This window comes from Acidovorax sp. SUPP3434, from assembly GCF_030159015.1.
GTDB lineage: Bacteria > Pseudomonadota > Gammaproteobacteria > Burkholderiales > Burkholderiaceae_C > Paracidovorax.
On the sequence record NZ_BQXL01000002.1, the window covers coordinates 57672 to 114329 of the forward strand.

Below are 56658 nucleotides of genomic sequence, written 5' to 3' on the forward strand. Positions count from 1 at the left end.
TCCAGCCTGGTGTTCGACACCCTCTACGCCGAGGGCCAGCGCCGCTACGTGGAAACCTTCAGCGCCTACGCGCGCCAGTTCCTCGACCGCATGGACAAGCCGGCCGTGGACAAGGTGGAGGGCGTGCCGCCCGCCATCGCCATCGACCAGACCAACCCGGTGCGCTCCAGCCGCTCCACGGTCGGCACGATGACCGAGCTGAACGACCACCTGAAGCTGCTCTTCGCCCGCGCCGGCCAGCTGTTCGACCGGCAGACCGCGCAGCCGGTGCGCCACGATTCGCCCGAGACCATCTACGCCGAGCTGCAGCGCCGCTGCGCCGAGGCCGGCGACCCGCGCGTGGTGCTGACCTTCCCCGTCGAGCTGCCCGCCAACACCTCGCCCGAGCAGGTCGAGCAGTGGCTGTCCGCCAGCGGCTTCACCAAGGTCCAGGCCGAGCGCGAGGTCGCGACGCCCACCGGGCCCCGCAAGCTGCTCGATGTGGTGGCCGACCGGTTCCGCCTGGGCAATGCCGAGAAGGCGCGGGTGGTGGAGGCCATCGAGGTGGCGATCAAGCGCGGCACCGGGCGGCTGAACGTGTACCGGCTGGTGGACGACGGCGAGCCGGAACTGTGGCGGTTTTCCACCGGGCTGCACTGCCCCGACAGCGACCTGCGCTACAGCGAGCCGATCCCGTCGATGTTCTCGTTCAATTCGGCCGTGGGCGCGTGCGACACCTGCCGCGGCTTCGGCCGCGTGATCGGCGTGGACTACGGGCTCGTGATCCCCAACGAGAAGCTCACGCTGCGCGCGGGCGCGATCAAGACCATCCAGACGCCGGCGTGGAAGGAGGCGCAGGACGACCTCATGCGGCACGCCGAAACCGCCGGCATTCCGCGCGATACGCCCTGGTACAAGCTCACCGAGGACCAGAAGCAATGGGTCATCGGCGGCGCGCCCGGCTACAAGGACGGGCAGTGGAACAAGCAGTGGTACGGCATCAAGCGCTTCTTCGAGTACCTGGAGAGCAAGGCCTACAAGATGCACATCCGCGTGCTGCTGTCCAAGTACCGCAGCTACACGCCGTGCCCCACCTGCGGCGGCGCGCGTTTGAAGACCGAGAGCCTGCTGTGGCGCGTGGGCAGCAAGGAGGACGCCGACATCGCGATCGACCCGGCCCGCCGTTTCATGCCCCAGGGCGTGCAGTGGAGCCGCGCGCAGCTCGAAGCGCTGCCCGGCCTGTGCCTGCACGACCTGATGCTGCTGCCCATCGACCGGCTTCGGCGCTTCTTCGACCGCATGGAGCTGCCCGAGGGCGATGCCGCCGCGGGTGGCGACGCGCAGGCGCTCAAGCTGCTGCATGAAGAGATCACCACGCGCCTCAAATACCTGTGCGACGTGGGCATCGGCTACCTCACGCTGGACCGGCAAAGCCGCACGCTCAGCGGCGGCGAGGTGCAGCGCATCAACCTGACCACGGCGCTGGGCACCTCGCTGGTGAACACGCTGTTCGTGCTGGACGAGCCCAGCATCGGCCTGCACCCGCGCGACATGCACCGCATCACCGAGGCCATGCTTCGCCTGCGCGATGCGGGCAACACGCTGGTGGTGGTGGAGCACGACCCGGCCGTCATGCTGGCGGCCGACCGCGTGATCGACATGGGCCCCGGCCCGGGCGAGCGCGGCGGCTCCATCGTGTTTGACGGCACCACGGGCGAGCTGCGCCGCGCCGACACGCTCACCGGCCAGTACCTGGCCGGCACCAAGCAGATCGGCATGGGCTACCAGCGCCGCGTGACGGAGGCCACGCCGCGCCTGATCCTGGAAGGTGCGCGCGAGCACAACCTGCAGAACGTGTCGGTGGAGTTCCCGCTGCAGCGCCTGGTCACCGTGACCGGCGTGAGCGGCTCGGGCAAGTCGAGCCTGATCCAGGACGTGCTGGCCCCCGCGCTGCTGCGCCACTTCGGCAAGGCGACGGAGACGCCCGGCGCGCACGACCGCCTGCTGGGCGCGGACCACCTGGGCGAGGTCGTGTTCGTGGACCAGTCGCCCATCGGCAAGACCGCGCGCTCCAACCCGGTGAGCTACGTGGGCGCGTGGGACGCGATCCGCGAGCTGTTCGCCGTGGCGCCGCTGTCGCGCCAGCGCAGCTACACCGCGGCCAAGTTCAGCTTCAATTCGGGCGACGGGCGCTGCCCGACCTGCGGCGGCTCGGGGTTCGAGCACGTGGAGATGCAGTTCCTGTCGGACGTGTACCTGCGCTGCCCCGACTGCGACGGCAAGCGTTACCGGCCGGAGATCCTGGAGGTGACCATCGAGCGCGGTGGCCGCTCCTTCAACGTGGCCGACGTGCTCGACCTCACGGTGAGCGAGGCGGCCGCCCTGTTCGCCGCCGACCGCGACGTGATCCGCGCGCTGCAGCCCATCGTGGACGTGGGGCTGGAATACGTGAAGCTGGGCCAGCCCGTGCCCACGCTGTCGGGCGGCGAGGCCCAGCGCCTGAAGCTGGCCGGTTTCCTCGCGGAAGCGGCACGCGTGGAAAGCAAATCGCGCCAGCCGCTGGCGCGCAAGGGCACGCTGTTCCTGTTCGACGAGCCCACCACGGGCCTGCATTTCGACGACATCGCCAAGCTCATGCGGGCGCTGCGCAAGCTGCTGGATGCCGGGCATTCGCTGGTGGTGATCGAGCACAACCTGGACGTGATCCGAGCCAGCGACTGGCTCATCGACCTCGGCCCCGAGGGCGGCGACGGCGGCGGCCTGCTGGTGGCCGAGGGCACGCCCGAGGACGTGCGCCAGCACCCCACCTCGCACACGGGCGCCGCGCTGCGCGAGTACGAGCAGGCCCTGGGCGCGGGCGGCCACTCGGTGCACGAGAAGGCTGCGGTGCTACGAAAAGAGAAGCAGCGTGCCCTAGCGGAACATGCGCCGGCGGCCAAAAACGCCATCGAAATCGTCAACGCCAAGGAGCACAACCTCAAGAACCTGAGCGTGGACATTCCGCGCGGCCAGTTCAACGTGATCACCGGTGTGTCGGGCTCGGGCAAGTCGACGCTGGCGTTCGACATTTTGTTCAACGAAGGGCAGCGCCGCTACCTCGAATCGCTGAACGCCTATGCGCGCTCCATCGTGCAGCCGGCGGGCCGGCCCGAGGTGGATGCGGTGTACGGCATTCCGCCCACGGTGGCGATCGAGCAGCGCCTGTCGCGCGGCGGGCGCAAGAGCACGGTGGGCACCACCACCGAGGTGTGGCATTTCCTGCGCCTGCTGTACGTCAAGCTGGGCGTGCAGCACTGCGTGCACGACGGCGCCGCCGTGCAGCCGCAGACGCCCGACAGCATCGCCGCACAGCTGCTGCGCCACTTCAAGGGCCAGCACATCGGCCTGCTGGCGCCGCTGGTGATGAACCGCAAGGGCGTCTACACCGAGCTGGCCGACTGGGCGCGCCCGCGCGGCTACACCCACCTGCGCGTGGACGGGCACTTCCTGCCCACCACGGGCTTTCCGCGCATCGACCGCTTCAAGGAGCACACCATCGAGCTGCCCGTGGCCAGCCTGGACGTGTCACCCGAGAACGAGGGGCTGCTGCGCTCGTCGCTGGCGCGCGCGCTGGAACTGGGCAAGGGCGTGGTCCACGTGCTGAGCCAGCTCGATGGCCTGAAGGACGCCATGGTGGCCGGCACCGCCACCGCGCACATCGGGGCGCTGCAGGCGTTCTCCACCAAGCGCGCCTGCCCCGTGTGCGCCACCAGCTATGCCGAGCTGGACCCGCGCCTGTTCTCCTACAACAGCAAGCACGGCTGGTGCCCGGACTGCGTGGGCACGGGCGTCAAGCTCACCCGCGAGCAGCGCAAGGTGTTCGACGACTCGGTGCAGGACGACAAGGAAAAGGGCCGCGAGCAGACCTTCGCCGAGCCCGAAGCCGAGGACGTGGCCGACGTGGCCTGCCCCACCTGCCAGGGCACGCGGCTGAACGCCACGGCCCGCGCCGTGCGCTTCGGCGAGAACGCCGCCGCCGGCCGTGCGGGCGTGGGCATCGCCGACATCGCCGCGCTGTCGGTCACCGACATCCGGCAGTGGATCGAGGCGCTGCAGCAGGGTGCGGCCCTGAGCCAGCGCGAGGCCGACATCGCGCGCGACCTGATCCCCGAGATCCAGAGCCGGCTCGAATTCCTGGAAGAGGTGGGCCTGGGCTACCTCACGCTGGACCGGGGCGCGCCCACGCTCTCGGGCGGAGAGGCGCAGCGCATCCGCCTGGCGGCGCAGCTGGGCAGCAACCTGCAGGGCGTGTGCTACGTGCTGGACGAACCCACCATCGGGCTGCACGCGCGAGACAACCAGATCCTGCTGAACGCGCTGCACAAGCTGGGCGACAAGGGCAACACGCTGGTGGTGGTGGAGCACGACGAGGACACCATCCGCCGCGCCGACCACATCATCGACATCGGCCCGAGCGCCGGCAAGCGCGGCGGGCGCCTGGTGGCGCAGGGCAGCGTGGCCGACGTGCAGGCCGCCGAGGATTCGCAGACCGGCCGCTACCTGCTGCATGCCATGCGGCACCCGCTCAAAGCCCGTCGCCCGGTGGTGCCGCCCGTGCACATCGCCCGCTCGGATGCTACTATTTTGATAGCTAACAAGGCAGAAAGTACTAGGGCATCCGGCCAAAAAGAGCCCGAAACCGCCCAACCGGAGCACTGGCTGACCGTGCGCGGCGCGCACCTGCACAACCTGCAGCGCGTGACCGCCAGCGTGCCGCTGAACCGCCTGGTGGCCGTGACCGGCGTGAGCGGCTCGGGCAAATCGACCCTGGCGCGCGACGTGCTGCTGGCCAATGTGCAGGCCTGGGTGCAGCAGCGCTCCACCAAGGCCGGGCGCGATGCGATGGACGCCGGCAAGGCGCCGCCCCTCGTGGGCTGCAGCGGCCTGTCGGGCTTCGAGACGGTGGACCGCGTGCTGGAGGTGGACCAGACCCCCATCGGCAAGACGCCGCGCAGCTGCCCCGCCACGTACATCGGCTTCTGGGACACCATCCGCAAGCTGTTCGCCGAAACGCTGGAGGCCAAGGCGCGCGGCTATGCGGCCGGCCGGTTCAGCTTCAACACCGGCGAAGGGCGCTGCCCCAGCTGCGAAGGGCAGGGCATCCGCACCATCGCCATGAGCTTCCTGCCTGACGTGAAGGTGCCCTGCGAGACCTGCCACGGCGCACGCTTCAACCCCGAGACGCTGGCCGTCACCTGGCGCGGCAAGAGCATCGGCGACGTGCTGCAGATGGAAGTGGACGAGGCGGTGGAGTTCTTCGCCAGCATGCCCGGCATCGCGCACCCCCTGCAACTGCTCAAGGACGTGGGCCTGGGCTACCTCACGCTGGGCCAGCCCAGCCCCACGCTGTCGGGCGGCGAGGCGCAGCGCATCAAGCTGGTGACCGAGCTGACCAAGGTGCGCGACGAGGTCGGCCGCCGCGGCCAGAAGGCGCCGCACACGCTCTACGTGCTGGACGAGCCCACGGTGGGCCTGCACATGGCCGACGTGCACAAGCTCATCCAGGTGCTGCACCGGCTGGTGGACGGCGGGCACAGCGTGGTCGTCATCGAGCACGACCTGGACGTGATCGCCGAGGCCGACTGGATTCTCGACCTGGGGCCGGAAGGCGGCCGGGAAGGGGGGCGCATCGTCGCGGCGGCCGCGCCAGAAGAGGTGGTGCGGCTGGGCACGCACACGGGCAAGGCCCTGGGGCCGGTGCTGGCGCGGGGGTAGCAAAAGGAGCGGCGGGGTTCCGGTAACCCCGTCGCTGGCGCAGCAACTTCGTGGTCCGACCTGGCGAATCCTTGTCTTGAAGGCAGCCTGCGGATGGCGAGTCCGCTGCCGTTTTTTCATGGACGGGAGTGACGATGGAAAAACTCGAAATCGCTTGGTTTCCCAGACGCAACCGATCCATTTCAAAGAAATGACGAAACGCTCTCCCGTGCAATCGCGTTGATCATGTCCTCATAAACCTGCATGACCTTTTCGTAAGCGCCGGGCTTTTCTCGCAGCATATTTTTGACGTAATCCATCCTGCTGTCGGAGCATTCGACACCGGATGCGCACCGGTTGACTACGTCGAATTCGGTTGAATCACAATTCAAACCCAAACCACAAGGCAGCAGGTAGATGGCAAGACCCACATCGGTATCGGAGGTGAGTGGGTAGAAATGGCCATTGAATTTGTATCCACGCATGCCTGTATCGGGATCGGCTTGCAGCGCGATGCGTGGCCCGATATCTTCGATCACCATCGGATCTTGGGTTGCCAGCAGTTGGGTCAATGCGGCTTTTCGATTTTGCTTTTGCTCCTCATTGCTGTTGCTGAGGCCGGTGGTTTTTTCTAGAAAAGCTTTTTCTGCGAGCAGCAAGGGGTCTTTGTCCCGCAGGCCGTTGGATTTGACTTCAGAAATTCTGCTATCAGACAATTCATCCGCGATGAAGTTGCTGCATCGGGCCCGCAAAATATCGGTTGCTTTGGAAATGGCGCCATATTTTTCATCGTTCTTTCCGATGCTGTAGGGCGTTTGTACTTGTTTAAAGTATTTTCCTGCGACGATACTTTTGCATTGGGACAGCACTTGCGCTGCGTAATAAGTGCCACCGCGCTCGGGGTGTTGCAACGCGTACAGGACGAACTCGCGGAGATCTTTGGATCCGTTGTAGCGGTCCAAAATTGGAGCGGATAAGGCCGTTTTTTTCGATGAGGCTTCGTCCGGGTTTTGTTTTGCTCCGTCAAGGCTCGGAGCAACGTTCAAATGCGAACCGCCAGTGTTCTGTATCACATTTTCAGTGGGAGGGCGTGCGGTTTTTGGGGTCGGCTTGCTCACCATTAAAACGCCGACCACTGCAGCGATACCGATGGCTGAAATTACTGCGAGCCTTTTTCTATTTTTTTTCATGCTCATCATCCTTGATTGCATTTGCGGTGGGTCGGCTTGTTGATGTTGATGGAGTCAGGAAATGGAGTGTCTATCAACTTGATGGAAGAGTATTTGTAGCCTGGATTGATCGCCCAGGTTTCTCTGCTGCCATCTGCATACGAAACAGTAAAGCCATTGTATGTGACCCCATTCATCGAGATTTTAAAATCCCTGGCGAAATCTCGGTAGGCATCCAGCGTTCCAAGATTTGTCATGTCATTGAATACCTCTTGGGCCGCCAGCCAGCGATTTGTCACATCCGAGTTTTTTGTCGTGCTTTTAGCGCCTGAACTCACCCTTGCGAGGCATACACTCGTCCCGCTTTCAATGGCGGACATCTGAGCCATGATGTCGATGCTGTCTCCTAAAACGACAGTTCCATAATAGCCTGGGCTGTTATAAAAGCCGGTGAATGGATCTGGACTGGCTACCACGGTCACATCTGGCAGAGTCGGCTCATTCGTTAGTCCAACAGGTGAATGTGCCAACCCGAAAAAAGCAATGGACGGATAAAGCAGATACTTGATTTTCATTTTCCTCCCTTGTCTGAAGTTGATTAGATCAACTTTCTGAAGGGTGGAATTATTGTTATTGAGACGTCCATCGTCAATTGCTTTTTCGTAACAAAAAAGTACGTAATATCGAGGCTGCTCATGTCTTGTGAACGAGGTAGTCCTTGTGGGCGCATAGGCATCCACTGGCCCAGTCACCGGCGAAATCAACAGCCGCGATGGGAAGCCGGTGACGCTCCACGATTTGCACACAAACGCTCGATAGACGGTCAAGGTTGGGGGGCCAGACTGCGCTGCAGATGCTGAAGGCCAAGCCCGTTGCGGGATGCCAAGGCATGCAAGCCAACCCTCTGGAGCCCCTTCCGACATGAGCCAAGACAACGCCCAACTGCTGGCCGACGAAGCAAAGTACTGCTCGTTCGGCGACACCGTTCACTACGTCAACCCGCCCAAGATCTTCGACGGCTGCGACGGCAGCTACATGTACGACGCCGAGGGAACGCCTTACCTCGACCTGCAGATGTGGTACTCGGCCGTGAACTTCGGCTACAAGAACAAGCGGCTGGAAGAGGTCATGATCCGCCAGCTGCAGACCCTGCCGCAGGTGGCCAGCCAGTACCTGCACCCCACGAAGATCGAGCTGGCGAAGTTCATCGCCCAGGACGCCGAGGCCAAGTGGGGCAACGCGGGCCGTGTGCACTTCAACGTGGGCGGCGCGCAGGCCATCGAGGATTCGCTCAAGGTGGTGCGCAACGCCAGCGGCGGCAAGAGCCTGATGTTCGCCTTCGAGGGCGGCTACCACGGCCGCACGCTGGGCGCCTCCAGCATCACCTCCAGCTACCGCTACCGCCGCCGCTTCGGCCACTTCGGCGACCGCGCGCAGTTCCTGCCGTTTCCCTATCCGTTCCGCCGCCCCAAGGGCATGACGGCCGAGGAATACTCCGAATCGCTGGTGCAGGAGTTCGCGCGCAAGTTCGAAAACGAGTACCACGCCGTGTGGGACCCCAAGACGCGCCAGTGCGAATACGCGGCCTTCTACGTCGAGCCCATCCAGGGCACGGGCGGCTACGTGGTGCCACCGGCCAATTTCTTCAAGGGCCTTAAGAAGGTGCTGGACGAGCATGGTGTGCTGCTGGTGGTCGATGAGATCCAGATGGGTTTCTGGCGCACCGGCAAGCTGTGGTCGGTCGAGAACTTCGGCGTGAAGCCCGACGTGCTGGTGTTCGCCAAGGCGCTGACCAACGGCCTGAACGCGCTGTCCGGCCTGTGGGCGCGCGAGGAACTGATCAACCCCACGATCTTCCCGCCGGGCTCGACGCACTCCACCTTCGCCTCCAACCCGCTGGGCACGGCGCTCGGCCTGGAGGTGATGAAGATGACGCACGAGATGGACTTCGGCGCCCAGGTGCGCGACAGCGGCGCCTACTTCCTGGAAGGACTCAAGGACCTGCAAAAGCGCCACAAGGAAATCGGGGACGTGGACGGCCTGGGGCTGGCGCTGCGGGCCGAGATCTGCACCGAGGACGGCTTCACGCCCAACCGCGCGCTGCTGGACAAGATGGTGGACATCGGCCTGGAAGGCAATCTCGAATACAAGGGCCAGAAGCGCGGCCTGGTGCTGGACGTGGGCGGCTACTACAAGAACGTCATCACGCTGGCACCTTCGCTCATGATCACGCGCCCCGAGATCGACGAGGCCCTGGTGCTGCTGGAGCAGCTCCTGACGCGCGCCAAGCGCAGCTGATGCCCTGGCGCAACGCGCTCGAGCCGCAGGCGCTGGCCGGGCACTTTGCCGCGCACCCGCCGCAAGGCTTCACGGTGCTGCAGGGTCTGCCGGCGCCGGCTTTCGCGGCGCCGCTGGACCTGCTCACCACGGCGGACGATGCGCTCAAGGCCCGCGTGCGGGCGCTGCCGCTGTTCGCGCGCTGGTCCCGCTGGCTGCGGGTGACCACGGGGTTCGTGGGCACCACGGTGACCGAATACGCACCGCTGCCCGCGGATGGCACCGCGCCCGAGGCCCTGGCGCAGGCCGTGCGCGCGGGGCCGGGGCGGCGCTTCGCGCTGGCCATCATCAAGGACCTGCCGCAACAGTCGCCCCTGCTGTCCGACGCCGACAATGCCTACGCGGCCGCCCTGGCGCACGCGTGCGAGCGCCAGGGCTTCGTGCTGGTCGAAGGGCAGGCGCTGGCCTATGTGCCCATCGACTTCGCGAGCATCGCCGACTACCTGGGACGCCTGTCCGCCAGCCGGCGCCAGAACCTGCGCCGCAAGCTGCGCAGCCGCGCGGGGCTGGCGGTGCGCCACATCGCCACGGGCGAGGCCTTTGCCGACGACGCCGTGGTGGATGCCTACTACGCGCTGTACGAGGCCGTGTACGCGCAGAGCGAGGTGCACTTCGACCGGCTCACGCGCGGTTTCTTCGCCGCCGTGCTGCGCGATGCGTCCAGCGGCGGCATCGCCTTCGAATACCGCCAAGCCGCCTCGGGCGAGCTGCTGGGCTGGAACCTGTGCTACGTGCATGGCGGCCGCCTGGTGGACAAGTACATCGGGCTGGCCTATCCGGCCGCGCGCGAGGCCAACCTGTACTTCGTGAGCTGGATGGAAAACCTCGAATACGCGCTGGCGCACGGCCTCACGCACTATGTCGCCGGCTGGACGGACCCGGAGGTCAAGCGCAGCCTGGGCGCGCGCTTCACCTTCACGCGCCACGCGGTGTACGTGCGCCAGCCCGTGCTGCGCGCCCTGGCGCGGCGGTTCGCCGGGCGCTTCGAGAGCGACCGGCAGTGGCGCGACCGCGCGGAGGCCGCATGAGACCGGCGGACTGGCCACCGGTCGTGCTCGACCTCGACGGCGCCGTCGGGGCGCTGCCGGACGAGCGGCGCATCGATCTGGCGCAGGACTGGCACGAGGCGCTGCGGTTCGGCTGCGGCCTGGCCCGCATCGGGGCCTTCGGCGGGCTGCTCGATGCCCGTCTGCCGGCCTTCGACCGCCACGGCCCGGTCTTCATGGGCAGTGGCGATTTCCACCACCTGAGCTGGCCGCTGATCGCCCGCTGCATCGCCGCGCGCGGGCACACCGCCGCGCGGCCCCTGCGCGTGGTGGTGCTGGACAACCACCCGGACAACATGCGCTTTCCCTTCGGCGTGCACTGCGGCTCGTGGGTGCGCCGCGTGGCGATGCTGCCGCAGGTGTCGCACGTGCACGTGGTCGGCATCACCTCGGGCGACATCGGCCTGCGCCACGCGTGGGAGAACTACCTCGCGCCGTTGCGGGCCGGCCGGCTCACCTACTGGAGCGTGGGGGTGGATACGCGCTGGGCGCGCTGGCTGGGCCTGCAGGCGCGGTTTCGCAGCCTGCCCGATGCCGACGCGCTCGCCGCCACGCTGTACCGCGTGCTCTCGGCCCACCGCCAACCCACCTACCTCAGCATCGACAAGGACGCGTTCTCGCCCTCGGTCGTGCGCACCAACTGGGACCAGGGCGTCCTGGGCGCGCAACACGGCGACGCCCTGATCTCCGCGCTGCGCGGGCAGCTCGTGGGCAGCGACGTGACGGGCGAGGTGTCCGTGCACCGCTACCGCACGGCGTGGAAGCGGTGGCTCAGCGCGGGCGACGGGCAGGACACTGCCCAGGCCGACGCGGCGCTGCCGCAGTGGCAGGCGCAGCAGGCGGCGTTCAATCGGGTGCTGCTGGGTCAGCTGGCGATGGCGGCGGATTGAACGGCGCGCGGGGCTAAGTCCGCACCGCCTGCGCCAGCGTGGCGCAGACCCGATCAAAGCCCGCGTCGTCCAGCCAGGGGCTGTTGCTGATGGACAGCACCTGCGTGGCGAATCGCCGGGCCTGGGGCAGTCCTGCCGCGCGGTCCTCCGCCGAAACGAGGTGGGCGTAGCGCCCGTAGTCGGGCAGCACGTGCACGAAAGGCACGCCCACGCCCAGGCCGGCGCCCCACAGGGACTTCAGTGCGGCGTCGCGGGCCGCGGCGTGGGGCAGCAGCACCAGCAGGGTGGGCCAGGTGCCCTGTGCACCGCCGGCGGCCACGCTGTCCTCCAGCACCTGCAGCCCTGCGATGCCGCGCAGCCGAGCCACCCGCGCTGCGGCGCGCGCCTGCGCCGCCGCCAGCCAGTCGGGCAGCCGCGCGAGCGCCCGCACACCCACCGCCTGCCGCCAGCGGCCCACGCGGTGCAGCGGAATGCGCGGCGAGAAATCGTCCCCCGCGGCGCCCACGCGGTCGCCCCGGGCGAGCGCCCGCCGCAGCGGCGCGCCGTAGGCCATCGGCAGCGTGGCCGGGCGGTAGAGCGCGGCGTAGGCCAGCAGTTCGGCGCTGCGGCGCAGTTCCCAGAAGAGGCGGCGCGGCACGGTGCTGCGGCTGGCGTGCAGGCATGCGGTGCGCAGTTGCGGGTCGGCTGCGATGAGCGCGCCACCCTCGAAAAGGGTCAGCCCCTTGCCCACCGCCAGGCTGAAAAAAGCGAGGTCGCTGCCGGCCCCCACGCTCGCGCCGGCCACGCGCGCACCCAGGGCCTGCGCCGCGTCTTCGATGACCCAGGCACCCGCGGCCCGCGCCAGGCTGCGCACGTTGGCCGTGTCCACCACGCGGCCGGCCAGGTGCGTGGGCAGCACCGCCAGCGTGCGGTGGCCGCACAGCGGATCGAGCTCCGCGAGGTCCAGGTCGAGCGTGCCGGGGCCGAGGTCGCACAGCCGCAGCTTCAGGCCGCAGTGCGCCACCGCCATGGCCACCAGCGGGCAGGTATAGGCCGGCACCACGACTTCGTCGCGGTCGGGCGCCAGCGTGCGCAGCGCCGTGAGGGCGACCATCAGCGCGGCGGTGCCGGAGCACTCCACCTGCACCGCGGGTACGCCCAGGAAGCGCGCGAGCGCACCGCCCAGGTCGGCATCGCCGCCGGGCAGCAGGTCGGCCATCCGCAGCGGCAGGCCCGCGGTGGGCGGGGCTTCACGCGCCATCGTGCGCCGGGACGTGATCGGCCCCGGGCTCGGCATCGGCCTCGGCCTCGCTGCGAGCCAGGCAGGCGATGCCGCCCAGGATGAGCACCGCGCCCGCCACCTGCGGCCAGCCGATGGGTTCGTTGAACCACACGGCAGAGATCGCCAGCACCGAGACGACTTCCAGGTGCGACGCGGCGAACGCCGGGCCGATGGGGGCATGCTCCAGCAGCGTCATCCAGGTGAAGAACGCGCCCAGGTAGCCGATGAAGGCCCCGTAGATCCACGGGTGCCCGAAGACCCGCACGAGCCAGTCGGCGGACAGCTCCAGCGGCAGCGCGTGCTCGCCCGCGAGCTTGAAGCTGATCTGCGCCAGCGTGTCGAACGCCACCAGCGCGAGGAACCCGAGGGCGTAGAAGCGCTTCATCCGTGCAGCCCCACGACGGCCACGCCGGCCGACACCAGCAGGATGCCGGCCACGCGCATGCGCGACAGCTTCTCGCGGAACAGGAACCGGCCGGCCACCATGACGGCCACGATGTTGATGGAGCCCAGCAGCACGCCGTCCGACAGCGGCACGAGCGAGAGGAACGCCAGCCACACCAGGAACTCGGCCACATAGCAGCCCACGCCGATCCACAGCCACGGCCGGCGCGCCATGAACGCCCAGCGGGCCAGGCCGCTGCCGGCGCGGGGGTCGGCCGTGGCCGCCGCCTTGAACGCCAGCTGCCCGCCCGTGTCCACCAGCATGTTCAGCGCCCAGAGCGCTGCCACCAGCGGCGTGATGCCGCCCTCGGCCCCGGCCGGGTTCACGGCGTGCCCCCGCGGGCGATGTGCTCCGCGAACGCGACGGTGCGCGCCACGACGGCGCGGCGCTCCCGGTCGATGGTGATCATGTGGTAGCTGTCGTCCAGCAGCACCAGTTCCACCGGCGCGTACCGCACGCCCTGCACGATGGCCTGGGCGTTGGCGGCCGAGGCGATGTCGTCGTGGCGCGCATGCAGCACGAGGCAGGGCGAGCGCACGGCGTCCAGGCGCCGGCGCACGTGGGCGGCCAGCGCGCGCATCTCGATCACCGACCACCAGGGATTGCCCGGCAGGCCGGCCGCCGCGCTGTCGCCCGATTGCATCTGCGCCACCACGCGCTCGCGCAGCGCCGCGTCCTTGATGCCGTAGGGCGGCTGCTCCATGAAGACGCGGTGCCGCCCGATGCCGAGCAGGCGAAACAGCGGCAGCAGGAACGACAGCCGCGTGTACGCGGGCATGCTCCAGCCGTCGTAGCGGAAGGTGGGCGACAGCGCCACCACGCCGGCCACCTGGGCCGGGCGATCGGCGGCCAGCGCCAGCGCCAGCACGGCGCCCATCGAGAGGCCGCACGCCACGAGCCGGCCGCCGGTCACCATCGCCAGCCGGTCGGCGCCGCGCTGCACGCTGGCGTGCCAGTCCTGCCAGCGCGTGCCGACCAGGTCGTCCTGCGTGCCGCAGTGGCCGGCCAGCTGCACGGCCAGCACGGTGAAGCCGGCGCGGTGCAGGCCCTTGGCCAGCAGGCGCATTTCATTGGGCGTGCCGGTCAGCCCGTGGATCAGCAGCACGCCGGTGCCGGCGTTCGGGCCGTGCCCGCGCAGCAGGTACTCGTGCTGCGTGCCGGCATCGCCGGGGCGGGCCGCAGCGTCGCCCAGGGGAAGGGCGGTTTCGCGGGACATCACGGCGGCGTTCATGCCGCCAGTTCCAGCGCCACGGGCTGTGGCAGCAGGGCCAGCGCCTGCGAGAAGTCGGTGAACGCCGCATGGGCGATGCCGTGGTCCACGCAGTGCTGGATGAGCTTGTACTTGGCCAGCACGAAGTCGGCTCGGCCGGACACGCAGAAGTCCGAGGTGCTGTCGCCCACGTACAGCACGCGGCCATGCCTCTCGCGCTGCTCGGCCAGGCGTTCGCATTTGCAGTTGCCGCTGGCGCGCGCGCAGGCGGCGCTGGCCCAGGGCGACTGCAGCTGCCAGCTGCGCGGGCCGGTCTGCACCAGCCGGTTGGCGATCACCGGCAGGTCGCCCAGGCCATGGCGTTCCAGCACGGCATGGATGGCGTAGTCGATGCCGTCGCTCACCACCTGCACCGGCATGCCCCGCTCGCAGGCTGCGCGCACGAAGGCACCGAAGTGCGGGTCCACCGCGATGGTGGCCAGGTGCGCGTCCAGCTCGGCGCGGTCCATGTCGAGCAGGGCCACCTGGCCCTTCATGCATTCGCGCGAGCCGATCTCACCGCGCTCCCAGGCGGCCTCCAACTCCTCCCAGCCGTCGCGGCCGAAGCGCTGCAGCAGCGAGTCGGTCACGTCTTCGGTGCTGATGGTGCCGTCGAAGTCGCATTGCACCATCCAGCCCGAGCCGGTCGCGGGCTGGGAGACATGGCGTGCATCGACCAGGGCGATGCGGTGGGTTCTGGCGTCATTCATGGAAGCTCACTCTCACGTTCTGTCCGACCCGCGCGGTGGGCGCCTGATCGAACTCCAACACACATTCGACGATGCGCACGGGGCCGCGCTGGACGTCGTCCTGCAGCCGCCCGGTGCCAAGCACGGGGCTGATGCGCACCACATGCGCCGGCGGCATCGCCGCGGCGGCGGTGTCGCCATCGGTGGTGACGGTGGCGCGCTGGCCCACGTGCACCTGGGCCGCGTAGCTTTCGTTCAGCTCGGCCCGCACCACGAGCGGGCGGCGCGGCAGCAGCGTGATGGCCGCTGCGCTGCCCGACGCCGGCGCACGCTGGCCGGCCTGCGTGCCCACGCGGACCACGGTGCCGTCTTCTGGCGCATGCAGCTCCAGCCGTGCGCGCTGCGCCTGCACCTGGGCCAGGCGGCTGCGCGCCACTTCGGCCTCGGCCTGCGAGACGGCGAGGTCGGCTTCGGCATCGCGCACGGCCTGCAGGGCTTCGTCGGCACGCTGGGGTTCGGCGGCGCCGGCGGTCACTGCCTCGGACAGCCGCGCCGCCGTGCGGCGCAGGGCCGGCAGGCGCTGGGCGCGTGCCTGGTGGCGGGCCTGGGCCAGGTGCAGCTCGGACTGGGCGACCGCGGCTTCGCTGCCCGCGGCATCGCCCGCCAGGCGCAGCAGCAACTGGCCGCGCTGCACGGTCTGCCCTTCCTGCACGGCGACGGCCTGCACCAGCCCTTCCTGGGCGGGCGACAGTTCGAGCAGGCCGCCCGGCACTTCGATCTTGCCGCGCGCCACGGCCACCTGGGCCGGGGGCGGGGGCTCGGCCGCGACGGCCGAGGGCAGGGGCTTTTCGTTGCAGGCGACCAGCAGCACGGCCGTGGCGAGGAGCGCTGGTATCAGGCCGAGCAGCGACGGGGGCGTAAGGGGCAGGCGGGTCATGGGGTGTTCGTTGTCAGTGGCGCGTCGGGCTGGCGCCAGTCGCTGCGGATGGCGCCGTCCTCCATGCCCAGCACCCGGTCGGCATGGCGCACCAGCCGGGGGTCGTGGCTTACGCACAGCACCGTGGTGCCGTGCGCATGCGCGATGCGGTGAAGGATGTCGATGACGCGCTGGCCGCTGTCGGCATCCAGCGCGCTTGTGGGTTCGTCGGCGAACAGCAGTTGCGGTTCCTTGGCGATGGCCCGCGCGATGGCCACGCGTTGCTTTTCGCCGCCGGACAGCTGCGCGGGCCGCATGCTGGCGCGGTGCGACAGGTCCACCTCGTCCAGTGCGCGGCGGGCGCGCTTTTCGCTCTCGCGGTCGCTCAGGCCCAGGTAGCCCAGCGGCAGCTGCACCTGTTCCAGCGCCGTCAGGGCGGGAAACAGGTTGAAGCCCTGGAACACGAACCCCGTGTGATGCAGCCGAAAGCGCTCGAGCGCGCGCACGCTGAGCGCGCCCAGGTTCTCGCCCAGGGCGATGGAGTGGCCCGCGTCCGCCCGCTGCAGGCCGGACAGCAGCGACAGCAGCGTGCTCTTGCCGCAACCGGAGGGGCCGGAGATGAGCGTGAGCTCGGCCGGGTAGATGGACAGCGTGAGGCCTTCGATGACCTGCACGCGCACGACGCCCGACACGAAGGACTTGTGCACCTGCACCGCCTGCAGGCTGGGCGTGAGGCGGGGGGCTTCGGGAGCGGTGCCGTGGTTCATCGCAGGAGCAGGGCCGGGTCGGCCCGCAGCAGGCCACGGATGGCGAAGAAACCCGAGAACAGGGCCACGATCCCGACCAGCACCGCGCAGGCGGCCGCCACCCGTGGCGTCATGGCGACCGGCACGCCATAGGCGGCGGCTACCCCCAGCAGCGCGGCGCTGGTGGCACCGGCGACCAGCAGGCCCAGCCCGCCGATCCAGCAGGCCTGCTCGATCACGAGCCGGCCCAAGGCGCCGCGGCTGGCGCCCAGGGCATTGAGCACGGCGTATTCGCGTGCCGTGCCGGCCACCACGCCCATGAGCGACTGGCTGGTGACCACGGTGCCGACGAGGCACACGACGATCACCATGAACAGCACGGCCACGCCGGCGCCGGTGTCGAACATCCAGTACAGCTGCGACCGGCGCGAGAACTGCCGGGCCGTCCACACCTCGAACGGGCCGAAACCCGGGCCGCCCTGCGACAGCCGGGCCTGGGCGGCCGCGGCGTCCGCAGGGCTGCGGGTCCGGGCCACCACGTAGGTGCTGCCGGAGCCGACTTCGGTACCGGCGATCTCGCGCGCGGTGTCCAGCGAGGCCAGCACGTTCACGCCACCCAGGCCGCGCAGGCCGTCCACGGCCGCGGCCACGCGAACCGGGTGGCTGTTGATCCACGCGGTCTGGCCGACCCGCACGCCCAGCGTGTCCAGATCGGCCCGGTCCACGATCACCGCGCCCGGCTCGCGCAGCGCATCGCGCTGCCATGGAGCGATGAGGCGTGCGAACAGCATGCCGTCGGGCGCGCTGCGGATGCCCGAGACATAGACCGAGATGCCGCCCGCGCCCGCCTGGGCGCTGCGCCAGTCGCCATCGACCCAGAGGTAGGGCTCGACGGCGGTCACGGCGCGGTCCATGCGCATCCGGCTTTCCACGTCGCGGCCGATGGCGCGGCCGAAGTTCACGCTCTGCGTGCCCGGGTAGCCGGCCCAGAGATCGGCTGTCGAGGCCCGCACATAGACGGCGGCGCTGCCGAAGATGCCGAGCACCAGCGCGGCCTGCACCATCAGCAGCAGGCCGGAGAACCCGACAGCGAACACCGCCGGCACGAAGCGGCGCCATTCGTGCACCAGGGTCTTGCGGGCCAGTGGAATCATGGCGCGGTCCCGGCGATGCGCGTGGCCTCGGGATCGGCGGCCCCGGCCGTGGGCTCGGCCGGCGGCAGTGGTGCACCGCCCAGGGCTTTGTAGAGCGCCACGAAGGCGAGGGCGCGGGCGTCCTGCGCCGTGTCCCATTCCGCGGCGGCCTGCAGCTCGGCGCGCCGCTGCGGCAGGGCGTCGTATTCGCTGGCCAAGCCGAGGCGGATCTGCGCCTGCCCGGCCGCCGTGCGCTGGCGCAGCAAGCCCAGGGCCTGGGCGAGCGCGTCCGCGCGGGCCTGCTGTGCCCCCAGGGCCGCGAGGGCGCCCTCCACCTCGGCCACGCCGTTGTTCACGGCCTTGCGGTAGCCGAGGAGCGCGGCGTTCACCGCTTCCTGCCGTGCCTGCACCTGCATCTGCCGGCGGCCCCAGTCGAACAGCGGAATGTCGATGACGGGCCCGAGCGCGGGGGCGTTTTCGCTGCGCGTGCGGAAATGCTGGGTGATGTTGTACGAATAGAGCAGCGAACCCATGAGCGAGATGCGCGGGTACAGCTCGGAGCGCGCCAGCCCCAGCGCCGCGGCCGCCTTGTTCACCTCCGCCTCGGCGGCGTGCACGTCGGGGCGGGTGCGCAGCAGATCGGCGGGCAGTTCGGCCAGGGCGAACGGCGCCAGCGCCGAAGGGGCGCTGCCGGGCACCTCGGCGCTCCAGGCCGGATCGGGGGTGGTGCGGCCGAGCAGCACGGCCAGGGCCTGGGCGGCACGGGCACCGGCTTCGGTCAGGGGCGCCTGCGCGGCGCGGGCCTGTGCCGCCCGCACGCGGGCCTGCACGATCTCGTCCGCCGGCCCCAGGCGGGTGCGCAGCCGCACCTCGGCCAAGGCGGCGCTGCGTTCGTCCAGAGCGGCCATCTGCGCCAGCCGCTGCGCCTGGCGGCGCGCGGCGCGCAGGTCGAGGTAGTTGCGCACCACATCGGCCACGACCGCCACGCGAACGCCCTGGGCATCGGCCCCGGCCACATCCAGTTCGGCTTCGCCGGCCTGGCGCGTGCTTTCGCCGGCGCCGAAAAGGCCCAGTTCCCACACCATGTCCAGGCTGGCGTGAAAGTAGGTGTCGGTGGCCGAAATGTCCTGCAGCGAACGGGCGCTGGCGCCCAGCGATGGCCTGAACTGCAGGGCCGCGCGGCCCGATTGCAGCCGGGCCTCGCGCAGCCGGCTGGCGGCCTGCGCCAAATCGAGGTTGCTGGCCAGCGCTTCCTGCACGAGGGCATCCAGCGCAGGGTCGTTGAAGGCCTTCCACCAGGACCGCAGGTCGGCTGCCGTCGCACCGGCGGGCGCCGGCTGGCTCCAGGCCGCTGGCACCGGGGCCACGCCCTGCACCGAGGGGGCGTCGGCCCCCCCGAGCGCGGCGCACCCGGCCACCAGGACGGACAGCGCGGCGCACGGCAGGAGGCGAAGGGATCGGTTCACGCGGACAGGACCTGGAGAGGGAAGGGCATTCGGGGAAGGTTTTCAGCGGGCATTGGGCCCGCCAAAATTCGCGCAGCCGTGAATACCGTGTGGAGAAAGCGTGGAGACGCGCCGGGGCCCGGTGCGAAGGGCGGCCCATGGATAATCGGCCGGCGGTGTGCCGCCCTCGGACCCTCCCCGGGCCCCGTGGCCGCCGCCCTAGCCCCCTGCTGCCATGAACAGTCCTGCCCCCCTGCCTGGTCCGCTTGTCCTCGTGGTCGAGGACGAACCCGGGATCGCCAGCATCCTCACGGCCTACCTGCAGCGCGACGGGCTGCGGGCGCAGCAGGCCGGCAACGGTCTGGACGCCCTGCGGCTGTTTCGCCAGCTGCGGCCCGACATGGTGCTGCTGGACATCCACCTGCCCGGCATGGACGGGCTGGACGTGCTGCGCGCCATCCGCGAAGAGGGTCAGACCCCGGTCATCATGGTCACCGCACTGGCGGACGACATCGACAAGCTGCTCGGCCTGCGCCTGGGGGCCGACGACTACGTGGTCAAGCCCTTCAGCCCGCCCGAGGTGGTGGCCCGTGTGCGCGCCGTGCTGCGCCGCACGCGGTCGCAGGAAGCGCCTGCCACCACGCCGATCCGCGTGGGCCGGATCGAGATCGACCAGCAGGCCCATGCCGCCCTGGCCTATGGCGAGGACGGGCGCGCCGTGCCGCTGCCGCTCACGTTGACCGAGTTCCGGCTGCTGGCCTGCCTGGCGGCGCAGCCCAAGCGCTGCTTCTCGCGCGGCCACCTGATCGAGCATTGCCTGCCCGAGAGCGACGCGCTTGACCGGGTGATCGACTCCCACCTGTCCAAGCTGCGGCGCAAGCTGCAGCAGGCCGGGCAGGGCGAGCTGATCGAGACGGTGCGCGGCATCGGCTACCGCCTGTGGCCCGGCGAGTCCGCCGAGGCCTGACCCGAGCCGCGCGCCATGCAAGGCTCCATCCTCGATCGCATCTGGGTCCGCTTCGGGCTATACATCGCCGGGACGCTGCTCGCCACCATGGGCCTGCTGGCGGCCAGCGTGGTCGTGTTCTCCGAAATGCAGTACCGCGATTTCTACCGCAGCCTGCCCGCCACCGTGCAGCACGAACTGGACGAGCTCAACGACCATGACCAGGAGGACAGCCCCCAGGCGATGGCGATCTACGGGCAGTACTGGCGCGGCGACCTGCTGTTCGGCGAGAAGTGGTCGCTGGTCGTCGGGCTGGTGGTGTGCCTGCCTTTCGGGTTGGCCGTGGGGTTCTGGGTGTCGCGCCTGGTCACGCAGCCCGTGGCCTCGATGGCCGAGGCCGCCACGCGCGTGGCGATGGGCGATTTCACCGTGCGGGCGCAGCCGGGCCGCTACAAGGGCGAGATGGCCGAGATGGTGGGCCACTTCAACCAGATGACCGATGCGCTGGAGGACATGGCGCGCGAGCGCCGCGCCACCGCAGCCTCCATCTCGCACGAGTTGCGGACGCCGCTGACCGTGCTGCGCGCGCGCCTGCACGCGATCTGCGACGGCGTCATCGAGGCCGACGCCGCCGAGTCGCGCGCGCTGCTGGAGCAGGTCGAGTACCTCGGGCGCCTGGTCGGCGATCTGCACACCCTGTCGATGGCCGAGGCCGGCCAGCTATCGCTCAAGATGGCGCCGCAGGACCTGGCGGAACTGGTGCGCGAAGCGCTGGCAGGCCACGCCAGCCGCATCGCCGAACACGGCGTGGCGCTCGATTTGCAGGTGCCGCAGGCCCCGAGCACGGCGCTGGTGAATGCCGACCCCGACCGCCTGCGGCAGGTGCTGTTCAACCTGGTCGAAAACGCGCTGCGCCACGCGGGCGACGGCGGCTGGCTGGGCGTGGCGGTCGAGGTGACGGCTGCCGGCGTGGCGCTGCGCGTGAGCGACGCCGGGGCCGGGCTGCCTACCGAGATGCTGTCGCGGCCGTTTCGACGCTTTCCGCACGCACCCGGACACGGGGGCGAAGGCTCTGGCCTGGGGCTGTCCATCGTCCATGCCCTGGTGGTCCGCCAGGGCGGCACGGTCGAGGTGGAAAACCGCCCGGAGGGGGGCTCTTGTTTCACCGTGCGGTTTCCGGCGGTGGCGCCCCAGGCGTTGGCCTGAAGGGTTGCCTCCCCGCCTGCGCTGCGCCCGGCGGGCACGGGCGGTGCGGGAATCTGTCCTACGGACCCCGCTGCCAAAGACCCACAGCAGGGGCGAAAGGCCATTTCTAGGATCGGGGCTTGTCGCGAGGACGGGGCCTGACACCCGTTCCTGCGACTTTCCAATGACCGATCCTGACTGACCCATGAACGCTTTTCTCAAGACCTTTTCCGCTGCCGCCTGCACCGCCTTGCTGCTCACCGCCTGTGGCGGCGGCAACGACGACGATCCCACCCCGAGCGACCAGCCCGGCGTGCTCACGGTGAGCAACGCCACGGTCTCTGGCCTGAACGGCGTGTACGGCGACGGCACCATCAACCTGACCGATGTGGAAAAGAAGAACCCGGTGGGTTCGTCGCCCGAAGTCTGCACCTTCCGTTTCGACGGCGCCAAGAAGGTCGGCTCCAGCGACCAGGCCTCCGGCGACGTGCGCTACCAGCCCAATGCCGGCAACCTGTACATCGCCTTCCTCACGTTCTCGCAGCGCGAATTCAGCGCCACCGACTGGAGCGACACCACCGTGTCGCGCGATTCCAACCAGGTGCGCCTCCTGAGCAAGACGCTCACGGCCACCGATGGCTCGGGCGACCGCATCACCGTCTCGGGCATCGTGCCCATGCGTGGCAACCGTCCGTCCGGCTGCTGATCCGAAATACCAACCCGCAACCCCCTCGCCCCATTATTTGGGGTTTACCCTGTCCATCCTCCCGGGTGGACAGGGTTTTTTCATGGGCCGGTGCGATGGGACAATGGCGCCCATGACCGCTGCCCACTCCCCCGACACCCTCACGATCACCCGCCCGGACGACTGGCACCTGCACGTGCGCGACGGCGAAGCGCTGCTCACCGTCGTGCCGCACACGGCCGCCCAGTTCGGGCGCGCCGTCATCATGCCCAACCTGCGCCCGCCCGTGACCACGGCGGCCCTGGCCACGGCGTACAAGGAGCGCATCCAGGCGGCCGTGCCGCCTGGCGTCGCCTTCGAGCCGCTGATGACGCTGTACCTCACCGACAACCTGGCGCCCGAGGAGATCGTGCGCGCCAAGGCGGCGGGTGTGGTCGCCCTCAAGCTCTATCCCGCCGGCGCCACCACCAACAGCGATGCCGGCGTGACCGATCTGCGCAAGACCTACCGCACGCTGGAGGCCATGCAGAAGGCCGGCCTGCTGCTGCTGGTGCACGGCGAGGTGACCAGCAGCGACATCGACCTGTTCGACCGCGAGGCCGTGTTCATCGAGCAGCAGCTCATTCCGCTGCGCCGCGACTTTCCGGAACTGAAGATCGTCTTCGAGCACATCACCACCCGGGATGCGGCGCACTACGTGCAGCAGGCCGACCGTTTCACCGCGGCCACCATCACCGCGCACCACCTGCTCTACAACCGCAACGCGATCTTCACCGGCGGCATCCGCCCCCACTACTACTGCCTGCCCGTGCTCAAGCGCGAAACGCACCGCGTGGCGCTGGTGGAGGCCGCCACCAGTGGCAGCGACAAATTCTTCCTGGGCACCGACAGCGCGCCGCACCCGGCCCACCTCAAGGAGCATGCGAGCGGCTGCGCCGGTTGCTACACCGCCCATGCGGCGATCGAGATGTATGCCGAGGCATTCGACCATGCCGGTGCGCTGCACCAGCTCGAAGGCTTCGCCAGCTTCCACGGCCCCGCGTTCTACGGCCTGCCGCGCAACCAGGGCACGATCACCCTGCGCCGCGAATCGTGGACGCCGCCGGGCAGCTTTGCCTTCGGCGAGGCCGAACTCAAACCGCTGCGCTCGGGCGAAGCGCTGCCGTGGCGGGTGGTGGGGTGAACGCCACCGCCCACCTAGCGTGCCTGCCCGCCTTGGCGGCCGTGCTAAGACAGTCCCTGCGAGGCCACCCATGACCGCTTTCTTCATCGACGCTGACAACCTGTGTGCGCCCGCCTGGGTGGAGGAGGCCTTTCGCACCCTGGAGCAGCACGAGGGCAGCGTGTCCTTGCGCCGCGCGTACGGCAGTGCCGACAAGCTCAAGGGGCTTGGGGAGGTGCTGCGCACCCGCATGATCCGGCCCTACATGAACCTGTCGCTGACCAAGAACACGACGGACGTGGCCCTGGCGGTCGATGTGATGGAGCTGTCCTATGCGCCTTCGCGCCCGTCCACCATCGCGATCGGTTCGGGCGACGCCGACTTCGTGCCGCTGGTGCTGCGGCTGCGCGAGCGCGGGTTCCGGGTGGTGTGCCTTTCCGATCGCGGCAAGATGGCGCCCGAGGCCGTCAATGCCTACGATCAGGTGTTCCTGGTCGGGCCGGAGGGCGATCAGGTGACCGAGGTCCCCGCCACGATGCCGGAGGCCGCGCCACCGGCCCCCCGAAGCCCCGCGGCCAAGAAAGCGCCCGCGCGCAAAACCACCCCGCGCAAGGCCGCTGCGCCCAAGCCGGCGGTGCAGGCCGCACCGGCCAAGAAGGCGCCTGCGAAGAAAGCCGCCGCCAAGAAGGCGGCTTCCACCACGGCGACCAAGGCGGCGGCTAACGCTGGGGCGGATGGCCGTCGGGCGGGCTCGGGCGCCGGCGAGGCCGTGAGCGTTCGCCACATCCTGGACCACGCCCCCGCCCTGAAAGCCGGGCAGTGGCAGCCGCTGGGCGACATCGTGAAACTGCTGCACGACGCCAAGCTGCTGGGCAAGAACACGGCCTCGACCAAGCTGTTCAAGAAATTCCCCGACCATTTCGAGCTGAAGCCCCAGACGCAGCCCAACGCGGTCCGTTACCTCCCTGAGGCACGCTGAATCCGTGGACCCCGGCGCGTTCGGCGCGGTGCCGCCCTGGCTGCAGCCGTTTGAAGACCTGGGCCCCGGGGTCCGGGCGGCATGGCAGGCCGGCACGCCCCTGCCGGACGCCCTGAACCGGATGCCGGGCGCCGCCGTGCGATTCGTGTCGCACTCGGCCCTGCCGGCGGGCCGGGCCTATGAGGCGTTCATCTTCGACACCGGCACCGTCCCCACCCGCGACAACCTGCACGATTTTTTCAACGGCCTGGTCTGGCTGCGCTATCCGCAGGCCAAGCGCCGGCTGAATGCCCTGCAGGCCGAGGCCATCGCCCAGACCGGTGTGGGCGCAGTGCGCGGGCCGCTGCGCGACGCGATCACGCTGTTCGATGAAAACGGCGCCGTGCTGTTCTCCCCCGCGCCGCTTTGGCAGGCGCTGGCGGCGCGCGACTGGCGGCGGTTGTTCGTCGATCTGCGGCCGCTGTGGCGGCAGGCGCAGCTGGTGTTGTTCGGCCATGCCTTGCTGGAAAAACTCGAGGCGCCAAGAAAACCGATCACGGCGCATGTGTATCAAGCGCAGGGCGCTATGGATTCGGTAGCGGATGTGGATGCCTGGCTGGCCGGCGCGCTCGATGCGGCGCACCTGGCCACCAAGCCTTTTCTGCCGCTGCCGGTGCTCGGCGTGCCCGGCTGGTGGCCCGAGAACGAGAACTTTTGCTTCTATGATGACTCCCTCGTATTCCGCAGCGCGCGCCCCGCATAACAAACCACACCAGGGCCATCGCAACGCTGCGAACACGGCTTGAACGCCTGCGCACCATCCCCATTTTCCGGTTTGTGACAGCGCGTTCCTGCCGCTGGTCACACCCCCGTATCCCTCCGTGGAGAACCCTTCGATGAAACGAATCGCGCTTTTCTTGTTGACCAACGTCGCCGTCGTGGTGGTGCTGGGCATCGTCGCCAGCCTGCTGGGCGTCAACCGCTTCCTGACCGCCAGTGGCCTGAACCTGGGGGCACTGCTGGGCTTTGCCTTCATCATGGGCTTCGGCGGCGCCATCATCTCGCTGCTGATCAGCAAGCCCGTCGCCAAGTGGAGCGCGGGCGTGCAGATCATCGACGGCACCGGGTCGGCCGATGAGGCCTGGATCGTCGAGACCGTGCGCAAGTTCGCCGACAAGGCCGGCATCGGCATGCCCGAGGTCGGCATCTTCCCCGGCGACCCCAACGCGTTCGCCACCGGCGCCTTCAAGAACAACGCCCTCGTGGCGGTGTCCACCGGGCTGCTGCAGGGCATGACGCGCGAGGAGGTCGAGGCGGTGATCGGCCACGAGGTGGCCCACATCGCCAATGGCGACATGGTGACCATGACGCTGATCCAGGGCGTGATGAACACCTTCGTGGTGTTCCTGTCCCGCGTGATCGGCTATGCGGTGGACAGCTTCCTGCGCAAGAACGACGAGAACAGCTCCGGCCCCGGCATCGGCTACTACGCCACGACCATCGTGCTCGACATCCTGCTGGGCTTCCTGGCGTCGATGATCGTGGCCTGGTTCAGCCGCCAGCGCGAATTCCGTGCCGACGCCGGCGCGGCGCAACTGATGGGTCGCAAGCAGCCCATGATCAACGCGCTGGCCCGCCTGGGCGGCGCCCACCCGGCCGAACTGCCCAAGAACATGGCCGCCCTGGGCATCGCCGGCGGCATCGGCAAGCTGTTCAGCACCCACCCGCCGATCGAAGAGCGCATTGCCGCGCTGCAGACGAACGCCTGAGGGGTCATGTGAATGGGGCGGACGGCCTTCCACGCCGCCTGCCCCGCGAAAGAGCGGCCGGAGCGATCCGGGCGCTCTTTTTTGCGCTTGTATCAAGTTGTCAGAACCGGTGCCGATACTTACCATGGACCCCACCCCATGCGCCTGGCGCACCGCTGGCCGCTCTTTCCCGCCTGCGGCCCTTCTCACCGGTATCTGACATGACCCTGCACAACGCCCGCCTTTCCCTGCGCCTTGCCCTGGCTTTCGGGGTCATCTGCCTGGTCATGTCCCTCGCCGCTGCCGTGGGCATCTGGCGGCTCATGGAACTGCAGGACATCGCCGATGGCCTGGGCGGACCGGCGGCGGAGCGGGCCTTGCTGGCACGCGAACTGCACGCGATCGTGGTGCTGAGTTCCTCGCGCGCCGAAACTCTGCTGGAAATCGACAACCCCGCCTATGCCGCGCGCATCGACACGGACCGCAAGGCGACCTCCGCCCGTTCGACCGAGGTGCGCAAGCGGCTCGAAGAACTGGCGACGGACAGCGAGTCCAAGCGCATCTTCGAGGCCATCGACACCGCAGGCAATGCTTTTCGGGGCGCGCGTGACGATCTGGTCAAGCGGCGCAAGGCCGGCGAAACCCTGCCGCCCGATGCGGTGGGCAAACTGCTGCGCCCTGCGGCCGACCGGTATGCCGCGGCGGTGAACGACATGGCCGATTACCAGCGCAAGCAGGTCGAGGAAGACCGGGCCGCCGCCGCCGCCAGCGAACGCCAGGGCATCGCGCTGCTGGTGGGCGGCTCGGTGCTGGGGCTGCTGCTGGCGCTGGTGTGCGCCGTGGTGCTGTCGCGCTCCATCCTGCGGCCGCTGTCGCATGCATCCACGGTGGCGGACCGCATTGCCGAAGGCGACCTGACCTCCACCGTGCCGGCCATCGGCGCCGGCAACCGCGACGAGGTGCGGGCCATGCTGGCGCGCCTGGACGGCATGCAGGCGCGCCTGACCGGCCTGGTGATCGGCATGCGGCAGGCCAGCACGTCGGTGGCCGGCGCCAGCGCCGAGATCGCGGCCGGCAATTCGGACCTGTCGGCGCGCACCGAGCAGACGGCCTCCAACCTGGAGGAAATCGCGGCCAGCATGGAAGAGTTGCTGTCCACCGTGCGCCACAGCGCGGATGCGGCCCAGCAGGCCACCCACCTGGCGGTGTCGGCCAGCGACGTGGCACGGCGCGGGCGCGACGCGGTGGAGCGCGTGGTGGGCACCATGGACGGCATCGCCCAGTCCTCGCGCCGCATCGCCGACATCACCAGCGTGATCGACGGCATCGCCTTCCAGACCAACATCCTGGCGCTCAACGCCGCCGTGGAAGCGGCCCGCGCCGGCGAGCAGGGCCGGGGTTTCGCCGTGGTGGCCAGCGAGGTGCGCAGCCTCGCGCAGCGCTCGGCCACGGCCGCCAAGGAGATCGGCGGGCTCATCGGCGACAGCGTGCGCCAGGTGGCGGAAGGCTCGCAGTTGGTGCATGCGGCCGGCGGGACCATGGGCGAGATCGTCGACTCGGTGCAGCAGGTGGCGACCATCATCGGCGAGATCGGCACCGCCACACGCGAGCAGAGCACGGGCCTGGGGCAGGTGGGCGAGGCGGTGAACCAGCTCGACCAGATGACGCAGCAGAACGCCGCGCTGGTGGAGGAATCCTCCGCCGCCGCCCAGGGGCTGCGCGTGCAGGCCGAGCAATTGGCCCAACTGGTGGAGGCCTTCCGGCTGCCAGCGGGTTCGGCGCTCGCGGTGCGCTGAGCCGCCCCCCAGCCGCGTCAGGCGAGGGCTCCCCAGCGGCAGGCCCACGCTTTACCGGGGATTTACGCCAGCGCGTCAACAGGGCCAGCGGGCGCGGGCGCGGGCGTTGAGCACGCATCAGTCACTTTCCCGGACCGGTGCCCATGATGTTTTCCTCCCCTGTCGTCACTTCTTCCTCCAGGCCCGCATTCGCCGGCCTGGCGGCGGCCCTGGTGGCCGCCACGGTTCTCTCGGGCTGCGTCGTCGCCCCGCCGCCCCGTCCACGCACCGTGGTGGTGGAGCCACCACCCGCGCGTGCCGTGATGGTCGAGCCCGCCCCCGTGGTGGTCGTCGCACCCACCGCACCGCCCGCACCCTATGTCGAGACGATCACCGTGGCGCCTTCGCCCGTGCATGTGTGGGTCGGTGGATTCTGGGAGTGGGGCGGCGGCCGCTACGTCTGGCGGCCGGGCCACTGGACCACGCCACCGCGCCCCGGCGCGGTGTGGGTGCCCCACCACTGGGAGCCGGGCCCGGGCGGCTGGCACATGCGGCCCGGGCACTGGGCGCCCCGCTGAGGCCAGGTGCCTGCGCTCTGACAGCGCTGGGCGACGAACCGGGGATGCGCGTCAGGCGAGCAGCGCACGCGCCACGGCCTCGCCCACCTTGATGCCGTCCACCCCAGCCGAAAGAATCCCGCCCGCGTAGCTCGCGCCTTCGCCGGCCGGGTACAGGCCGGCGGTATTCAGGCTCTGGAAGGCCTCGTTGCGCCCGATCTTGAGGGGCGACGAGGTGCGCGTCTCGACCCCGGTCAGCACCGCGTCGTGCATGTCGAAGCCCTTGATCTTCTTGCCGAAGGCCGGCAGCGCCTCGCGCAGGGCCTCGGTGGCGTAGCCGGGCAGGGCGGCATCGAGGTCGGTCAGCGTGACGCCGGGCTTGTACGAGGGCTCCACGGAGCCCAGCGCCTGCGAAGCCCGCCGTGCCAGGAAATCGCCCACCAGCTGCGCGGGCGCGTTGTAGTTGCTGCCGCCCAGCACGTAGGCGTTCGACTCCAGCTGCCGCTGCAGCACGATGCCCGCCAGCGGGTGCGGCGTGGCACCGGCCGCCAGCGCCTGCACACCATGGGTGCCGCCCAGTGCCGCCTCGAATGCCGCGGGGTCGTGCGGATAGTCGTTGGGGTCGATGGCGACCACCATGCCGGCGTTGGCATTGCGCTCGTTGCGCGAGTACTGGCTCATGCCGTTGGTGACCACGCGGTGCGGCTCGCTGGTGGCGGCCACCACCGTGCCGCCCGGGCACATGCAGAAGCTGTACACCGCGCGGCCGTTGCCCGCGTGGTGCACCAGCTTGTAGTCGGCCGCGCCCAGCAGCGGGTGCCCGGCGTGCCGGCCCCAGCGCGCGCGGTCGATGAGCCCTTGCGGGTGCTCGATGCGAAAGCCCACCGAGAAGGGCTTGGCTTCCATGTGCACGCCGCGCTCGTACAGCATGGCGAAGGTGTCGCGCGAGCTGTGGCCCAGGGCCATCACCACGTGGTCGGCGCGCAGCGCATGGGTCTGTCCCGTGGCCTGGTCGAGCACCTGCAGGCCGCGCAGGTGGCGTTGACCGGCGGCGTCCTGCTCGACCACCACGTCGGTCACGCGCTGCTGGAACCGCACCTCGCCGCCCAGCGCGATGATCTGCTCGCGCAGCGTCTCCACCACCTTGACAAGCTTGAACGTGCCGATGTGCGGATGCGCCACCGAGAGGATCTCGGGCGGCGCGCCGGCCTGCACGAACTCCTCCATGACCTTGCGGCCCAGGTGGCGCGGGTCCTTGATCTGGCTGTAGAGCTTGCCGTCGCTGAACGTGCCAGCGCCGCCCTCGCCGAACTGTACGTTCGACTCCGCCTGCAGCTCGCGCCGCCGCCATAGGCCCCAGGTGTCCTGCGTGCGCTCGCGTACCGCGCGGCCGCGTTCCAGCACGATGGGCCGGAAACCCATCTGCGCCAGCACCAGTGCCGCGAAGATGCCGCAGGGCCCGAAGCCCACCACCACGGGCCGGTGCGCCAGCCCCTCTGGCGCCCGGCCCACCGGCTGCCAGACCATGTCGGGCGTGGGCTGGATGTGGGGCTGGCCGGCGTGGGCCGCCAGCAGCGCGGCCTCCTGCGACGGATCGGCCAGGGTGATGTCGATGATGTAAACCGCCAGCAGCTCGGCCTTGCGCGCGTCGAAACTGCGCTTGAAGACGTGGAGGTGGGCGATGCCTTCGGGTGGCAGCGCCAGGATGCGGCAGGCGGCGGCGCGCAGGGCGGGCTCGGGGGATTCGGCTGCGCTGAGCGGCAGCTTGATTTCGGACAGGCGGATCATGGCTTGCGGGCCCGTGTCGATCGGGCGAAGGGCAATGTCGTGGGGACCGGCATGATAAAGGAGGCCTGCGGTGCCGGGCAGACCGGGGATGGCAAGCCCGTCCGATGTATCGGATGGATGCTATTTAATTGATAGCAATATGCCCTAGTGTTTATTGTGCTGGAGGCCGTTTTGATGCGAAGTCTCTGCCGCAGCGCCTGACGATTCCGCCTGGGGCCGGCGGCGGCCCAGCAACTCCACCCCGCCGAACGCGAGCGCAGCCAGCCCCAGGGGCAGGAAGAAGTACAGCGTGCGGTAGGCCAGCACCGAGGCCAGTGCCTGCGGCGCGGGCAGGTAGGCGGACAGCACTGCCACGCCCACGGCCTCCAGCACGCCCAGCCCGGCGGGGATGCGCGAGATGAGCCCGGCCACCGCGCCCAGCAGCACCGTCGCCAGTGCGGCTGCATACGGTGTGCGTTGCCCGGTCAGCACCCACAGCGCCGCGCCCATCACCATCCAGTTGGCGGTCGACAGGGCCACCTGCAGCATGCCCACGGGCCAGCGCGGCATGGCGATGCGGTGCCCGCGCAGGTGCACGGGCCGGCCATGGCGCAGGGCGCAGGCGGCGACGTACAGCAGGCTCGCCGCCGTCAGGGCGGCACCCATCCAGCGCAGGTGCTGGGGGCCGACGTGCCAGTTCTCGGGCAGCTGCGGCGACCACAGCCAGAACACCGCGCCCGCCAGGAAGAAATAGCCCAGCCAGTTGGTGAGGATGCTCATCCCGATCACCTGCCCGATGGCTGCCACCGATACGCCCTGCTGCGAGTACAGGCGGTAGCGCACCGTCACCCCGCCGATGATCGATCCCAGGTTCAGCGTGAACGGATAGGCGATGAGCGTGATGCCCACCGTGCGCCCGGCCGACAGCCCGTGCCGCGTGTAATGGCGCCCGAACAGGTCGAAGGTGCTGTACAGCAGGTGGCTGGCCAGCGCCAGCGCGCCGCCCAGCAGCAGCACCGGCACCGGCAAGGCCAGGAACGACGCCCAGACCGCGGGCCAATCCACCGTGCGCGCCTGGCGCACCAGCAGCGAGACGACGAAGAGGACGAAGGCGCCGCTGGCGAGGGTCACGGCCCAGGGCCACCAGCGGTGGGCGGTCAGGCGCTTCCAGCGGCTGTCGGGGCGCGCCGGCGGCGCAGCGCCGTCCCTGGGGGCCCCGGCCTGGGGCCGGGCGGAGTCCTGCCCGGGCGCGGCCGGGTCCAGGGAGGACAGGGCCGGGGAGGGCGCCGCTACCGCCATGGCTCAGGTGGCCGAAGGCCGGTGGGTGGGGTCGGAGGCCGGACCGTCCTGGGCGCCAACCAGTGAGATCTCGGGCTCGTGGCGTGGCAGCCAGCCCGCCCACGAGGGGAACCAGCGCATGACGTGGAACAGGAAATAGCTGCGCAGCAGGCGCAGGCCATCCCAGCGCGAGGGTGGCGTGGCCTCGACCTGGCGGCAGCTGTGCTGCATCAGGTGGTCCAGCCGTTCGTGCAGCGTCGCGTTGAAATCCTTGTCGCGGATCACCACGTTCGCCTCGAGGTTGAGCGAGAGGCTCAAGGGGTCGAGGTTGCTGGAGCCCACGGTGGACCATTCGCCGTCCACCAGCGCGACCTTGCCGTGCAGCGGCCGGTCGCAGTATTCGTAGATGCGCACGCCGGCGCGCAGCAGGTGGTCGTAGAGCATGCTGGCCGCCGTGCGCACGATGGGCATGTCGGGCTGGCCCTGCAGGATGAGCCGCACGTCCACCCCGCGCCGCGCCGCGCGGCGCATTTCGCGGATGAAGCGGTAGCCGGGAAAGAAGTAGGCATTGGCGATCACCACGCGCTCGCGCGCGGCGCGCAGGGCCACGCGGTAGTGGCGCTCGATGTCGTTGGTGTGGTTGTGGTTGTCGCGCGTGACGAAGATGGCGTCCGCCGTGCCCGCATGGGGCAGCGGCGGCACGGCGTTCGCCCCCTGGCGCCGCCGCCGTGTGCGTGGCGGCATGACGGCATCGCGCGCGAAGCCCAGCATGTGGGCGACGATGGGGCCGCGCACCTCGACCGAGTAGTCCTGCTTGGCCTCGGGGCCGTAGTCGGCCACGTGGTCGGCCGAGTAGTTGATGCCGCCGATGAAGCCGATCTCGCCGTCCACCACCACGATCTTGCGGTGCATACGCCGCAGCACGTTCAGCCGCTGGCCGAACAGCCGGCGGCCCGGGTCGAAAATGCGAAAGCGCACGCCGGCGTTCACCAGTTCGCCGATGAAGTCTTCCGGCAGATCGGGCGAGCCGAAGCCGTCCACCAGCACGTGCACCTCTGCGCCGTTGCGCGCGGCCTGCAGCAGCGCCGCGTGCAGCCCCCGGCCGATCTTGTCGTCGAAGAGGATGAAGGTTTCCAGGATCACCTCGCGCCGCGCCTGCGCGATGGCCTCGAACACGCGGGGGAAGAACGCTTCGCCGTTCTCCAGCAGCGTGAAGTGGTTGCCGGGCACCCAGCGCGAGGGGCGGGGGCGGCGCATCACAGCGAAATCTCCGCGGCCAGGGGGGCGTGGTCCGACAGCTTGTGCCAGGGCTTGCGCGGCAGCACCACCGGCGCGTGCACCGAGGCATTGCGCACGTAGATGCGGTCCAGCGCCAGCAGCGGCATGGAGGCCGGGAAGGTGCGCACCGCCTTGCCCCGCGCATGCATGAACACCTCGTGCAGGCCGGCGCCGGCGCGCAGCACGTCGTGCGCACGGCCGCGCCAGTCGTTGAAGTCGCCCGCCACGACCACCGGGTCTTCGGGCGGAAACGTGGCCACCAGCTCGCACACGCGCTTGAGCTGGCGCTGGCGGTGCGCCTCCTGCAGGCCCAGGTGCACGCAGATGGCATGCACCTGCCGGGCGTGGCCCGGGGGCTGCAGCACGCAGTGCAGCATGCCGCGCCGCTCGGGCCCGCTCACGGAGATGTCGTGGTTTTCGTAGTGAACGATGGGGAACTTGGACAGCAGCGCGTTGCCGTGGTGACCGTTGTCGTACACCGCATTGCGACCATAGGCGTATTGGCCCCAGATGGTGTCGGCCAGGAATTCGTAGTGCGGCTCCTGCGGAAAATTGGCCACGCGCCCGGCGTGCCGCTGGTGGGTGCCCAGCACTTCCTGCAGGAAGACCAGGTCGGCCGATACGCCGCGCACGGCTTCGCGCAGCTCGTGCAGCATGAAGCGGCGGTTGAAGGTGGTGAAGCCCTTGTGCACGTTCACGGTCAGCACCTTGAAGGCAACGGGAGAGGCGGTGGATGGTTCCATGGGGCAATCAGTGAGCGCGGGGGAGGGGCGGGAACCGGGCCGAAAAGCCCGGTTTCAGGCGGGCCCCGCATGGGCTTTGATTGTTTCGATGGCGGTCCGGCTGGGCTGTAGGACGGCTGGCCGAACGCTTGTGACCCGATGGCGGCGGGGCCTGAGGGCCGCTTGCAGCCCGGCTCCCGCGGCCGGGACGGGTGCCGCCCCAGCCCGGAAAAGGCCCCACCCATGGGCTGCGGGTGGGCGCACTTCGCACGCTGCCCTGGCCCGGGGCAGCGCGCGGTTTCAGAAAGCGCCTCAGGAGGGCAGGAAGCCTTCGACCGACAGGTAGCGCTCGCCCGTGTCGTAGTTGAAGCCCAGCACCTTGGCGCCCGCGGGCAGCTCGGGCAGCTTCTGTGCGATGGCGGCCAGCGTGGCGCCGGAGGAAATGCCCACCAGCAGGCCTTCCTCGCGCGCGGCGCGGCGGGCGTATTCGCGCGCGGGCTCGGCATCGACCTGGATCACGCCGTCGAGCAGGCTGGTGTCGAGGTTCTTGGGCACGAAGCCCGCGCCGATGCCCTGGATCGGGTGCGGCGCCGGCTGGCCGCCGGAGATCACGGGCGAGGCCACGGGCTCCACCGCGAAGATCTTGAGGGCCGGAAACTTCGCCTTCAGCACGCGGCCCACACCCGTCAGGTGGCCGCCCGTGCCCACGCCGGTGATCAGCGCGTCCAGGCCATCGGGAAAGTCCGCGAGCACTTCCTGCGCCGTGGTGCGCACGTGCACGTCGATGTTGGCGGGGTTCTCGAACTGCTGTGGCACCCAGGCGCCGGGGGTCTGCGCGCGCAGTTCCTCGGCGCGGGCGATGGCGCCCTTCATGCCTTTTTCGCGCGGGGTGAGGTCGAACTGCGCACCGTAGGCCAGCATGAGGCGGCGGCGCTCGATGCTCATGCTGTCGGGCATCACCAGGATGAGCCGGTAGCCCTTCACCGCCGCCACCAGTGCCAGTCCGATGCCCGTGTTGCCCGAGGTGGGCTCGATGATCGTGCCGCCGGGCTGCAGCGCGCCGGTGCGTTCCGCATCCTCCACCATCGACAGGGCGATGCGGTCCTTGATCGAACCGCCGGGGTTGCTGCGCTCGGACTTGACCCAGACGTTGGCACCCGCGCCGAACAGGCGGTTGATGCGCACATGGGGCGTGTTGCCGATGGTTTGCAGGATGTTCTCGACTTTCATGGCGTCTCCAGGTTGGACAGGGTACGGGACAGGCAAAAAAACATTTTGGCCCATGCCTACGACACTCCGCGCATATGGTTATGCCGGCGATGCGGCTTTCTCGATGTCGATGCGCGTGGCACCCGCGCAGGGCGCCATGGCGATGCGCACCGGCAGGCACTGCGCGATGACCTGCGCATTCGTGCTGGCATGCGGGGTGATCGCCTCGGCCGTGTAGCTCGCCCGCTGGCCGCTGCGCCAGACGGCGAGGGCCAGCGGCAGCATCCACTGGTCCGCCAGGTGCGGACCGACGGCGCCGCGACTGCGCTCGAACGAGCGCACCTCGCCGGCCAGCTGGCGCGCCACCTGTTCGGCCGGCATGCCGCGCTCGCCCAGCGCGCAGAACACCTCGGTCACCTCGGCATGCTCCAGCACCGCCAGCAGGGCGTTGCCCGGGCCTTCGTTCTGCCGTGCGGGCGGGATGCGCCACGGGTCGTCGCCTTCGCTCCAGTCCAGTTGCTGGCGCAGCGCCGCCAGCTCGCGCACCGCGATGCCGCGGGCCAGCCCCGGCACCAGGGCCTCGGCCCAGGCGCTGCGGCGCGTGCCGCGATCCAGCAGATCGAACGGGGCCAGCGGGCCAGCCGCAGGCGCGATGACTGCATGCACCTCGCCGCCGCCTGCGGGATAAAAGCCCCGGCGTCGCAGCGTGAGCTCCAGCCCCACGCCCAGGCGCCGCACCAGCGGCGCAAAGGCCCGCTGCAGGAAGTCGAACGGGGGCGCCATGGGGTTGTGCGTGCCGCCCGAAAGCTGCACCCGGCTGGGCGCGCCAGCCAGCATCAGCGCGGGCAGCACGGTCTGCAGCACCAGCAGGCAACTGCCGGCCCCGGCGATCGCGAAGGCGTAGTCGCCCGCCTGAACCGGGCCGGGCGTGAACTGCAGCGCCTGCGATCCCAGTTCAGCGCCTTCCGCCTGCCCACCGCAGACCTGCACCGCGGCCTGCACGCAGGCCAGGTGCTGGCGCATCAATCCCGGCTTGGGCCGGCCCGCGCGGATGCGGTCGATGTGCAGCGGCCGGCCGGTCACCATGGACAGCGCCAGGCCGGTGCGCAGGATCTGCCCACCGCCCTCGCCGTGGGAGCCGTCGAGGGTCAGCATGGCGCGGGCCCTTCGGCGCCGCCATGGGCAGGATCGAAGCGCAGCACCGTGTCGTGCAGCAGGGCGTCCAGCCCGGCATGCCCGGCAATGGGCAGGGGCTGCACCGGCTGCGCCGCATTGGCGGCCAGTTCGGCCTCGATGAATGCGTGTATGCCGGGCCAGCGTGGGCTGGTGGCCGACTCGTTCGCACGCATCTTCACCGCCAGCAGGGCGTTGATCTCTTCGATGAGCGCCGCATCGCGTTGCGCATCCAGCGTGTGCTGGGCCAGTTCGGCGAAGCGCATGGGTGGCACTCCGGGGCGCGTGCGGATCCATCGCGCCGCCAGCAGCGGGCGCAGCACGTACAGGTATTTCTTGTAGCGCACCACGTCGGCCTGCAGGTGCTCGCGGAAGTTCTTCTTGGCCATGGAGGCGTAGTGGTGCCAGGCCTTGGCGTTGGAGAACACTTGCACCGCCAGGGCGCGCACCTGGGCCATCGTGTCCGCCGCCTCGCGGTAGACGACGGGCGAGCGCAGCCACTCCAGCAGCGTGGGGTTCGATTCGCGCATCAGCCCGAGCGCCTTGCGCAGGTCCCAGCCATTGATGTCCAGGTCCCCACTGATCGGCACCTCGATCACGTCGCGTCCGGGCGAGACCGTGAGGTACCAGGGCAGGCGGTGCACGTAGAGAAAGCGCACGTCGTAGTCGCTGTCGGGCGAGGCGAAGCCCCAGCCGCGGCTGCCCGATTCGCAGGCGAACAGGATGGTGACGGCGTGCTGCGCCTCGATGTAACGCAGCGCATCCATGATCTGCCCGCGCATGGCGGGCTCGATCGGATGGGCGGAATGAAGCAGTTCTCGGGGTTCTGTCTTTTGCATGTCCATGCTTTCAGCGCACGCTCCTCGTGCGTTGGTCTTGATCCGATGATGGGCCGTGGTGCGCTCGCTATCCCTTCACGCACACCACTTGCTTGAGCGTGTACACCACTTCCACCAGGTCTTCCTGCGCCGCCATCACGGCGTCGATGTCCTTGTAGGCCATCGGGATCTCGTCGATCACATCGGCGTCCTTGCGGCATTCCACCCCTTCCGTGGCGGCGATCTGGTCAGCGATGGTGTAGAGCTTCTTGGCCTTGGTGCGGCTCATCTTGCGGCCCGCGCCGTGGCTGCAACTCATGAAGCTCTCCGGGTTGCCCTTGCCGCGCACAATGAAGCTCTTGGCGCCCATGCTGCCGGGAATGATGCCCAGCTCGCCGGCCTTGGCGCTCACGGCGCCCTTGCGGGTGACGAACACGTCTTCGCCGAAGTGCGTCTCGCGGCTCACATAGTTGTGGTGGCAGTTCACCGCTTCCACATGGGCCTCGAAGGGCTTGGCGATCACCTTGCGGGCGGCCGCGATCACGCGCTGCATCATCACCTCACGGTTGGCGCGCGCGAACTTCTGCGCCCAGCCCACGGCGCGCACGTAGTCGCCGAAATACCGGGCGCCTTCCTCGAAATACGCCAGGTCCTGGTCGGGCAGGTTGCGCTGGTGCAGCTCGGCATCCTTCTTGGCCAGCTCGATGAAGTGCGTGCCGATGGCGTTGCCCACCCCGCGCGAGCCCGAATGCAGCATGAACCACACGCCACCGTGTTCGTCCAGGCACACCTCGATGAAGTGGTTGCCGGTACCCAGCGTTCCCAGGTGCTTGTGGTGGTTGGTGCTGGCAAAGCGCGGATAGTCCTCGCAGATCGCGTCGAACTCGCCCTTCAGCGAGGCCCAGGCCGCATCGCTCTCATCGGGTGGCGTTTCCCACGAGCCCTTGTCGCGGCCCATGCGGCGCGGGTTGCTGCCGTGCGGCACGGCCTTTTCGATCGCGGAGCGCAGCGGGCCCAGGTTGTCCGGCAGGTCGTTGGCGTGCAGCGTGGTCTTGCACGCCATCATTCCGCAGCCGATGTCCACGCCCACGGCCGCCGGGATGATGGCCTTGAAAGTCGGGATCACCGATCCCACCGTGGCGCCGATGCCGTAGTGCACGTCGGGCATGGCGGCCACGTGCTTGAACACGATGGGCAGGCGCGCCGCGTTCTCCAGTTGCTTCTGGGCCTCGTCCTCCACGGGCACGCCCTGGGTCCACATCTTGATGGGGACACCGTTTTCCACATTGCGTTGCAGGTAGTTCATTGCGTTCTTCTTTCTTTTCGTCTGTCTGTCTTATTTTCGGGTGCTCATTCACTGACCCAGTCGAACACCGCTTCCACGATCTGTCGCGGGCCCGTGCAGTTGCCACAGGTGCAGTGCGCGGGTTGTGCCATGGCGCTGGTGTCCAGCGCCAGGATCTTCTGTGCAAAGCGCTGGCGGTTGCCGGGGTCGAGCATCCAGGCTTTCATCGCCTCGCAGAATTCCGGTTGGTCTTCGGCAAAGGCGTTCTGGATTTCGTTCTTTCCCCAGAAGTCCCAGTAGCTCGCCTCGGCGTACCGCAGCACGGCGCTTGGGCGCTCGTCGTTCAGCCAGTGCGCCAGCAGCGGTTGCACGTTCACGCCGCCCTTGTGGAACATCAACAGGATGTCGAAGGCGTTCGCGCCATTGAACGGGCTGGGCTCGCGCCCGGCGTGCCCCAGGCCTTCGTGGAAGAAGGACAGTGCGTAAGCGTCCACGGCGGCTCGCTCCTGGGGCGACAGGGCATCGGCCGGGCAGTGGCCCAGGCGGTCCAGGTACAGCTCGGTCGAGTGGTGCAGCTCCTCGCCCAGGGCCATCAGTTCCAGCATGCGGGGCAGGAAGTAGAGCAGTTCCTCGGCCGGCTGCTCGCTGCCCTTGGCGGAGCTGTTGTATTCGTAGAAGTGGCGGGTCGTTATGCGGCGCAGCGGCAGGCGCCGCATCTCGCGTTCCATGGCCTCGTCCATGCAGCAGGCCGTGCACACATCCAGCATCTGTGTCGGAGCGCCATGGCGCTGGAAGGCGGCATAGATGGTATCCACCGCCTCGCGCAGGGCGGGCGGCAGCATGGCGGCCTGCGCCGCGGAGGCGTTCGTTTTCATCGGTTTCTTTCCTGTTTGGTTCGCCATGGGGTTTAGCCCTTCCGGCGCATTCAAAAAAAGAGGTGACAAGGGGTGTCGGGTTGCGCCATTGAGCTACCTGCCGAAGCAGACCGGGGATTGAACCCGGAACCTTCAGAGCCCGAGGGCCCCGACGCTCTACCTGTAAGCCCGTCTGCATTCACCTCGCAAACACACAAAAAAAGCAGCGACAAGGATCGACGAAACATCGTGCTCTACCACTGAGCTACGGCCTTTCGACCGGCGGGATTCGAACCCGCGACCACGAGAGTAGAAGTCTGTAGTTCCGTCAGCATTCGCTGCAAAAAACAGTGCGACAAGGGTGGCAAGACATGGACCACGCCGCGGTGCGGCGCTGGGATTCGAACCCCGGTCCCTCCAGATGTAGTCCTGCCTGCATTCGCACATTCATTCATCGATGGCCTTCCCGTTCGGCGACAAACAGGCGGTGCGACCGGGATGTAGTCACACCTGCATTCGCCGAACGACAGCCGTCATTCCCACGATCGGATGCCCTGAATTGGCATTCATGACCCCTTCTCGCCGATCGTCAGATCGGGGTGTCCTCGATCACGCCGACCCAATGCGCCGCGCCCATGCCCCCTGCGGCATACACCGCCAGCAGCTTGAACACTTCGTCGCTGAAGCCGCCGATGTTCAGCACATCGGGCTGCTCCTGCGCCTGCGTCGTTGCGCAAGGCTGGATGTCGATGCACACCAGCCGGGCCGTCGGGTTGCGCTGCTTGAACGCCGCCCACTCCTGCATGGTCGCGGTGCCCCGGCCCCGTGCACGGTCGGCCCACGATTCGTTGTCGGACACCAGCACCACCAGCTCGGCCTGCGCCTTCTCGCGGTTCAGCAGGGCCAGCGGTGCGCTGCACGACGTTCCGCCGCCGCCCACCGCGGCCAGCTTGGCCGCATTGGTCATGACCGAATCGCGGGGATTCAGTGGCAGCGGCACCACCTTCGTTTCGAAGGGCAGCACACGCGCATCCGCATTGCGGCGCAGCACGGCAGCGGCCACCAGAGCGGCCACGTCGATGCACCGCACCGCGGAAGTCGCCGAGCCCCGGTGGCCCGTCACAGGCGAGCCCATCGAGCCCGACACATCGGGGCAAACCACCACGCGGCCTTCGAACTGCGGCACATTGGCCAGCGCGAGTTCCATCGCATCCTGCAGCGCTTCCTTCACCACCGTCGGCACGTCGGCGCCGCAGGCGGTGTACGCCGCCATCAACTGGTACGGCAGCACGCGGGCCTTGGCCACGGCCTGCGGGTCACGCAGCTTGGCGGCCACGGCATCGGCCAGGCCTGGCAGCGCGAACACGCCATGCCGGGCAAAGGTGTTCAGGTTCTGGCGCACCATCTGCCACGAGCCGCGCTGTGCAATCGTGGCCCAGGCCGATGCGTCCAGCTCCAGCGCGGTCAGCATCTGGAATGGCACGTCGGGCACGGGCTGCGTGCGGTCTTGCTTGAAGCGTTCGAAGGCCTGCGTCAGTGGAGGCAGCGCCTCCTGGGCATAAGGGCGACCGATCAGCCAGGCGAACCATGCTGCACGCCAGGCTTCCGTGGGCTTCGGGTGCACCATCTTCACCACGTCGGCCAGCGAAGGCGTGTTGCCCACGGCGGCGTTCAGCAGTTGCGCCTCGGTGGCGTCGAGCAGCCATTGCTGCACCAGCTTTTTCGGACGCGTGCCGAGCGATTTGCGGCCTACTGCGCCGGAGCGCAGCATCTGCACGAAATTGCGCAGCATCTTGCCGTTGTCGATCACGCGGCCGAACACCTGGGCCAGCAGGGGCACATCACGAACCGCCAGCGTGGCCGCCAGCAGGGCCGGCATGTCTTTCATGGAGCCGGCACGGCGCGCATACAGGGCCGTCTTCGCCAAGAACAACGGATCGACTTCACGGGCCAGCGCCTGCACGGCGTCGAGCTGGTCCTGCGCCTGGGCATAGAAGGTGCTGTGGAGGCAGCCGGTGGCGGCCAACTGCGCCAGTTGGTGCTTGGGCGACAGGGCATAAGCCACACCACCGGCCTGGTTGCGCACGGTGGCAGCGGGGAGCAGGGTGCCGCGCAGCGTCTGGAAGAGTTGGTTGTTGGCCATGTGCTTTTGCTCCGTTCGTTGGTTCTTGGTGGGTTTGTCTTTTCGACTTGCCTCTTCCATTGCAACCGGTGTGCCAACTGTGGTTTGGAATGGATGGAGAACCTCTTAAGCCAATGATTTGATTCGATATTTTTTAATTCGCTTGCCATTTCTGCCGCACTGGCGGGAGGTTAGAATGCTTTTATTTTTATAAAATTAGCTAGTTTTTTATCCAAAAAAAGATGAAGAAGCAAAACGTGGTGATCGGCTTTCTGGGCACCCAGCTCGACTCGGGCAAGGGGGCAGGGCGTTGGGAGAAGTGGCGCCCGACGCTTTCGCTGGTGCAGCACGACGACGTGGTCATCGCGCGGATGGAGTTGTTCTACACACCGTCCCACCGTGAACTGGCCGAGCGGGTGCGCACGGATATCCAGGCGGCCTCACCCGAAACCACGGTGGCGCTGGTGCCGCTCGACATTGCCGACCCCTGGGACTTCGGCGAGGTCTATGCCAAGCTCTTCGACTGGACGCAGGGCTACGCTTTCGACACCGAGCGCGAGGAGTACTGGACGCACATCACCACCGGCACGCACGTGGCGCAGATCTGCCTTTTCCTGCTGGTGGAGTCGCGACGCATTCCGGGCGTGCTCGCGCAGACGTCGCCCCCAAAGCGCCAGCAGGCGGGCGATCCCGGCAGCTACGCGCTGATCGATCTGGACCTGTCACGCTACGACGTGATCGCCCAGCGCTTCGGCGCCGAGCAGCGCGATGCGGTGGATTTCCTCAAGAGCGGCATTGCCACGCGCAATGCCCGTTTCAACGCGCTGATCGAAGAGGTGGAGCGGGTGGCGGTGCGATCGCGCGCGCCCATCCTCTTCACCGGGCCGACCGGCGCGGGCAAGTCGCATCTGGCGCGGCGCATGTTTGAATTGAAGAAAGCCCGCCACCAAGTGGAGGGCGAATTCGTGGAGGTGAACTGCGCCACACTGCAGGGCGATGGCGCCGCGTCCACGCTGTTCGGGCACAAGAAAGGCGCCTTCACCGGTGCGGCGGCGGACCGGGCAGGCCTGCTGCGCACGGCGCACAAAGGCGTGCTGTTTCTCGACGAGATCGGTGAGCTGGGCCTGGACGAGCAGGCCATGCTGCTCAAGGCCGTGGAGGAAAAGCGGTTTTATCCCATGGGCAGCGACCGCGAGGTGGCCAGCGATTTCGAGCTGATCGCCGGCACCAACCGCGACCTGCGGGCCGAGGTGGCAGCCGGGCGCTTTCGCGAAGACCTGTACGCGCGCATCAACCTGTGGAGTTATCAGTTGCCGGGCCTGGCCCAGCGGCCCGAGGACATCGAGCCCAATGTGGACCACCTGCTGGCGCGATGCGGCGTGGAACTGGGCCGCACGGTGCGCCTGTCGGCCGAGGCGCGGGCGGTGTACCTGCGCTATGCGCAGTCTCCCGAGGCGCTGTGGAGCGGCAACTTCCGCGACCTGTCGGCCAGCGCCACCCGCCTTGCCACGCTGGCCGAGGGCGGGCGCATCGGCCTGCCGCTGGTGGAGGCGGAAATCGCGCGCCTGCAGTGGCTGTGGCAACCCCTCGGTTCGGCAGGCCGCTGCCAGGATGGCGATGCGGTGGATCTGGCCGCACTGCTGGGCGAGCCACAAGTGCAGGCCATGGACCTCTTCGACCGGTTGCAGTTGGCGGCCGTGTTGCAGGTGTGCCGCGGGGCGCGCACGCTGTCTGACGCGGGGCGGCAGTTGTTCCAGGCCTCGCGCGCGCAGCGCGCGGTGGTCAACGATGCGGACCGGCTGCGCAAATACCTGTCGCGATTCGGCCTGGACTGGGAGCGGGTGCGCAGCGGTGGACGATAATCGCCCCCGTGAAGCGCGCCAGACCGCCGCTGGTGCAATCTGGGAAACCAGGCACTGGAGGAACGTCCGGACTGCACAGGACAGCGTAGCAGCTAACGGCTGCCCACCGTGAGGTGAGGATCAGAGCAACAGAGACGAGTCGCAAGCAGGCGGCAAGCCACCGAAGGTGTTCTATCGGTCATCCGCGCAAGCGGGTACGGCTGGCGCAAGCCAGGCGGTGTGTGGCGAAAGCCGCAAAGACCATAGCCACCCGAAGCGGGCGGCGCCTGCTTCGGGTGAAACGGGCAATCTCTACGCGCAGCAATACCAAGTAGGCCAGCGTTGATGTGGTTCCGCAGAGCTGGCGGGTAGGTAGCATCGAGCCGTGGTGGCGACACCCGGCCCAGAGTAATGGCGGTCACGCCGCGGGAAACCGCGGTGCACAGAATCCGGCTTATCGGCGCGCTTCACACTTTTTCTTGCCGTGCCGATGGTCGGCCCAGGCGCCGGTCGCGGTGGAGCCGGCGGTGCGACCGCCCTGCGGCAGCAGGCCGGCATGCAGGCATTCCGCTTCACAAGCCGCCTGATCGGTCGGGCTTTCGGCCCCCTATCCCACTCCTTCGACCGGCCTCTCGGAAGGCGGGTTTTCTTCTTTCAAGAAATCCGCAGTACGGCCCCGCGTGGCAGCAGCGACGCGTCGTCGACCGGCTCGGCACATGTGGTGCTGCGGCCTTCAGAACGCTTCAGAAGTCTTCAGCAGGATTGACCCGGCTTTCATGCCGCGCTCCCTCCAATCCCACCAGAATATTCACAGCCACGGGCCAGACATTTCCAGCAGCGGCCGAGTCGGATGCGCCTTTGCGCGGCGGCTTTTCAGCCGCCATGGCCGTGCCATTTGCGCCATGGCCGTACCTCGCACGAAACCGGGGCACAGCGCTGGCGAGCGCTCTTCCGCTGGAGGCGGCTTCTGAGCCATGGAGTGGATTGCCATTCCTCGATTGGCCCGAGGGTGATTTTTCTTTTCTCAAAGGACATAGACATGAGCAGTGATCCATTCACCCAGATCCTCAACGAAATCCTGCAGGGACTCGTCACGCAGTTGAATGGCGAAATCGGTGGGGCCATCCGGGGCGCTGGCTATGACCCGTATCCCAATGTCGCCTCGGGGTCCGCCAGCATCGGAGTGGGCACGGCTTCTTATTCCGTCTCCAATCTGACGGGCATTTCGTCCCTGCAGATCCAGGACATGGTGGTTGGCAACGTCACATCGTCCGGTGCCAATATTTCCGGCACCGTGAATTTTCATGCAGTCCTGAGCAGCTCCCTGAGTGCGCAGGCCGGTGGCAGCTTGAAGGTGCTGTTCTTCGATCCGGGCATCTCCGGCAGCGTCCGGATCGACAGCCCCAGCATCTCCGGCACGGCGCAGTTCCAGGCCGGCACGGCCGGCGGCAAGCTCTGCCTGAACCAGCTGTCGGGCATGAACGCGAACTTCAACTACGGCAACGCTTCAGTCTGGATCGATGGCCTGGGGCCGCTCAACTACCTGCTGCAGCCCGTGGAGAACCTGATTCTGGATGCGGCCAAGGGCGCCATCAGCGAGCTCATCTCGTCGCAGATCAACAGCATCGTCAGCCGGGAGCTGAGCCAGGCGCTGCCCCAGTGCGTGCCCTTTCCATGAGGGTGAGGATCGAGCCGCTGGCCCGCACGACGCAGCGCATCGGCCCGATGTTTCCTGCCTGGCAAGAGGCCGAGGCGAGCACGGGGCAGGCGCTGAACCTGCCGCTGGAGCCGCAGCAGCGCACCAACTGGTGCTGGGCCTCGGTGACCTGTGCGATCGCCGCGCACTACGGCGACACCTCCTGGCGGCAGGACACGCTGGCCTGGCGCATTCTCGCGCCGGACGAAGTGCTTCCCAACTGCCTGCCGCCACCCGCGCTTCTCCTGGAGCCCCGCTACGACCAGCAGGCCGCGATGGAGCGCACCTTGCGCTACGTGAACTGCCTGGCCGGATGGAGCAGCGGGCGGCCGCCGTTTCGCCGCCTGATGCGCGAGCTCGACGATGGCCGGCCCGTCGCGGTCGCGATCCGCTGGCATGCGGGGCCGCAGCACTACGTGCTGGTGGACGGCTACTGCCGCACCCAGCGCACGGTCTCGGTCGCCGACCCTCAATGCGGCCGCGCCACGGTCGATTTCGATGATTTTCCGTTGCACTACCGCCATGGCGGCGAGTGGATGGAAACCTACTGGACACACAACCCCCGCTCGGCCAACCCGACACGCAAAGGAGAGGTGGAATATGAGTAGCTACGACGTCGCGCTGGTGCTGGATGCCGGCACCCTCAACCAGGGCATGACCCAGCTGTATGCCAATGCCCAGGCCAAGCAGAAGCTGTTCCAGGGCGTTCAGGACGTGGGCCAGATGGGCATCACCTCTGTCAACTGGAGCATCGATGCCGTGCCCCAGTTCGTGCTGGCGCCACCGACCCTCACGCAGTGGAATGACAAGAACACGTTCGTGCCGTCGGGCCAGACGAAGCCGAAAGATCCGACCGACCAGATGTTCCAGGTGCAGCTGGCGTCGGTGTCCACCACGTTCAACATGCAGAGCGGGCCGCCTTCCCCCCTCACGTTCTCGTTCACCCTGTTTGCACAGGTGACCGTGTCCAACAACCAGATCCAGTTGGGATCGGTGGCGGTGCTGCCGATCAATCCGACCGGCGCCACGGAGTTCATGCTCCAGGTGATCTGCGGGATCGTCTACACCAAGGTCCAGGCCCTGCTGCAGGGCTACCAGATTCCGCCCAGCATCACGGTGGAAGGGCAGAGCTTCACCCCGCCGGTCATGACCGTCACCGGCGCGCACCTGGTGCTGGCAAGCAACCTGGTGGCCAACGGCACCCCGGATATCAGCGGCGTGCAGTGGCCGCAGCAGGCGCTGGGCGTGCTCGTCGGCCGCAAGCTGCTGACCGCGCTGGTGGCCCAGTACAGCGGTGCGATCGTGCAGAAGATGGATGCCGCGCAGGTCAATGCCAGCGACAGCAACTGGACGGGGAGCTACTCGCTCGATGGCGGGATCAGCAATGCCTCCATCGCGGTGGCATCCACGCTGCCCAACATCAACATCACCGCCACCTTCGCCGCCACCGCCTCGGTGGGCGTTTCATGGTGGCTGGTGCCAGCCGCCTGCGCCCTGGAAGCCGCCTCGAACCTGCTGCCCTGATTGGAGCCACACCATGGTTGACTTTGCCAAAGCCGATTTCGCCACCAGCCCCACGCCCCTGACGTTCACCGTCGCCCCCGTGGTGTCGGGGTCGAACACCGTCCAGCTGCAACTGCAGCCGCTGCCCAGCTTCACGATCACCTACGCCGAAGACGGCAGCGGTTGGGAGAAGTTCAACGCAGGGCTGCTCAAGCACGTGGCGACCACCATCATCGGCGTTGCCACGCCCTTCATCACATCCACCATCCAGAGCAAGGCGCAGGCCTATCTGAACGACAAAGCCTCGTTCCCGGTGCCGCCCATCCCCATCACGTTCGAAGGCATCAGCCTGAGTCTGACCGCATCGAATCTGAACATTTCCGCCGCGGATGCGGACCACCTGCTGATCACGGCCACCGTCAATGTTTCCTGACCTGCCGTCCCCGCCCACCGGACCCGGTCACATCGCACGAGGAGAATTTTCATGAGCGCTGGAATGCAAGCTTTTCAAGCCGGCTGGAAGAATCAGCCAGCTGCCACCCTGAACGCCGCCTTGCCCCGCCATATCGGGCTCGGGGACATCCCGATGCTGCCGCTGTCGCGCGCGCTCGACATGCCCGCGCAGGCCGGGTTCGCGCGCGGCTCGCTGGGCATCGACCTGTCGGGCATGCAACTGGTGCTGGCCGGCGACGGGCCGCTCGCGGTCGAATGCAGCAGCGATGCGCAAGGCCGCTGCGTGCTCGCCGTGCGCCTGCAGGGCATTGAACTGCAAGGCACGCACGCCCTGAAAGGCACGCAGATCTGGGAGACCGGACTGGACGGCGCCGGCACGGCCATGCCCATCGGGGCCCGGCGGCGCGGCGGCAGTGGGGACGACAACGCGCATCCCACCTGGATCCAGACCGCGAACGACCAGCGCGGGTTGCTGCAGAACGTGCCCGGCGGCAATGGACAGACGCTGCTGACCACCTACTCCAATCACCGGGCGGCCTTCAACGACGTGTTCAATGAGCAGAATTTCCAGGCGTACGCGTTCCAGCAAGGCTGGGGGAACTCCGCCGTCTCCGAAATGGCCGACGACACCAATACGGCGCTGACCGAGGGGGGGGTGGTCAACGATCCCGTCAAGACCTACTACAACTCGAGCACGGGAATCACCACCAACTACAACGGCCATGCCCAGAACCAAAAGCTGGGCCTGCTCACCACCCTGACCGCCATGGCCAAGGGCGCAGACCCCAACAATCCCACGGACCCCACCAACCCCTACAACCAGGCGGCCGCTGCGACCATGGGCTTTGGCTCGAGCATCGTGCAGAACGTCAAGGTGACGAACCCCAATGTGACCAAGATCGAAGACTTGCCCCCATTGCAGAAAGACGGCGTCTACGAATTGGTGCAGAACGGCACGCCGGCGCCAATGCCTTCGGTGGATGACGTGCATAACTTCCTGAATGGCAGCCCGATCGGCGGCCGCGATGCGCAGGGCAACAGCTGGACGTGGTCGCTCAGCGAGGACGAGCGCGCGTTCGTGCGCAAGCTCCAGGCAGACATCGCCGAGCATGCCGCGCGGGTGGCCGCGCAAAAGCCGGTGGCCCTGGTGACGGGGGCGCTGCACGCGCGCCTTGCATGCCATGTGTATCTGCAGTTCGGTGCGCAGGGCGACCAGGGCGTACCGACCCTGATTGACGGGCGTGTCGAGCTGGACGGCTTCGACCTGCACTTCGACGATGGCGCGTGGAACGGTGCCCTGGGCGACGGCCCGGCGCAGGCCGCGCGCGATGCCTTGTCCGAGGCGCGCTTCATCAAAAGCCTGGTGCACGACCGCATTGCCGATGCACTGGAGCGCGCGCTGGTCCAGCCGCTCGCCAGGGCCCTGCTGGATTCGCAGCCGTGAGGGTTGGCGCCGCTGCGCCGGACCCGGTCCACGCCATCCTGCAGGGGCTGATGGCGGCGGACATGCAGGGCTTCAAGGGGAAATTGGACCAGGCGCTGCAGCCGCAGCAGGGCTATCTGACCGATGCGGAGATGTCGCTCTACCAGGGGGGCAAGAAGCTGCGCCCGCTGATGCTGCTGCTGACCGCGCGGCTTTTCCAGCCCGACGGCGAGCTGCCGAACAAGGTGCTGCGCGCCTCCGCGTCGCTGGAGATGCTGCATGTGGCGAGCCTGATCCACGACGACATCATTGACCACGCCTCGCTGCGGCGGGGCCACGCCAGCGTCAACGCCGCGCGCGGCACCGAGATGGCGATCATGATCGGCGACATGCAGTTCCTGCAGGCCGTGCGCTGCTTCGTCGATGCGATCGAGGACGAGAACGACATGCAGCTCGTGAAATGGGTGCTGGACTCGGCCTTCGACATCTGCCGCGGCGAGATCGACGAGATGACCACGCAGCCGTACTGGCATCCGGACTCGCTGATGAGCCGCTACCTCACCACGGTGGACCGCAAGACCGCCGTGCTGTTCGGCCTGGCCTGCGAGGCCGGCGCCGCGCTCATGCGCGCGCGCACCTCGGAGTTGCGCCGCCTCGGCTCCTTCGGGCGCTACATGGGCCGTGCGTTCCAGATGATGGACGACATCTTCGACCTCGCGCATTCCGATGCGGAAGCCGGCAAGTGCAGGGGCATCGATCTGCACCAGCGGCGCATCACCCTGCCCATCATCCATGCGATGAAGCTGTTCGGCGATGCGCACCCCATGGTGCGCTATCTGCGCGACACGCAGACCCCGCCGCCGGAGCAGATCAACGCCTGGGTCGATGAGATCCGCCGCTCCGACGCCTTCGCGCTGGCCTACGCCCAGGCGCGGGGTACCGCGCTGCAGGCTGTGCAGTACCTGCAGAACCTGCCCCACGGCCCGCACCTGAAGGCATTGCACGACATCACGTTGCATGTCGTGGACCGACCCTACTGACTGACCGCCAATATTTTCGAGAGGATGCCGCCATGGGCTTGCAGCTATTCCATTTCGTGTACGACACGCTGATGCAGAAGGCCAACGACAACGCGCCTGACAACAGCCTTTTCCTGCCGGTCGCGCTGTCCGGCATGACGGATGGGAGCGGCAACAAGTATCTGCCGCTGAAGGGCAATCAATGGAACCTGGACAACATCGGCGGCGCGCAGGACATCTCGGCCGACATGGCCACGTCCTGGTTCCAGGCCCTGTTTCCGCTGATCGGCCAGCTGAGCCTGCAGACCAACCCCACGCCCCCCGTCACGCAGCAGATGGTCGATGACGCCAAGGCCGCCGTGACCTACATCATGTCGCAGCACCTGAACGTGATTCCGTATCCCGGCGTGGGGCCGGATCTGGACGTGAGCAGCATCGAGATCCAGGGGCTGGCGAACATCCAGGTCAGTGGAGAGCCCCCGGCGGTCACCACCAGCAACGCCGGCTATACCGCTGAGATCACGCTGAACCTCAATGCCTACGCCTCCACGGGGCAGGACTGGAACCAGCCGCTGGCGCTGGCAGGCCCTGAAAAGGGAACGGACAGCACGACCAGCCCCCCCACTGCCTTCGACGGGCTGGGGTTCACGCTCAAGCAGTGCCTGTGCTTCGTCGACAAGCAGATGAACATCGTTGCCCCGCCGCCGACACTGGGGCTCACGCTCTCGTCCGACCATGCGAACGGCTTCGAGTGCCTGGCCACGGGCATCGCGCTGCTGACCCTGTCGAACGCGAAGGTGGTTTCGGGAACGACCGTCGCCGTGGACGGCACCGGCAACAGCGCGGCGCTGCAGATCGACCTGAACACCGTCCAGCTCGTCGCGGTGCAAGGCACCACGCCCACGTTCACGCTGCAGAACCTGCAGTACCAGAGCATCTCGCCGGTGCCCTTTCCCGCCTACATCAACACCAGCGTCTTCTATGCGCCGTGGAGCCAGTTCTTCAAGCAGGTGCTGTCCACCGGGGATGCGGCCCAACTGCTGAGCACCCAGGTCAACAACGCGCTGATGGACTCGGGCAACCGGACCCAGGTTGGGAAGCTGCTCAACCAGCAGCTGAAGAACGCCTTCGACGACATCTTCGGCAGTACCCAGGTGGCAGGCAGCACCGTGGACACGGATGCGAACGCGGTGGACAAATACCTGTTCGACCGGGCGCGCGGCGCGCTCAACGACCCGAGCAGCTACGTCTATCTGCCGACCCTGGTGCTGGGATCGACATCGCCGGTACTGGAGCCCTACACCGCCGTCAACCTGAGCATTCCCGGCCCCTTCAAGACGCCGATCATGGAGCAGAACATCGTGCTGTCGGACATCGTGCTCCAGAGCCTGGCGGTCCAGGGGCTGTCGAACGTGGTGGCGCCTCCGAACAATATCGTCTTCGGGGGCGATCCCACCAATCCGCAGGCCAGCGCCACGCTGCTCCTGGGCACCATGAATCCCGGACCGACGGTGACGATCAAGGGCACCCCCCGCACGGTGCCCTCGCCGCCGGCCACGGCCAGCACCCCCTTCACCCTGAACGTGCAGGTCAACCAGAACGCCCCCATCCCCCTGAGCGGCACCCTGAACCTCAGCCTCCAGAACAACAGCAACACGCTGGGCATCCAGACCGCGCTGAACGCGTCGGGCGACACGCCGGACGACCTGAAGCTGACCTACAGCAAGATCGTGCTGGTGGCGGGCGACCAGGATGTGGTGCTCACCGTCACGCTGCCGGACGACGAGAGTGCCTATGCGATGTTCATCAATGCCTTCCTCAGCCAGTCGCAGCTGATCGAGCAGGTGGTGTCGGCGCTGAACGACGCCATCGCCGACAACCTCCAGCAGATCAGCGATGCGGCGACCCAGTTCGCCCGCTCTGCCTTCAAGAACCTGGGGCAATGACGCCATGAGCAACGACATCTACACCACCCTCCAGGGCGTGCTGAAGACCGACGCGGCCAGCAAGGTCCTGCAACTGGCCCAAAGCCAGTTTCCCGGCCCGATCCAGACGGCGCTCGGCTACTACCTGAACGGCATCACGCTGCAGCTCGGCCCGTCCGCCACCCTGGCGGTCGATCCCTCCAGCAAGCAATTGCAGCTGCAGGCCCAGCTCGACGGCGCCGACCTCGACCTGCAGGCGACCTCGAGCGGCGCCACGCTGACGCTCACCAGCCAGCAGTACACCGATGCGCAGGTGGTGCTGACGTTCAGCCGGGGCGACAGCGGCGTGGAGATGGCGCTGGACGCCACCATGGGCGCGAGCCTGCAATGGCCGCTGCAGAACCTGTGGCCTGCGGAACTCGGCTGGGCTCCAGCCAACCAGATCGCTTTCTCCCGGGGGCAACTGAAGCTGAGCTACGCATCGGGCCCGTCCATCCAGTTCAACGGGCAGGGTGGCCTGCTGTATTCCGGGCAGCCTTTCCTGAACGCGGCGCTCAGCGTGCAGCGCACCGACCAGGGCGCGGGCGTCATGTTCGGCGCGGTGGTCCAGCAGTGGTCGCCGGGGTCGCTGTGGACGCCCCTGTCGGCACTGACCTTTAACGACAGCGGGGTGGTGGTGTCCACCATCGCGGGCCAGTCCGGCAGCCTGGCCTCGCTCGGCCTGCTGAGCGCGGACGATGTCCCCGCGATCACGGCCGATTTCGACATCGCCCCCGGCTTCGTGCTGTTTTCGTCGCTGCAACTCACCGACTCCCTGAAGGCGGTCGCCAACTTCATGGGCGACGTGTCGCAGCTGGCCTTGTTCGCTACCTATGCCAAGGACGGCGGCGACAAGACGCTCAAGGCGGTGCTGAAGAACACGTTCAGTGCCCAGGGCAACGGGGTGTTCGAGTTCGACGGCTTCAAGCTCGAATGGGAAGACCCGGGCCAGGGCAGCAGCAGCGCGAGCGCCAGTGCGTCCGGTGTCTTCCGGCCCGATGCCAGCACCGAGATCGCGCTGGGCCTGACGGGCAGCATCGTTCCGTCGCAGGGAGATCTGAGCATCACCCTCAAATTGCAGAACTGGAATCAGCCCTTCGGCCTGCAGACCGTGGACATCGTCGAGCTGCAGGGCACGGTGACGGTGGGTGCCGAGGCCGCCGGCGTGACGCTGAGCGCGGGCGGTGACCTCAAGCTGCAGAACCCCAAAGCGCCGCAGTACGAGTTCGACGTGGGTTTCGAAGTGGAGGTGGTGGATTTCGAGGTGCCCAACGGCATCGCGGTCTGGACGCAGGCCGACCAGCAGCCGATGCAGCTGTCCAATGTGTTCAACGCCGCCTTCGCGCTCGACTTCTCCCCGCAGACGCTGGACAACGACCACCAGCCCGAGATCGCCGACGTGGTGCGCTTTCTCGACGAGATCATCAGCATCAAGCAGTTCACCTTCTGGTTCGTGGAAGGCGCTCAGTTGCAGAAGATCGGCGACCGCGGTCCGTTCCCGGCCGGCTTCGGGCTGCAGGCCGAGTTCAGTCTGCTGGACCAGGACGATGTGCAGGTGACCGCCACGCTGGCCGAATCGGCCGATGCCAAGGCCGGCTTTTCCGGCTACATCCTGGTGCAAAAGGCGATTGCCTGGGGCAGTGTCTTCGCGCTGTCCGGCTGGGACCCCACCACCAGCAAGCCGAATGGCCAGGGCCCGATGCTGGCGATCGCCGCCACGCCGGATGGCATCGTGGTGCCGCAGATCAACGGCGGCAATCCGGTGCGCTTCTATTCGTCGCTGTACCTGAAGTTCCTGGACGTGGTGGAAGACCACCTCTATGCGCTCGCCACCACCGACAACCAGTTCCAGCTGGACTATGCGGTGCAGAACGGCCAGCCGACGGGGGGCTGCGGCGCGTGGGCCGGCGACCGCATCACGTTCATGCTCAATCCGCAGGCCAAGCAGCTCAGCGCTTCGTTCGGCTTCAACTTCGGCTGGCACGACATCGAGTGGGACGGCATCACCCTCTGGGGCGTGACGCTGGTGCCGAAAATCCAGCTGCCCGATTTCAGCGTGGCGGCCGGCCTGGGCTTCTCGGCCTCAATGCAGGCGCTGGTGGTGACCGGGTATTTCGACTTCAGCCTGTTCGGGCTCGACCTGCACCTGGGCGACGAGGCCAGCCCCTACACCCTGCTGAACGTGAACGTGGCCGGCGTCATCGCTCAGCTCAAGGACGTGGCGGGCCACCTGCTCACCGCGTTGAAGCAGGAGGCCTCGGCCCTGATCCAGGCGGTGCTGTCCGGCCTGAGCAGCTTCGTGGCCTGGGTCAAGGACCAGTGGCGCAACTTCGTCAACGGCCTGCAGCTGGTCGGCCAGATCCTGCAGGACCAGTTCAAGCAACTGGGCAAAGACCTTGCCTCGGTGCTGCAAAGCCTCGGCGCCCTGGCGGCCGAAGTGCAGCAGGCCATGGTCGCGCTGGGTTATGAACTGGAGAAGGTGGCGGACTGGCTGGGCGACCTGTTCGGTTGCCCGATCAGCCACGGGTCCAATGCGCTGCCTTGATGGCGGTTGATGTACTTCGGCTGTGGCGCTGAAGGGTTTTTGGTATCAGCGTCCGAACATTGGAAAGCCTGCCGCTCGCTGCCGGGCGGGCAGCGGATTGCTTTTTCGCTTCAATTACAGCGAACTGGTTTCGGCATATCTGGCACGCTTTTGCAAGCAGTGTTGATGAAAAAACCACAATTCAAGGCTGAAAACTTTGCCGAGTAATAAGATTCTCTTTCTTTGCACGTATTTTCATGGGAATAAAAGCATGCAGTGATTTGATTTTTACATTTTAAAACGTTAATAACATATTGTTTGGTCGATGGCTCTCCTTTGTCGAATAATTGCGCTGCGACTTCTGACGGGATTCGCCTTTTGGGAGGGTCGCATAATTCTCTGGGAGATGGCTAAAGGATGAAAAGGAAAATAATAAAATCATTTGCGGCTGCATTGTTGTTATCCGTATTTTCAAATTGCCATGCGGACGACTTTGCTGTTCTGCCTGTTGTTACAGTCACGGATGAATATAACGTTGATTACAATGGTTGGGGTGGTTATAATCCTTGGTATTTTCCTACGGCTTACCTCAATGCCGCAGCGTTGGATTATTTGGGGAGCTATGCTGGCACGCATGCGGAAGCTGCAATTTTGGCAGAGCTTTCTTTCTTGGATAAGAGTATCAGTGTTTGCATTGCGGTGGTTAGTGCAAATGCAAAGAGTACAACATCCGCATCGGATGTAACTTCAAGATGGCTGGCTGCGCAAGAGGTCTTTAATTATCAGAATACGACCGGCCTTCTTGCCAAGCGTGAAGAGATGATAAAGAATTTGATTTTTATCATCGATGGGAAAAGATATAAGGGATTTCATGTGCTTTACGCCGATGGTGTGAGAGAGACATGGGCGGTAAATCCTGGTTATTCTTGGTCATCTGTTAAGCTTTTGGATCAACCACTACCCAATTCTCAAGAGCCTGACAACGGTTTTCGACCCAAATGCAATATCGGATAACGGAGTTTTAAATGAAAAAAATTCTTGCTGGTGCAGCTTTCCTCTGCTCTTTGACGGGGGTTGGGTATGCGCAACCAATTTCTGCCTCTTTTTTGGATCAGTATAATAACTCCTTTGATTATAGTGATTTAATTTCTCGCGCCGTTGATAATCCGGAGGTCGGTGGGTATTTTTATGCTCACAAAGTGTTGTCAGAATGCAAAATGGCCTCCTCGCTTTTTGATTTTTGGAAAGAGAAATCAAAAAAGTCTGCAAATGCGGCCAGAGACTCGGCACTGAATCTTATAAGCGCTAGATGTGTAAATATTCCTGCTGAAAGATTGAGTGATGATTATTTGTCAAAGCTGTATGTCGAAGGCACAAGTGGGAGGGATCCGCTGTTCGTGGCCTCGAAAAGTTACTCGAATTCCATGCCAGCTTTAAAGAGCGGCAATGTGAGTCAAGCAAGGCGATCAGAGGCTATCTCCGCTGCTTTGCAAGTCAAGGATCCATTGGTTGTTCAGGATCTGGGTCTGCGTTTGGTTGTAAATAAAGACCCCGATTCAGGGCGGACCACATTTCGAGCACATGGACAGGATATTCCTTTGAATTCCAAGGTCGATGTTGGATTGGCGACATTCTTGGTGCCATGCGAGATGGGATTGAACTGTGATGCGAAAGATTTTGCAGTTACCTTGCCATGTGCAAGCCAAGGTATTTGCGATATAAATCGTCATGAGGCCGTCAAGAGAATGGCCGTTGAATCTGGGAAAGACTATGAAGGCATTACAAAACTTGCCAAGTTGATCGCAGATTCGTTGAAAGATCAGAGCAAATCGGCCCCTGCCCTAGATTAATTATTCAGGGTAGTAAGTGTGAATTGCTGGGGGTGGCGCCATTCCAACGGCTCAGCGGGCGCAGTGCGGTGCCCGGCCTTCGCGCAGTTCGGTCGCGCGCTGCACGGTGCCCGGGTGGCTGCTCAGCAGCGACAGCAGGCCCTCGCCGCCGGGCTCGACGCCCGGTGAGCGTTGTTTGGGCGGATCGCTCTGGCCCTTGCTTTCCTGGGCCTTGCTCGCGGGGGCGCCGGGGTGCTTCTTTTCCTCGTCGTGCGCAATGGCCAGGAGCAAGTCGGCCATGGGCGCCGTGGGCAGGCGGGCCTGGCCCATGAGCGCGATGGCGTAGCAATCGGCCTCGCGCTCGTGGTCGCGGCTGTAGGCCAGGCCGGTGAGCAGTGCGCCGCCGGTGGACAGCAGGCCCGACACATCCCCCAGCGCCAGTCCCAGGCCGATGTTGAGCACGCCTTGCTCGACCACGGTGCGCGTGGTGTGGCGGTGCACGACATGGCCGATTTCGTGCGCGAGCACGCCGACCAGCGCGTCGTCGCTCAGGCCGTTCTTCGCAGCCGCCTGGGCCAGCCCGTCGGTCATCACCACACGCCCGCCGGGCAAGGCGAAGGCGTTGGCGCCCATGCCCTGGCGGAACTCCAGCTGCAGGCGCGGCGTGTAGCCGCCGTAGCGCGGCGGCAGGGTGCGCGCCTGCGCCGCCAGCGCATCGAAGCGCTCGCGCAACTGGGTCTGGCGCGCTGCGGGCAGGGTGCTGGCCTTGAGCGTGCCGTTGTCCATTTGCTGCATGGCGCGGTCCGCCAATGCGGCCTCCCAGGCGATCGGCACGTGGCGCGTGAGCTGCGTGGCGGCCCAGGGCGTGCCGTAGCGGTAGAACAGCACCAGCGCGAGCACCGAGGCCAGCACGGTGGCGGCCAGCACGGTCCATCGGGTCTGCATGCGCTGCGCGATGCCGGGGCGGTGGCCGGCCGCGTGCATGGCGGCCTGCCAGGCACTGACCGCTTCGATCTCCAGGCTGCCGTGGTCGCGCAGGTCCACCACGATGCGCGGTGGGGGGCGGTTCGCGCTCCAGGCCTCGGGCCAATCGACCTCGCGAAAGCCGAACACGCGGGGCGGGGCGCCGGGGGCGAGGGGGTGCAGCGTGAGCGTGGGCCCGCGCGCGCCGGCCGACAGGCCCACGAGCGCTGGCTGGCCTTTGCTGCTCAGCCCGTCGTACCAGCGCGCGGGCACCAGGGCTGGCGCCCCTGGTTCGGGGGACGGAGCGGCCGGGGGCGCGGAAGGGTCGGCCATGCGGTCGCGGTGCGGCAACGGCGAAGCGTCAGCCGATCAGGTCGAGGCCAGCCGCGTCGGCCAGCGCATCGCCCACGCCGCCCTGCTGCTGGCGCACGAGCTGCCCGGCCACCTGGTCCACGCCGCCCTTGATGTGCAGGGTGACCGATTCGAGCTTCATGCGGTATTCGCTCACGCGGGCGAACGGGCGGTAGAACCCGAGCGTGACGACGGTGAGCAGGATGTTCTTGAGCCGCAGCCCCACGTAGCGGCCCGCGCGCAGGTCGCACTTGAAGCGGGCCATGTGGCTCACGCCGATGTTGTTCCACATGAGCTGGAACATGCGCGCTTCGCGGAAGGCGCGCGCGGGGGCCGATGCGAGCAGGAACACCACGAAGAACAGGATGAAGCCCAGCACGATGAACACGAACAGCCACAGCCCCATGCGCTGCGTGGAGTTGGCCAGCAGCGCCCACGAGCCCTTCAGCGCCGCGGCGATGACGGCGCCCAGCATGGCCGACGACAGGAGGAACACCAGCACGGTGGCGACCCAGACCTTGACGAAATCCAC

General features: G+C 67.6%; 49 protein-coding genes and 1 other RNA gene (2 of these 50 running past the window's edge). 26 read left to right on the forward strand and 24 right to left on the reverse strand.

Annotated elements, in window-relative coordinates; translation table 11 throughout:
• Positions 1-5733, forward strand: the 3' portion of a protein-coding gene (gene uvrA / locus AVKW3434_RS04130; RefSeq protein ID WP_284404722.1) for an excinuclease ABC subunit UvrA. Its footprint begins 117 nt before the window's first position; the window shows 5733 of its 5850 coding nt (coding positions 118-5850); its start codon lies off the left edge, out of view; its stop codon occupies positions 5731-5733.
• A 182-nt stretch (positions 5734-5915) separates the two neighbouring features.
• Here the strand turns inward: uvrA and AVKW3434_RS04135 are convergent, their stop codons facing one another.
• Together AVKW3434_RS04135 and AVKW3434_RS04140 are read right to left on the reverse strand one after the other, a co-directional pair.
• A complete protein-coding gene (locus AVKW3434_RS04135) occupies positions 5916-6902 on the reverse strand; it encodes a hypothetical protein (RefSeq protein ID WP_284404725.1) in 987 nt (328 codons plus the stop codon).
• Between the two features lie 5 nt (positions 6903-6907).
• Positions 6908-7456 (reverse strand): hypothetical protein, encoded by a 549-nt coding sequence (locus AVKW3434_RS04140; protein ID WP_284397830.1) that lies wholly within the window; start codon positions 7454-7456, stop codon positions 6908-6910.
• Between the two features lie 346 nt (positions 7457-7802).
• On the opposite strand from AVKW3434_RS04140, the gene AVKW3434_RS04145 reads away from it, so the two are divergent.
• Genes AVKW3434_RS04145 through AVKW3434_RS04155 form a run of 3 tightly spaced genes read left to right on the forward strand, consistent with a single transcriptional unit; the run spans position 7803 to position 11154 of the window.
• Positions 7803-9179 (forward strand): aspartate aminotransferase family protein, encoded by a 1377-nt coding sequence (locus AVKW3434_RS04145; RefSeq protein WP_284397832.1) that lies wholly within the window; start codon positions 7803-7805, stop codon positions 9177-9179.
• Entirely contained in the window at positions 9179-10246 is a 1068-nt protein-coding gene (locus tag AVKW3434_RS04150; protein ID WP_284404727.1) for a GNAT family N-acetyltransferase, read from the forward strand. Before AVKW3434_RS04145 ends, AVKW3434_RS04150 begins: the two co-directional genes overlap by 1 nt.
• Positions 10243-11154: an arginase family protein gene (locus AVKW3434_RS04155; protein WP_284404729.1), complete on the forward strand. Its 912-nt coding sequence runs from the start codon at positions 10243-10245 to the stop codon at positions 11152-11154. The genes AVKW3434_RS04150 and AVKW3434_RS04155 overlap by 4 nt, the downstream gene beginning before the upstream one ends.
• Before the next feature lie 13 nt (positions 11155-11167).
• Here the strand turns inward: AVKW3434_RS04155 and AVKW3434_RS04160 are convergent, their stop codons facing one another.
• From AVKW3434_RS04160 to AVKW3434_RS04200, 9 genes are all read right to left on the reverse strand, one after another.
• Complete coding sequence (locus AVKW3434_RS04160) at positions 11168-12394, reverse strand: DegT/DnrJ/EryC1/StrS family aminotransferase (protein WP_284404730.1); 1227 nt, start codon at positions 12392-12394, stop codon at positions 11168-11170.
• The gene (locus tag AVKW3434_RS04165; RefSeq protein ID WP_284404732.1) at positions 12384-12800 is read right to left on the reverse strand and encodes a DMT family transporter; all 417 of its coding nucleotides are present in this window, start codon (positions 12798-12800) and stop codon (positions 12384-12386) included. Before AVKW3434_RS04165 ends, AVKW3434_RS04160 begins: the two co-directional genes overlap by 11 nt.
• On the reverse strand, positions 12797-13123 hold the full coding sequence (locus tag AVKW3434_RS04170; RefSeq protein ID WP_272553130.1) for an EamA family transporter: 327 nt from the start codon (positions 13121-13123) through the stop codon (positions 12797-12799). The genes AVKW3434_RS04165 and AVKW3434_RS04170 overlap by 4 nt, the downstream gene beginning before the upstream one ends.
• 59 nt (positions 13124-13182) lie before the next feature.
• The gene (locus AVKW3434_RS04175; protein ID WP_284405189.1) at positions 13183-14076 is read right to left on the reverse strand and encodes an alpha/beta hydrolase; all 894 of its coding nucleotides are present in this window, start codon (positions 14074-14076) and stop codon (positions 13183-13185) included.
• A gap of 11 nt (positions 14077-14087) precedes the next feature.
• Entirely contained in the window at positions 14088-14741 is a 654-nt protein-coding gene (locus AVKW3434_RS04180; RefSeq protein ID WP_284405190.1) for an MtnX-like HAD-IB family phosphatase, read from the reverse strand.
• A 70-nt stretch (positions 14742-14811) separates the two neighbouring features.
• Positions 14812-15735 carry an HlyD family secretion protein gene (locus AVKW3434_RS04185; protein WP_284397843.1) on the reverse strand — a complete coding sequence of 308 codons (924 nt, stop codon included), beginning with the start codon at positions 15733-15735 and terminating at the stop codon, positions 14812-14814.
• A complete protein-coding gene (locus AVKW3434_RS04190) occupies positions 15732-16481 on the reverse strand; it encodes an ABC transporter ATP-binding protein (RefSeq protein ID WP_272565281.1) in 750 nt (249 codons plus the stop codon). The genes AVKW3434_RS04185 and AVKW3434_RS04190 overlap by 4 nt, the downstream gene beginning before the upstream one ends.
• On the reverse strand, positions 16478-17614 hold the full coding sequence (locus AVKW3434_RS04195; RefSeq protein ID WP_284404735.1) for an ABC transporter permease: 1137 nt from the start codon (positions 17612-17614) through the stop codon (positions 16478-16480). Before AVKW3434_RS04195 ends, AVKW3434_RS04190 begins: the two co-directional genes overlap by 4 nt.
• A complete protein-coding gene (locus AVKW3434_RS04200) occupies positions 17611-19059 on the reverse strand; it encodes an efflux transporter outer membrane subunit (protein WP_284404736.1) in 1449 nt (482 codons plus the stop codon). The genes AVKW3434_RS04195 and AVKW3434_RS04200 overlap by 4 nt, the downstream gene beginning before the upstream one ends.
• 214 nt (positions 19060-19273) lie before the next feature.
• Between AVKW3434_RS04200 and AVKW3434_RS04205 the strand changes: the two genes are divergently transcribed.
• From AVKW3434_RS04205 to AVKW3434_RS04245, 9 genes are all read left to right on the forward strand, one after another.
• Entirely contained in the window at positions 19274-20005 is a 732-nt protein-coding gene (locus AVKW3434_RS04205; protein WP_284397853.1) for a response regulator, read from the forward strand.
• Positions 20006-20020: 15 nt separating this feature from the next.
• On the forward strand, positions 20021-21190 hold the full coding sequence (locus AVKW3434_RS04210) for a sensor histidine kinase (RefSeq protein WP_284397857.1): 1170 nt from the start codon (positions 20021-20023) through the stop codon (positions 21188-21190).
• Positions 21191-21374: 184 nt separating this feature from the next.
• The gene (locus AVKW3434_RS04215; RefSeq protein WP_284397861.1) at positions 21375-21875 is read left to right on the forward strand and encodes a hypothetical protein; all 501 of its coding nucleotides are present in this window, start codon (positions 21375-21377) and stop codon (positions 21873-21875) included.
• 112 nt (positions 21876-21987) lie between these two features.
• On the forward strand, positions 21988-23037 hold the full coding sequence (pyrC, locus tag AVKW3434_RS04220) for a dihydroorotase (protein ID WP_284404737.1): 1050 nt from the start codon (positions 21988-21990) through the stop codon (positions 23035-23037).
• Between the two features lie 70 nt (positions 23038-23107).
• Positions 23108-23995: an NYN domain-containing protein gene (locus AVKW3434_RS04225; protein WP_284404738.1), complete on the forward strand. Its 888-nt coding sequence runs from the start codon at positions 23108-23110 to the stop codon at positions 23993-23995.
• Between the two features lie 4 nt (positions 23996-23999).
• Positions 24000-24737 carry a DUF3025 domain-containing protein gene (locus AVKW3434_RS04230; RefSeq protein WP_502869031.1) on the forward strand — a complete coding sequence of 246 codons (738 nt, stop codon included), beginning with the start codon at positions 24000-24002 and terminating at the stop codon, positions 24735-24737.
• A gap of 133 nt (positions 24738-24870) precedes the next feature.
• Entirely contained in the window at positions 24871-25743 is an 873-nt protein-coding gene (gene htpX, locus AVKW3434_RS04235; protein WP_284404740.1) for a protease HtpX, read from the forward strand.
• Between the two features lie 200 nt (positions 25744-25943).
• Positions 25944-27518 (forward strand): methyl-accepting chemotaxis protein, encoded by a 1575-nt coding sequence (locus AVKW3434_RS04240; protein ID WP_284397868.1) that lies wholly within the window; start codon positions 25944-25946, stop codon positions 27516-27518.
• 143 nt (positions 27519-27661) lie between these two features.
• Positions 27662-28075, forward strand: a complete 414-nt coding sequence (locus tag AVKW3434_RS04245; RefSeq protein ID WP_284404742.1) for a hypothetical protein — start codon at positions 27662-27664, stop codon at positions 28073-28075.
• Positions 28076-28126: 51 nt separating this feature from the next.
• Here AVKW3434_RS04245 and AVKW3434_RS04250 read toward each other — a convergent pair whose 3' ends face one another.
• The 10 genes from AVKW3434_RS04250 to AVKW3434_RS04295 form a co-directional block, all read right to left on the reverse strand.
• Positions 28127-29842 carry an NAD(P)/FAD-dependent oxidoreductase gene (locus AVKW3434_RS04250; protein WP_284404744.1) on the reverse strand — a complete coding sequence of 572 codons (1716 nt, stop codon included), beginning with the start codon at positions 29840-29842 and terminating at the stop codon, positions 28127-28129.
• Between the two features lie 144 nt (positions 29843-29986).
• A complete protein-coding gene (locus AVKW3434_RS04255) occupies positions 29987-31120 on the reverse strand; it encodes a lysylphosphatidylglycerol synthase transmembrane domain-containing protein (protein WP_284404746.1) in 1134 nt (377 codons plus the stop codon).
• Between the two features lie 3 nt (positions 31121-31123).
• Positions 31124-32356 carry a cardiolipin synthase ClsB gene (clsB, locus tag AVKW3434_RS04260; protein WP_284404748.1) on the reverse strand — a complete coding sequence of 411 codons (1233 nt, stop codon included), beginning with the start codon at positions 32354-32356 and terminating at the stop codon, positions 31124-31126.
• Complete coding sequence (locus AVKW3434_RS04265; RefSeq protein WP_272565266.1) at positions 32356-33120, reverse strand: endonuclease/exonuclease/phosphatase family protein; 765 nt, start codon at positions 33118-33120, stop codon at positions 32356-32358. Before AVKW3434_RS04265 ends, clsB begins: the two co-directional genes overlap by 1 nt.
• 291 nt (positions 33121-33411) lie before the next feature.
• Positions 33412-34329 carry a cysteine synthase A gene (gene cysK, locus AVKW3434_RS04270; protein WP_272550931.1) on the reverse strand — a complete coding sequence of 306 codons (918 nt, stop codon included), beginning with the start codon at positions 34327-34329 and terminating at the stop codon, positions 33412-33414.
• 78 nt (positions 34330-34407) lie between these two features.
• Complete coding sequence (rtcA, locus tag AVKW3434_RS04275; protein WP_284404751.1) at positions 34408-35463, reverse strand: RNA 3'-terminal phosphate cyclase; 1056 nt, start codon at positions 35461-35463, stop codon at positions 34408-34410.
• Positions 35457-36320: a nucleotidyltransferase domain-containing protein gene (locus AVKW3434_RS04280; protein WP_284404752.1), complete on the reverse strand. Its 864-nt coding sequence runs from the start codon at positions 36318-36320 to the stop codon at positions 35457-35459. The genes rtcA and AVKW3434_RS04280 overlap by 7 nt, the downstream gene beginning before the upstream one ends.
• 67 nt (positions 36321-36387) lie before the next feature.
• Complete coding sequence (locus AVKW3434_RS04285) at positions 36388-37605, reverse strand: RtcB family protein (protein WP_284404753.1); 1218 nt, start codon at positions 37603-37605, stop codon at positions 36388-36390.
• 44 nt (positions 37606-37649) lie between these two features.
• A complete protein-coding gene (locus tag AVKW3434_RS04290) occupies positions 37650-38459 on the reverse strand; it encodes a hypothetical protein (RefSeq protein ID WP_284404755.1) in 810 nt (269 codons plus the stop codon).
• A 568-nt stretch (positions 38460-39027) separates the two neighbouring features.
• Entirely contained in the window at positions 39028-40581 is a 1554-nt protein-coding gene (locus tag AVKW3434_RS04295) for a vWA domain-containing protein (protein WP_284404757.1), read from the reverse strand.
• A 221-nt stretch (positions 40582-40802) separates the two neighbouring features.
• On the opposite strand from AVKW3434_RS04295, the gene rtcR reads away from it, so the two are divergent.
• Positions 40803-42422: an RNA repair transcriptional activator RtcR gene (gene rtcR / locus AVKW3434_RS04300; RefSeq protein ID WP_284404759.1), complete on the forward strand. Its 1620-nt coding sequence runs from the start codon at positions 40803-40805 to the stop codon at positions 42420-42422.
• A gap of 10 nt (positions 42423-42432) precedes the next feature.
• Positions 42433-42874, forward strand: an RNA gene (gene rnpB, locus AVKW3434_RS04305) — RNase P RNA component class A.
• A gap of 270 nt (positions 42875-43144) precedes the next feature.
• On the opposite strand, the gene AVKW3434_RS04310 is transcribed toward rnpB, so the two are convergent.
• Positions 43145-43285, reverse strand: coding sequence for a hypothetical protein (locus AVKW3434_RS04310; RefSeq protein ID WP_284404761.1), 141 nt, complete (start codon positions 43283-43285; stop codon positions 43145-43147).
• 155 nt (positions 43286-43440) lie between these two features.
• Here AVKW3434_RS04310 and AVKW3434_RS04315 point away from each other — a divergent pair, with 155 nt between their 5' ends.
• The 11 genes from AVKW3434_RS04315 (at position 43441) to AVKW3434_RS04365 (ending at position 54833) form a co-directional block, all read left to right on the forward strand.
• On the forward strand, positions 43441-44079 hold the full coding sequence (locus AVKW3434_RS04315; RefSeq protein ID WP_284404764.1) for a hypothetical protein: 639 nt from the start codon (positions 43441-43443) through the stop codon (positions 44077-44079).
• Positions 44076-44705 carry a C39 family peptidase gene (locus AVKW3434_RS04320; RefSeq protein ID WP_284404766.1) on the forward strand — a complete coding sequence of 210 codons (630 nt, stop codon included), beginning with the start codon at positions 44076-44078 and terminating at the stop codon, positions 44703-44705. The genes AVKW3434_RS04315 and AVKW3434_RS04320 overlap by 4 nt, the downstream gene beginning before the upstream one ends.
• Positions 44698-45621: a hypothetical protein gene (locus tag AVKW3434_RS04325; protein ID WP_284404768.1), complete on the forward strand. Its 924-nt coding sequence runs from the start codon at positions 44698-44700 to the stop codon at positions 45619-45621. Before AVKW3434_RS04320 ends, AVKW3434_RS04325 begins: the two co-directional genes overlap by 8 nt.
• A 13-nt stretch (positions 45622-45634) precedes the next feature.
• On the forward strand, positions 45635-46033 hold the full coding sequence (locus AVKW3434_RS04330; protein ID WP_272565253.1) for a hypothetical protein: 399 nt from the start codon (positions 45635-45637) through the stop codon (positions 46031-46033).
• A gap of 63 nt (positions 46034-46096) precedes the next feature.
• Complete coding sequence (locus tag AVKW3434_RS04335) at positions 46097-47497, forward strand: hypothetical protein (RefSeq protein WP_284404771.1); 1401 nt, start codon at positions 46097-46099, stop codon at positions 47495-47497.
• Positions 47494-48516, forward strand: coding sequence for a polyprenyl synthetase family protein (locus AVKW3434_RS04340; RefSeq protein WP_284404773.1), 1023 nt, complete (start codon positions 47494-47496; stop codon positions 48514-48516). Before AVKW3434_RS04335 ends, AVKW3434_RS04340 begins: the two co-directional genes overlap by 4 nt.
• A gap of 32 nt (positions 48517-48548) precedes the next feature.
• On the forward strand, positions 48549-50441 hold the full coding sequence (locus AVKW3434_RS04345; protein WP_284404775.1) for a hypothetical protein: 1893 nt from the start codon (positions 48549-48551) through the stop codon (positions 50439-50441).
• A 4-nt stretch (positions 50442-50445) separates the two neighbouring features.
• Positions 50446-53004, forward strand: coding sequence for a hypothetical protein (locus AVKW3434_RS04350; protein WP_284404777.1), 2559 nt, complete (start codon positions 50446-50448; stop codon positions 53002-53004).
• Between the two features lie 9 nt (positions 53005-53013).
• Positions 53014-53211, forward strand: coding sequence for a hypothetical protein (locus AVKW3434_RS04355; RefSeq protein WP_284404779.1), 198 nt, complete (start codon positions 53014-53016; stop codon positions 53209-53211).
• 189 nt (positions 53212-53400) lie between these two features.
• Positions 53401-53997 carry a hypothetical protein gene (locus AVKW3434_RS04360; protein WP_284404781.1) on the forward strand — a complete coding sequence of 199 codons (597 nt, stop codon included), beginning with the start codon at positions 53401-53403 and terminating at the stop codon, positions 53995-53997.
• A gap of 11 nt (positions 53998-54008) precedes the next feature.
• Positions 54009-54833 (forward strand): hypothetical protein, encoded by an 825-nt coding sequence (locus AVKW3434_RS04365; protein WP_284404783.1) that lies wholly within the window; start codon positions 54009-54011, stop codon positions 54831-54833.
• A 51-nt stretch (positions 54834-54884) separates the two neighbouring features.
• Here AVKW3434_RS04365 and AVKW3434_RS04370 read toward each other — a convergent pair whose 3' ends face one another.
• Together AVKW3434_RS04370 and AVKW3434_RS04375 are read right to left on the reverse strand one after the other, a co-directional pair.
• Positions 54885-56108 carry a M48 family metallopeptidase gene (locus tag AVKW3434_RS04370; RefSeq protein WP_284404785.1) on the reverse strand — a complete coding sequence of 408 codons (1224 nt, stop codon included), beginning with the start codon at positions 56106-56108 and terminating at the stop codon, positions 54885-54887.
• A gap of 28 nt (positions 56109-56136) precedes the next feature.
• A protein-coding gene (locus tag AVKW3434_RS04375) for a YjgN family protein (RefSeq protein WP_502869035.1) crosses the window boundary here: on the reverse strand, positions 56137-56658 show its end. It continues 711 nt past the right edge of the window; only the last 522 of its 1233 coding nucleotides appear in the window; its start codon lies beyond the right edge, outside the window; the stop codon is at positions 56137-56139.

Coding starts and splice junctions, on each gene's coding strand:
- htpX (WP_284404740.1), top strand. CDS start 24,871: ATGAAACGAATCGCGCTTTTCTTGTTGACCAACGTCGCCGTCGTGGTG.
- AVKW3434_RS04330 (WP_272565253.1), top strand. CDS start 45,635: ATGGTTGACTTTGCCAAAGCCGATTTCGCCACCAGCCCCACGCCCCTG.
- AVKW3434_RS04210 (WP_284397857.1), top strand. CDS start 20,021: ATGCAAGGCTCCATCCTCGATCGCATCTGGGTCCGCTTCGGGCTATAC.
- rtcA (WP_284404751.1), bottom strand. CDS start 35,463: ATGCTGACCCTCGACGGCTCCCACGGCGAGGGCGGTGGGCAGATCCTG.
- AVKW3434_RS04250 (WP_284404744.1), bottom strand. CDS start 29,842: ATGATCCGCCTGTCCGAAATCAAGCTGCCGCTCAGCGCAGCCGAATCC.
- pyrC (WP_284404737.1), top strand. CDS start 21,988: ATGACCGCTGCCCACTCCCCCGACACCCTCACGATCACCCGCCCGGAC.
- AVKW3434_RS04320 (WP_284404766.1), top strand. CDS start 44,076: ATGAGGGTGAGGATCGAGCCGCTGGCCCGCACGACGCAGCGCATCGGC.
- AVKW3434_RS04140 (WP_284397830.1), bottom strand. CDS start 7,456: ATGAAAATCAAGTATCTGCTTTATCCGTCCATTGCTTTTTTCGGGTTG.
- AVKW3434_RS04240 (WP_284397868.1), top strand. CDS start 25,944: ATGACCCTGCACAACGCCCGCCTTTCCCTGCGCCTTGCCCTGGCTTTC.
- AVKW3434_RS04310 (WP_284404761.1), bottom strand. CDS start 43,285: ATGGCGGCTGAAAAGCCGCCGCGCAAAGGCGCATCCGACTCGGCCGCT.
- AVKW3434_RS04135 (WP_284404725.1), bottom strand. CDS start 6,902: ATGAAAAAAAATAGAAAAAGGCTCGCAGTAATTTCAGCCATCGGTATC.
- AVKW3434_RS04175 (WP_284405189.1), bottom strand. CDS start 14,076: ATGTCCCGCGAAACCGCCCTTCCCCTGGGCGACGCTGCGGCCCGCCCC.
- AVKW3434_RS04295 (WP_284404757.1), bottom strand. CDS start 40,581: ATGGCCAACAACCAACTCTTCCAGACGCTGCGCGGCACCCTGCTCCCC.
- AVKW3434_RS04205 (WP_284397853.1), top strand. CDS start 19,274: ATGAACAGTCCTGCCCCCCTGCCTGGTCCGCTTGTCCTCGTGGTCGAG.
- AVKW3434_RS04355 (WP_284404779.1), top strand. CDS start 53,014: ATGTACTTCGGCTGTGGCGCTGAAGGGTTTTTGGTATCAGCGTCCGAA.
- AVKW3434_RS04150 (WP_284404727.1), top strand. CDS start 9,179: ATGCCCTGGCGCAACGCGCTCGAGCCGCAGGCGCTGGCCGGGCACTTT.
- AVKW3434_RS04285 (WP_284404753.1), bottom strand. CDS start 37,605: ATGAACTACCTGCAACGCAATGTGGAAAACGGTGTCCCCATCAAGATG.
- rtcR (WP_284404759.1), top strand. CDS start 40,803: ATGAAGAAGCAAAACGTGGTGATCGGCTTTCTGGGCACCCAGCTCGAC.
- AVKW3434_RS04195 (WP_284404735.1), bottom strand. CDS start 17,614: ATGATTCCACTGGCCCGCAAGACCCTGGTGCACGAATGGCGCCGCTTC.
- AVKW3434_RS04315 (WP_284404764.1), top strand. CDS start 43,441: ATGAGCAGTGATCCATTCACCCAGATCCTCAACGAAATCCTGCAGGGA.
- AVKW3434_RS04170 (WP_272553130.1), bottom strand. CDS start 13,123: ATGCTGGTGGACACGGGCGGGCAGCTGGCGTTCAAGGCGGCGGCCACG.
- AVKW3434_RS04345 (WP_284404775.1), top strand. CDS start 48,549: ATGGGCTTGCAGCTATTCCATTTCGTGTACGACACGCTGATGCAGAAG.
- AVKW3434_RS04265 (WP_272565266.1), bottom strand. CDS start 33,120: ATGGAACCATCCACCGCCTCTCCCGTTGCCTTCAAGGTGCTGACCGTG.
- AVKW3434_RS04335 (WP_284404771.1), top strand. CDS start 46,097: ATGCAAGCTTTTCAAGCCGGCTGGAAGAATCAGCCAGCTGCCACCCTG.
- AVKW3434_RS04180 (WP_284405190.1), bottom strand. CDS start 14,741: ATGGTGCAATGCGACTTCGACGGCACCATCAGCACCGAAGACGTGACC.
- AVKW3434_RS04215 (WP_284397861.1), top strand. CDS start 21,375: ATGAACGCTTTTCTCAAGACCTTTTCCGCTGCCGCCTGCACCGCCTTG.
- AVKW3434_RS04160 (WP_284404730.1), bottom strand. CDS start 12,394: ATGGCGCGTGAAGCCCCGCCCACCGCGGGCCTGCCGCTGCGGATGGCC.
- AVKW3434_RS04280 (WP_284404752.1), bottom strand. CDS start 36,320: ATGCAAAAGACAGAACCCCGAGAACTGCTTCATTCCGCCCATCCGATC.
- AVKW3434_RS04370 (WP_284404785.1), bottom strand. CDS start 56,108: ATGGCCGACCCTTCCGCGCCCCCGGCCGCTCCGTCCCCCGAACCAGGG.
- AVKW3434_RS04360 (WP_284404781.1), top strand. CDS start 53,401: ATGAAAAGGAAAATAATAAAATCATTTGCGGCTGCATTGTTGTTATCC.
- AVKW3434_RS04165 (WP_284404732.1), bottom strand. CDS start 12,800: ATGAAGCGCTTCTACGCCCTCGGGTTCCTCGCGCTGGTGGCGTTCGAC.
- AVKW3434_RS04350 (WP_284404777.1), top strand. CDS start 50,446: ATGAGCAACGACATCTACACCACCCTCCAGGGCGTGCTGAAGACCGAC.
- AVKW3434_RS04155 (WP_284404729.1), top strand. CDS start 10,243: ATGAGACCGGCGGACTGGCCACCGGTCGTGCTCGACCTCGACGGCGCC.
- AVKW3434_RS04290 (WP_284404755.1), bottom strand. CDS start 38,459: ATGAAAACGAACGCCTCCGCGGCGCAGGCCGCCATGCTGCCGCCCGCC.
- AVKW3434_RS04185 (WP_284397843.1), bottom strand. CDS start 15,735: ATGACCCGCCTGCCCCTTACGCCCCCGTCGCTGCTCGGCCTGATACCA.
- AVKW3434_RS04365 (WP_284404783.1), top strand. CDS start 54,009: ATGAAAAAAATTCTTGCTGGTGCAGCTTTCCTCTGCTCTTTGACGGGG.
- AVKW3434_RS04145 (WP_284397832.1), top strand. CDS start 7,803: ATGAGCCAAGACAACGCCCAACTGCTGGCCGACGAAGCAAAGTACTGC.
- AVKW3434_RS04325 (WP_284404768.1), top strand. CDS start 44,698: ATGAGTAGCTACGACGTCGCGCTGGTGCTGGATGCCGGCACCCTCAAC.
- cysK (WP_272550931.1), bottom strand. CDS start 34,329: ATGAAAGTCGAGAACATCCTGCAAACCATCGGCAACACGCCCCATGTG.
- AVKW3434_RS04190 (WP_272565281.1), bottom strand. CDS start 16,481: ATGAACCACGGCACCGCTCCCGAAGCCCCCCGCCTCACGCCCAGCCTG.
- AVKW3434_RS04225 (WP_284404738.1), top strand. CDS start 23,108: ATGACCGCTTTCTTCATCGACGCTGACAACCTGTGTGCGCCCGCCTGG.
- AVKW3434_RS04245 (WP_284404742.1), top strand. CDS start 27,662: ATGATGTTTTCCTCCCCTGTCGTCACTTCTTCCTCCAGGCCCGCATTC.
- clsB (WP_284404748.1), bottom strand. CDS start 32,356: ATGCGCCGCCCCCGCCCCTCGCGCTGGGTGCCCGGCAACCACTTCACG.
- AVKW3434_RS04255 (WP_284404746.1), bottom strand. CDS start 31,120: ATGGCGGTAGCGGCGCCCTCCCCGGCCCTGTCCTCCCTGGACCCGGCC.